Here is a 57,671-nt window from a genome sequence, read left to right on the forward strand (position 1 = left end):
CCACGACTTCGGGCTCGGCGCCGAGACCGGCATCGACCTGCCCAACGAGGTCACCGGCCGCATCCCCGACCGCCACTGGAAGCAGCGGTTCTGGCAGGCCAACAAGGACGCCTGGTGCCGGCAGGGCAAGAAGGGCGGCAGCTACGTCGAGCAGATCGCCTACGAGAGCTGCCTGGAAGGCAACCAGCTGAAGGCGTTCGACAGCATCAACTACGCCATCGGCCAGGGCGACGTCCTCGTCACCCCGATCCAGATGGCCACCGCCTACGCCGCGATCAGCAACGGCGGCACCCTCTTCGAACCCACCATCGGCAAGGCCGTGATCAGCCCCGACGGCAAGAGGATCGAGGAGATCACGCCCAAGCGCCGCGGCCGGCTGCCCGTCGACGCCCAGACCGTCAGCGACCTCGACAAGGGCCTGCGCTCCGTCGTCGAGCCCGGCGGCACCGCCGCCTGGCGGTTCGAGGGCTGGCCCCAGGACAAGATCCCCATGCGGGCGAAGACCGGCACCGCCCAGGTCTACGGCAAGCAGACGACGTCCTGGTTCGCCACCTACACCGACGAGTTCACCATCGTCATGACGATCTCCCAGGGCGGCACCGGCTCCGGCGCCTCCGGCCCCGCCGTCCGCAACATCTACGACGCCCTCTACGGCCTCGACGACGCGGGCAACCAGGACCTCAAGCGCGCCCTGCTGCCCACGCCGCAGAAGACCCTGCCGAAGATCCAGCCGGACGGCTCCATCGAGGCCCCCACCGTCAAGCCGTACGACCCCGAAGCGCAGAAGCCCAAGGACGGCCAGGGCACGGGCGACGGACAACCGGGCCTCGCCGGCCCACCGGTCTGGAGGGACTGAGCGCCACCATGCCCGGAACCAACACCTTCTCCGTCCCCCGCTACGCACCCGAGCGCGGCGGGCTGTGGGCCCGGCTCACCGCCCGCGACTCCCTCGTGCGCCGGCTCGACTGGCCGCTGCTCTTCTCCTCGCTCGCCCTGTCCCTGATCGGCGCGCTGCTCGTGTGGTCCGCCACCCGCAACCGCACCGAACTCAACCAGGGCGACCCGTACTCGTTCCTCTTCAAGCACCTGCTCAACACGAGCATCGGCTTCGCCCTCATGGTCGGGACGGTCTGGCTCGGCCACCGCACCCTGCGCGGCGCCGTCCCGTTCCTGTACGGCATCTCCGTGGTGCTGGTGCTGCTCGTCCTCACCCCGCTCGGCGCGACCATCAACGGCGCCCACGCGTGGATCGTCCTCGGCGGGGGCTTCTCCCTCCAGCCCTCCGAGTTCGTCAAGGTGACGATCATCCTCGGCATGGCGATGCTCCTCGCGGCCCGCGTCGACGCCGGGGACCAGCTGCACCCCGACCACCGCACCGTCGCCAAGTCCCTGCTCGTCGCCGTCCTCCCCATGGCCATCGTGATGCTGATGCCGGACCTCGGCTCCGTCATGGTGATGGTGGTGATCGTCCTCGGCGTGCTCCTCGCCTCCGGCGCCTCCAACCGCTGGATCCTCGGCCTGATCGGTGCCGGGGTGGCCGGCGCCGTCCTCGTCGCCGCGCTCGGCGTCCTCGACGAGTACCAGCTCAACCGCTTCGCCGCGTTCGCCAACCCCGAGCTCGACCCGGCCGGCGTCGGTTACAACACCAACCAGGCCCGCATCGCCATCGGCTCCGGCGGCCTGTACGGCGCCGGCCTCTTCAACGGCCACCAGACGACCGGCCAGTTCGTCCCCGAGCAGCAGACCGACTTCATCTTCACCGTCGCCGGCGAGGAGCTCGGCTTCCTCGGCGCCGGCGTGATCATCGCCCTGCTCGGCGTGGTCCTCTGGCGGGCCTGCCGCATCGCCCGCGAGACGACCGAGCTGTACGGCACGATCGTCGCCGCCGGCATCATCGCCTGGTTCGCGTTCCAGTCCTTCGAGAACATCGGCATGACCCTCGGCATCATGCCGGTCGCGGGCCTGCCGCTGCCGTTCGTCTCGTACGGCGGCTCGTCGATGTTCGCCGTCTGGGTGGCGGTCGGGCTGCTCCAGTCGATCCGGGTGCAGCGACCACTGGCCGCCTAGGGGCGTCCCGCCGATCCGGTCGGGCCCCCTGCCGCCCGGCGCGTGCCGGGCCTGCCGTGCCGCGCCCGGCGCGTGCGTGCCTGCCGGGCCGTCGCCCGGCGCGGGGCAGCCGCCCGGGGCCGCATGGCCAGGCCGTTCCGGGGCACCTGGAAGGACATGGTGGCGGATGCGAAGCGTGAGATCGAGCGGAAGTACGAAGCCGAACCCGGCACGCGGCTGCCGGACCTCACCGCGGTGCGCGGGGTCGCGGCCGTCCTCGACCGGGGCGTCGCCGAGCTGGACGCCGTCTACTACGACACCCCCGACCTGCGCCTCGCCGCGGCCTCCGTCACCCTGCGCCGCCGCACCGGTGGCGCCGACGCCGGATGGCACCTGAAGCTGCCGGTCGCCCCCGGCGTCCGCGACGAAGTGCACGCCCCGCTGGCGGACGACGTCCCGCGCGACCTCGCCGACCTCGTACGGGCCCGCACCCGCGGGGCCGCGCTCGTCCCGCTCGTACGGCTCCGCTCCCACCGGGACGTGCGCCACCTCGTCGACGAGCGGGGCGCGCTGCTCGCCGAGGCGAGCACCGACACCGTCCGCGCCGAGCGCCTCGCCGGCGGCGACGGCGGCACGGTCGAGTGGACCGAGATCGAGGTCGAGCTCGCCGACGGCGCCGACCCCGCGTTCCTCGACGCCGTCGACAAGCGACTGCGCAAGAAGGGACTGGCGCCCTCCCGCGCCTCGTCCAAGCTCGCCAAGGCGCTCGACCACACCGGACGGCGACCGCCCCGCGCCCCGGAGCCCGACGGCACCGCCGGCGGCCACCTCCTCGCCCACCTGCGCGAACAGGCCGGCCTGCTCGCCGCCCACGACGCCGCGGTACGCCGGGACCTGCCCGACTCCGTCCACCAGATGCGCGTCGCCACCCGCCGCCTGCGCAGCGCCTTCCGCACCTATCGCAAGTTCCTGGACCGGTCCGCGACCGACCCGGTCGCCGCCGAGCTGAAGTGGCTCGCCGGCGAACTCGGCGCCGACCGCGACCAGGAGGTCCTCACCGAACGGCTCACCTCCCACGTCGACGCCCTCCCCGTCACGCTGCTCCTCGGACCGGTCCGCGCCCGGCTGCGCGCCTGGTCCGCCGCCGGTCGCGTCCGGGTCCGTGCCCGCACCCTCGCCGTCCTCGACGGCGAGCGGTACACCGCCCTCCTCGACGCCCTCGACGCGCTCCTCGCCGACCCGCCGCTGCGGCCGGCCGCGGCGGGCGCCGCCGACGAGGCGCTGCCCGCGGCGGTCCTGCGCGAGTACGACCGGCTGGCCGCCCGCGTCGACCGCGCCCTCGCCCTGCCGCCCGGCCACGACCGGGACGTCGCCCTGCACGAGGCCCGCAAGGCCGCCAAACGCGTCCGGTACGCCGCCGAGGCCGCCGCGCCCGCGCTCGGGAAGCGCGGCAAGCGGTTCACCAAGGGCGTGAAGGCCGTGCAGAAGGTCCTCGGCGAGCACCAGGACAGCGTGGTCGCCCGCGAGGCCCTGCGCGACCTGGCGATCCAGGCCCACGCGTCCGGCGAGACGGCCTTCACCTGGGGCCTGCTCCACGGCCGGGAGGCGGCCCGGGCGGACGACTGCGAGCGGCGGCTGCCCGAGGTGTGGGCGAGGGTCACGGCGGGGAAACCGCGGCGGCTCTGACCGCCGGCGGGCCGGGGTACGCTTGAGAGTCGCCCCCCTGCCCGCTCATGAAGGTCTCTGATGTCCGAGTCGGTCTTCCCCCAGCTCGAAGCTCTGCTCCCGCACGTGCAGAAGCCCATTCAGTACGTCGGCGGTGAGTTGAACTCCACCGTCAAGGAGTGGGACAGCTGCGACGTGCGGTGGGCGCTCATGTACCCGGACGCCTACGAGGTCGGTCTGCCCAACCAGGGCGTCATGATCCTCTACGAGGTACTCAACGAGCGCGAGGGCGTCCTCGCCGAGCGCACCTACAGCGTGTGGCCCGACCTCGAGGCGCTGATGCGCGAGCACGACGTGCCGCAGTTCACCGTGGACAGCCACCGGCCGGTGGGCTCCTTCGACGTCTTCGGCCTGAGCTTCTCCACCGAGCTCGGCTACACCAACATGCTCACGGCGCTCGACCTCGCGGGCATCCCGCTGGAGGCGAAGGACCGCACGCTCGACGACCCGATCGTGCTCGCGGGCGGCCACGCCGCCTTCAACCCCGAGCCGATCGCGGACTTCATCGACGCGGCGATCATCGGCGACGGCGAGCAGGCCGTCCTCGACATGACCGACATCATCCGCGCCTGGAAGGCGGAGGGCCGCCCCGGCGGCCGCGAGGAGGTCCTCCTCCGGCTGGCGAAGACCGGCTCCGTGTACATCCCGGCGTTCTACGACGTCGAGTACCTGCCGGACGGCCGCATCGGTCGCGTCGTCCCCAACCGCTCCGGCGTGCCGTGGCGCGTGTCCAAGCACACCGTCATGGACCTCGACGAGTGGCCCTACCCCAAGCAGCCGCTCGTCCCGCTCGCCGAGACCGTCCACGAGCGGATGTCCGTGGAGATCTTCCGCGGCTGCACCCGCGGCTGCCGCTTCTGCCAGGCCGGCATGATCACGCGCCCCGTGCGGGAGCGAAGCATCACCGGCATCGGCGAGATGGTCGAGAAGGGTCTCAAGGCGACCGGCTTCGAGGAGGTCGGCCTGCTGTCGCTGTCCTCCGCGGACCACTCCGAGATCGGTGACATCGCCAAGGGCCTCGCGGACCGGTACGAGGACGACAAGGTCGGCCTGTCGCTCCCCTCCACCCGCGTCGACGCGTTCAACGTCGACCTGGCCAACGAGCTGACCCGCAACGGTCGTCGTTCCGGCCTCACCTTCGCCCCCGAGGGCGGCTCCGAGCGCCTGCGCAAGGTCATCAACAAGATGGTCTCGGAGGAGGACCTGATCCGCACGGTCGCCACCGCCTACGGCAACGGCTGGCGCCAGGTGAAGCTGTACTTCATGTGCGGTCTGCCCACCGAGACCGACGACGACGTCCTGCAGATCGCCGACATGGCGATGAACGTCATCCAGAAGGGCCGCGAGGTCTCCGGCGCCAACGACATCCGCTGCACGGTCTCCATCGGCGGGTTCGTGCCCAAGCCGCACACGCCCTTCCAGTGGGCGCCGCAGCTCTCCGCCGAGGAGACCGACGCCCGCCTGGAGAAGCTCCGCGACAAGATCCGCGGCGACAAGAAGTACGGCCGCTCCATCGGCTTCCGCTACCACGACGGCAAGCCGGGCATCGTCGAGGGCCTCCTCTCGCGCGGCGACCGCCGCGTCGGCTCCGTCATCCGCGCCGTGTACGAGGACGGCGGCCGCTTCGACGGCTGGCGCGAGCACTTCAGCTACGACCGCTGGATGCAGTGCGCCGAGAAGACGCTCCCCGCCTACGGCGTGGACGTCGACTGGTACACGACGCGTGAGCGCACGTACGAGGAGGTCCTGCCCTGGGACCACCTGGACTCCGGCCTCGACAAGGACTGGCTCTGGGAGGACTGGCAGGACGCCCTCGACGAGACCGAGGTCGAGGACTGCCGCTGGACCCCGTGCTTCGACTGCGGCGTCTGCCCGCAGATGGACACGCACATCCAGATCGGCCCCACCGGCAAGAAGCTGCTGCCGCTGTCCGTCGTGAAGTGACCGCGGGACGACCGGCGTCGTGACGCCGGGACGTGGGATGACGCCGTGACGCCGTGACACCGTGACGCCCCGGCGTGGGCGTGCCTGACGGCCCGGCCCGGGGGGAGGACCCCCGGGCCGGGCCGTCGCCGTACGGGGCCGCGGACGGCGGCGGCGGGCGGGCCGGCGGGGCCCCGGCGGCCCGACCTGGGGAACTCGTCGGAGTCACGGCGCGTACCCTGGGTAGGACAACGACCGCACCTGGCGTGGCGCCCGCACCCGAGATCTCCCCGCGACAGCGGGGGTGAGCCGGGCGGGACCCCCAGGGGCCGCCCGAATTTCGTGGGCGGCGCGCCACCGCGCCCGCCCCGCACCGAGGAGAAGAACCACTGGGCAAGCGACAGCCCGAAGGCCCGCCGCCCGCACCGGCGGTGCAGCGCATCCGACTGCGCTACACCAAGCGCGGCCGCCTCCGGTTCACCAGCCACCGAGACTTCCAGCGCGCGTTCGAGCGCGCCCTGCGCCGCGCCGAGGTGCCCATGGCGTACTCGGCCGGTTTCACGCCCCACCCCAAGGTGTCCTACGCGAACGCCGCCCCGACCGGTACCGGCTCCGAGGCCGAGTACCTGGAGATCGCGCTCACCGCGCCCCGCGACCCCGCCACCCTGCGGGAACTGCTCGACGCGTCGCTGCCCGACGGGCTCGACGTCATCGACGCCGTCGAGGCCCGCACCTCCGGCCTCGCCGACCGGCTCACCGCCTCCGTGTGGGAGCTGCGGCTCGACGGGGTGGAGCCCGCGGACGCCGAACGGGCCGTCGCCGCGTTCCTCGCGGCCGACGCGGTCGAGGTCCAGCGCAGGACGAAGAACGGCCTGCGCAGCTTCGACGCGCGTGCCGCCGTGGCGGGACTCGAGACCGTTCCCGCGGCCGGTGATAGGCCCGCGGACGGCCCCTGTGCGATACTGCGGCTGGTTGTTCGGCACGTGACACCTGCCGTCCGACCCGACGACGTCCTGTCCGGTCTCCGAGCTGTGGCCGACCTGGCGCCGCCGGTCCCCGCAGCGGTGACCAGGCTGGCGCAGGGGCTCTTCGACGAGGAGTCCGGAACGGTGACCGACCCGCTCGCGCCCGACCGCGAGGCAGTCACGGCCGCCCCACCCAAGGCCGCCGGACCCGCCGTCGCGACGGCGCCGGAAGGTGCAGGTTCCGCGTAGGAGCTGTCGTCGAAGCGCAGCCCTGGCACTCGGGAGCCACCTGGGTCGGGCCGCGTACAGACACAGGAGACTTTCGCCAGGCCGTCCGCACAAGGCGTACGGAACCGGCGAGCCAGACATCAGCTCCCGTGCGGCGCCCGCGCCCCGGACGGCGGCCACCGCGCATCGCGCGTGCCGCGGCCGGACCGGACTCAGACGCGGCGCCCGGGAGCGTGACGGGAGAACCGCCCGCATGCTCGAAGCGAACGAGACCGGCACCGCCGGTACCACCGAGAACGACACCAACGGCCCCGGCGACACGCTGCCGCCGCGCCGCCGGCGCCGCGCCGCGTCCCGCCCCGCGGGCCCGCCCGCCGGCGGGGGGACGGCCGCGGAGACCGCGGGCGCCGCCGCCCCGGCCGCGCCGGAGGCCGCCGACACGCCCGGGCAGCCCGCCCCGGCGGAGGCGACCGCGGACGCCGCTCCGGCCCGTCCGCGCCGCCGCGCCACCCGCAAGGCCACCGCCCCGGCCGCCGCCCCGGCCCCGGTCGAGGTTCCCGAGGCCGTGGAGGCCCCGCGGAGCGCCGAGGCCGCCGCGCCCGAGGCCCCGGCCGCTCCGGCTGCCGAAGAGGCCGCGCCGGCCGTCGAGGAGGCCGCTCCGGCCCGTCCGCGCCGTCGTGCCACGCGCAAGGCCACCGCTCCCGCCGCCGAGGCCCCCGCCCGGGCCGTGGAGGCCCCCGAGGCGCCGCCCGCCGTGGAGGCCCCCGCCGAAGAGGCCGCGCCGGCCGTCGAGGAGGCCGCTCCGGCCCGTCCGCGCCGCCGCGCCACCCGCAAGGCCACCGCCCCGGCTGCCGCCCCGGCCCCGGTCGAGGTTCCCGAGGCCGTGGAGGCCCCGCGGAGCGCCGAGGCCGCCGCGCCCGAGGCCCCGGCCGCTCCGGCTGCCGAAGAGGCCGCGCCGGCCGTCGAGGAGGCCGCTCCGGCCCGTCCGCGCCGCCGTGCCACGCGCAAGGCCACCGCCCCCGCCGGGGCGCCCGCGTCCACCGGGAGCGCGCGGACCGCCCCCGAGGCGCAGGTCGAGCAGGTCACCGCCGAGCAGGCCCCGGCCGAGCAGGCCGTCGAAACCCCTGCCGTCGAGACCCCCGCCGCCGAGGAGGCGGCCCCGGCCCGTACCCGTCGCCGCGCCACCCGCAAGGCCACCGCGCCCGCGCCCCAGCCGGAGCCGGCCGCCGCCGCCGAGGAGAACGGGGCGGGCGCCGAGAGCGGCGAGACCCTCCCCGCCGACACGGTCGCGCAGATCACCTCCGACACGGGTGCCGTCGTCGCCGCCGAGCAGGCCGCCTCCCGCGGCCGCGCCCGCCGCCGCGCGACCTCCCCGCAGTTCACCGCCGAGGCCGCGCAGAAGCCCGACACCGCCCGTGGCCGCCGTGCCGCGCGGCCCGCCGTGCCGGTGTTCCGGGCCCCGGTCTTCGCCGAGCCCATGTTCCAGACCCCCGAGACCGCCGCCGCGGCGGCCGCCGCCGAGGCCGCGCAGGCCACGGAGGTGGACGAGGAGACGGACGAGACCGTCGAGACCCCCGCCGCCGAGGCGGTCGTCGAGACGCCCGCCGAGCGGCCCGAGACCGGTGGTCGCCGTCGCCGTCGCCGTCGCGCCGAGGCCGCCGAGACCACCACCCGTCCGGCTGAGGCCGCCCCGGTCGAGCCCGCGGCCCCCGCCGTGGAGCCCGCCGCGCCCGCCGAGGCCGTCGCCGAGGAGGAGGCCGAGCCGGCCGAGGCCGACGCCGACGAGCACGACGAGTTCGACGAGCGCCCCTCGCGCCGCCGCCGGCGCGGTGGCCGCCGTCGCCGCCGCGGCGAGTCGGCCGACGCCGACGAGCACGACATCGACGAGCACGACACGGACGCCCCGCAGGGCGGCACCGCCGACGCGGACCACGACGCGGACACCGACGACGAGCCCGAGGACGACGAGGACGAGGCCGGCGACGCCACCCCGTCCGCCGCCGGCACCAGCAGCTCGCGCCGCCGTCGCCGCCGTCGCCGCCGCAGCGGTGAGCCGTCCGGCGACGCCGAGCCGGCCGCCGAGGACGACGGCGTCCGCACGGTCGTCAAGGTCCGCGAGCCGCGCCCCGCCCGCGAGAAGGCCGAGCCCGGCACGGGCGCGGACGAGGTGCAGTCCATCAAGGGCTCCACGCGCCTGGAGGCGAAGAAGCAGCGCCGCCGCGAGGGCCGCGAGCAGGGCCGCCGCCGCGTGCCGATCATCACGGAGGCCGAGTTCCTCGCCCGCCGCGAGGCCGTCGAGCGCGTCATGGTCGTCCGCCAGAACGGCGACCGCACGCAGATCGGCGTCCTCGAGGACAACGTGCTCGTCGAGCACTACGTCAACAAGGAGCAGGCCACCTCGTACGTCGGCAACGTCTACCTGGGCAAGGTCCAGAACGTCCTGCCGTCCATGGAGGCCGCGTTCGTCGACATCGGCAAGGGCCGCAACGCCGTCCTGTACGCCGGCGAGGTCAACTTCGAGGCGCTCGGCATGGCCCACGGGCCGCGCCGCATCGAGGCCGCCCTCAAGTCCGGCCAGCCCGTCCTCGTCCAGGTGACGAAGGACCCCATCGGCCACAAGGGCGCCCGACTCACCAGCCAGGTCTCCCTGCCCGGCCGCTACCTGGTCTACGTGCCCGAGGGCTCGATGACGGGCATCAGCCGCAAGCTGCCCGACACCGAGCGCGCCCGGCTGAAGACCATCCTCAAGAAGATCGTCCCCGAGGACGCCGGCGTCATCGTCCGCACCGCGGCCGAGGGCGCCAGCGAGGACGAGCTGCGCCGCGACGTCGAGCGGCTGCAGGCGCAGTGGGAGGAGATCCAGGAGAAGGCGAAGAGCGGCAACGCCCCGACCCTCCTCTACGGTGAGCCGGACATGACCGTCCGGGTCGTCCGCGACATCTTCAACGAGGACTTCTCGAAGGTCATCGTCAGCGGCGACGACGCGTGGGAGACCATCCACGGGTACGTCTCGCACGTCGCCCCCGACCTCGCCGACCGGCTCCAGCGCTGGACCTCCGAGGTCGACGTCTTCGCGTCGTACCGGATCGACGAGCAGCTGATGAAGGCGCTGGACCGCAAGGTCTGGCTGCCGTCCGGCGGTTCGCTGGTGATCGACAAGACCGAGGCCATGATCGTGGTCGACGTCAACACCGGGAAGTTCACCGGCCAGGGCGGCAACCTCGAGGAGACCGTCACCAGGAACAACCTGGAGGCGGCCGAGGAGATCGTCCGCCAGCTGCGCCTGCGCGACCTGGGCGGCATCGTCGTCATCGACTTCATCGACATGGTGCTGGAGTCCAACCGCGACCTCGTGCTGCGGCGGCTGCTGGAGTGCCTGGGCCGCGACCGCACCAAGCACCAGGTGGCCGAGGTCACGTCGCTGGGCCTGGTCCAGATGACCCGCAAGCGGGTCGGCCAGGGCCTGCTGGAGTCGTTCTCCGAGACGTGCGTCCACTGCAACGGCCGCGGCGTCATCGTCCACATGGAGCAGCCGACCGCCACGGGCGGTGGTGGCGGTGGCGGCGGCAAGCGCGCCCGCAAGCGCGGCCGCGGCGGTGCCGAGCAGCCGCACGAGCACGTCGAGGCGGTCGAGTACGACGAGACGACCGTCGACGAGGCCCCGGACTCCGTGCACGCCCCGGTCGCCGAGCCCGAGCCGGCCTTCGCCCCGGACGAGGAGCTGTACTCCAGCGCCGCCGAGGCCGAGGCCGCGGCGACCCGTGGCCGCTCGCGCCGCCGGGCCTCGCGCCGGGCGTCGGCTCCGGCCGGCGCCCCGAGGTCCCCCGAGGCCGAGGCCGTCGTGGAGACGCCGGTGGTGCCGGTGGCCGACCCGGTCGTGGTGCCGGAGCCGGTGGCCGAGGAGCCGCAGGCCGAGCCCGCGCGGGTCGAGGAGCCGCAGGTCGAGGCCGTCGAGGCGCCGGTCGCCGCGGAGCCGGTCGAGGAGGCCGCGCCGCAGGGCCGTACCCGTCGCCGGGCGACCCGTCGGGCCTCGGCTCCGGCCGGTGCGCCCCAGGCCGCCGAGGCCGTCGCCGTGGTCGTGGCGGCCGAGCCCGCCGCTCCCGAGGCGCCGGCCGCCGCGGAGGAGCCCGCGGGGGCGGGCGAGCCGGCCGCCGAGGCCGCGCCGCCCCGCCCGCGCCGCCGGGTGGTCCGCAAGGTGACGTCCCCCGCCGGCTCCCCGGCAGGGGCCCAGGAGGCCGCGATCGTCGTCGTGGCCGCTCCGGCCACCGCCGCCGAGGCGCCCGCCGAGGTCGCCGAAGCCCCCAAGGCCCCCGAGGCCCCCGAGGGCGGTGGGGACGCGGCAGCGGAGGACGCGGCCCCGGCACGGAAGACCGCCAAGAAGGCGACGGCGAAGAAGACCGCCGCCAAGAAGACGGCGGCGAAGAAGACGGCGGCGAAGAAGACGACCGCCAAGAAGGCCACGGCCACCAAGTCGGCGTCCAAGACGGCCAAGACGGCCAAGACGGCCAAGACGGCGAAGAAGACCGTGGCCGCCGAGAAGACGGCCCCGGCCACCGTGACGGCGGTCACGGAGGACTGAACACCCGGTGAAGACCGGCTGAAATGATCAGTGCCCCGCCCCGCATTCGTGCGGGGCGGGGCACCGCTTTCGTTTCGGAATCGATGCTTCGGGCCCTTAACCGCCCGGAAATTGGCAGAGTCATTCCTGATAATGTGACGCCGGTCGATGCCGTCCGCCGGTCCCCACCGGAGCGCGCGGGAGGTGTGGACTCGGTTCCGGGCCGGACCCGTCCCGGCCGTCATCGGTAGGGCGTCGGCATCGCGCCGGAGGGGCTAGCGCGCGCTCTCGACGAGACGTACGCACACCCCGGACCTCTGCCACGAAGAGCTCTTGCGGTGTTCAAGGAGGACGTCCATGCCGAGCGTCAACGAGCAGCCCATCCCCGCTGCCCGCCCGGTCATCGGTGAAGAGGAGATCGAGGCAGCCGTACGCGTACTGCGCAGCGGCCGCGTCGTACAGGGCCCAGAGGTGGCCGCCTTCGAGGAGAGCTTCGCGGAGCTGGTCGACGGCCGCCACTGCGTCGCCGTCAACTCGGGCACCTCGGCGCTGCACCTCCTTCTGATGGCCCTGAACATCGGCCCGGGTGACGAGGTCATCGTGCCGTCGTTCTCCTTCGCCGCGTCCGCGAACGCGGTCCGCCTCGTCGGGGCCGACGCCGTCTTCGCCGACATCGAGCCGGAGTCGTTCTGCCTCGACCCGGCCGCCGTCGAGGCCGCCATCACCCCGCGCACGGTCGCGATCATGCCGGTGCACCTGTACGGCCACCCGGCCGCGATGGACAAGATCATGGCCATCGCCGACAAGCACAAGCTGGCCGTCGTCGAGGACGCCTGCCAGGCCCACGCCGCGGCCCTCCACGGCACCCCCGTGGGCGCCTTCGGCGCCGGTGGCACCTTCAGCTTCTACCCGACCAAGAACATGCACTCCCTGGAGGGCGGCATGGTCTCGGTCGGCGACGCCGAGGTCGCCCGCACCCTGCGCCTCCTGCGCAACCAGGGCATGGAGCAGCGGTACGCCAACGAGATCGTCGGCGCCAACATGCGCATGACCGACGTCGCCGCCGCGGTCGGCCGCGTCCAGCTGGCCAAGCTGCACGGCTGGACCGAGCAGCGCATCGCCAACGCCGCGTACCTCACCGAGCACATCTCCGCGCCCGGCGTGGTGACCCCCGTGGTCGCCGAGGGCGCGCGCCACATCTTCCACCAGTACACGATCCGCGTCCGCGGCGACCGCGACGCCGCCATGGCGAAGCTGACCGAGGCGGGCATCGGCAACGCCGTGTACTACCCGACGCCGATCCACCGCCTCAAGCCGTACTGGGAGCCGGACCAGAAGGCCGGCCGCGACTGGGACCTGCCGGAGACGGAGAAGGCGGCCGCCGAGGTCGTCTCCCTCCCCGTCCACCCGTCCCTCACCCAGGACGACCTTGAGCGGATCGTCACCGCCGTCAACGCCCTGGGGGAGGAGCTGTGACCGCCACCGGAACGCTCCGGGCCGGCCTCGTCGGCCTCGGCTCCATGGGCCGCCACCACGCCCGCGTGCTCGCCGGCCTGGAGGGCGTGGAGCTCGTCGGCGTCGTCGACCCGATGGGCGACAAGAACGGCTGGGCGCAGGGCGCCCCCGTCCTCGCCACCGTCGAGGAACTGCTCGCGCTCGGCGTCGACTACGCCGTCGTGGCCTGCCCGACCGCCCTCCACGAGGAGGTCGGGCTGAAGCTGGCCGAGGCCGGCGTGTGCGCGCTCGTCGAGAAGCCCGTCGCGGACACCGTCGACGGCGCCCGCCGCCTCGTCGAGGCGTTCGAGTCGCGCGACCTGGTGGCCGGCGTCGGGCACATCGAGCGGTGCAACCCCGCGCTGCGCTCGCTGCGCGCCCGCCTGGAGGCCGGCGAGCTGGGCGACGTCTTCCAGGTCGTCACCCGCCGTCAGGGCCCCTTCCCGCACCGCATCGCGGACGTCGGCGTCGTCAAGGACCTCGCGACGCACGACATCGACCTCACCGGCTGGGTCACCGGCCAGACGTACACGTCGATCGCCGCGCGCACCGTCTCCAAGTCGGGCCGCCCGCACGAGGACATGGTCTCCGCCGTCGGCCAGCTCTCCGACGGCACGATGGTCAACCACCTCGTCAACTGGCTGAGCCCGCTCAAGGAGCGCTTCACCTCGGTCACCGGCGAGCGCGGCTGCTTCATCGCCGACACCCTCACCGCCGACCTGACCTTCTACTCCAACGCCGCCGTCGCCACCGAGTGGGAGGCCCTGCGCGCCTTCCGCGGCGTCGCCGAGGGCGACATGGTCCGGTACGCCATCCCGAAGCGCGAGCCGCTCCTCGTCGAGCACGAGCTGTTCCGCGACGCCGTCCTCGGCAAGTCCGACGACATCTGCACGCTCCGCCAGGGCCTGCGTACCGTGGAGGTCGCCGCGGCCGTCCTGGAGTCGGCCGCCACCGGCGACACCGTCCGTCTCAACGGCTCCGCAAAGGGGTAGGGGTAGTCTCCCTTGACCAGACCTGATGTCACCGTCGTCGTGGCGGTCTACAACACCATGCCCTACCTGACGGAGTGTCTGAACTCGCTCGTCAAGCAGAGCATCGGCAGGGACCGCCTGGAGGTCGTGGCCGTCGACGACGGCTCGACCGACGACAGCGGCCGGGAACTCGACCGCTTCGCGGAGCGGTACCCCGGCGTCGTGAAGGTCATCCACCAGGCCAACTCCGGTGGCCCGGCTGCTCCCAGCAACCGGGCCCTGGAGGTGGCCACCGGCCGGTACGTCTACTTCATCGGCTCCGACGACCACCTCGGCCGCGAGGCCCTGGAGCGCATGGTCGACTACGCCGACCGGCACGACTCCGACGTCGTCGTCGGCAAGATGGTCGGCACCAACGGCCGCTACGTCCACCAGGCGCTCTTCCAGCGCAACGACCCCGACGTCAGCCTGTACGACTCGGCGCTGCCGTTCACGCTGGCCAACACCAAGCTGTTCCGGCGCGACCTCGTCGAGCAGCACAAGCTGCGCTTCCCCGAGGACCTGCCGGTCGGCTCCGACCAGCCGTTCACCATAGAGGCGTGCGTCCGCGCCCGGAAGGTGTCCGTCCTCGCCGACTACACCTGCTACTACGCGGTGAAGCGCGGCGACTCGTCCAACATCACCTACCGCGCCGACCACCTGTCGCGGCTGCGCTGCACCGCCCGGATCATGGAGCACGCGGCGGGGCTGATCGAGGCCGGGCCGCAGCGGGACGCGGTCTTCGTGCGCCACTTCACCTGGGAGCTCGCCAAGCTGATCCAGGACGACTTCCCGTCCCTCGACGCGGCGACGCGCGCCGAGGTGTGCGCCGGCATCGCCGAACTGGCCGACGCGTACTTCACGGAGGCGCTCCGCGACTCCATGGACGTCAAGCGGCGGGTGCGGATCGCCCTCGCCCAGCGCGGCGCCCTCGACCACCTCGTCCGCGCCATCGAGGACGAGGCGGCGCACGGCGCCCCGCCGCTCCTGCTGGAGGACGGCCGCGCCTTCGTCCGCTACCCCGGCTTCCGTGACCCGGCCCTCGGACTGCCCGACCGGCTCTTCGAGGTGATCGGCGAGGCGGTGCCCCGGCAGCTCGCCGACGGCACCCGCCTGGTCTCCGCCGCCTGGGAGCAGAACGGCGACGACCTCGCCGTCTCCCTCGCCGTCCGCGTGCCGGTCACCGGCGAGACCGGCACCGCGTCCGTCCGCCTGGCCGCCAAGGCCCTGCCGAAGAGCACCGACAAGCCCGGCGGCCGACGCGTCCCCGTCGGCGTCGAACTCCCCGCCCGCAGGGGCGAGTCGAGCCAGGAGCCGGCACCCGACGGCACCGGCACCCACCTGCACGCGCGCATCGCCCTCCAGCCGGCCCGCGCCAAGCTCGGCGTCCGCGCCTACCTGGATGTGGCAGGCTCGACGTACGAGATCCCCGTGAAGACCCAGGGGGTGCCGCTGCCCCTGGCCCGGCGCTGGCGCGAGAAGGTCCCGTACCGCGTCTCCGCCACCGCCAACGCCAAGGGGCGGCTGGTCATCACCACGGCTCCGCTCTGGGAGCCCTCGCCCGGCGCCGGCCTGCGACTGCGCCGCGTCCTGTCCCGTGTGAAGAGGAAACTGACCCGATGAACATCTGTGTAGTCGCGCTCGGCAAGATCGGTCTGCCGCTCGCCGTGCAGTTCGCCGACAAGGGCCACAAGGTCATCGGCGCCGACGTCAACGAGAAGGTCGTGGAGCTGGTCAACGCCGGCACCGAGCCCTTCCCCGGCGAGCACGACCTGGACGTCAAGCTGAAGAAGGCCGTCGACGCCGGGCTGCTCACCGCCACCACCGACACCGCCGCCGCGGTCGCGCAGTCCGAGGCCGTCGTCGTGGTCGTCCCGCTGTTCGTGGACGCCGAGGGCACCCCCGACTTCGGCTGGATGGACTCCGCCACCAAGGCCATCGCCAAGGGCCTCAAGCCGGGCACCCTCGTCTCGTACGAGACGACCCTGCCGGTCGGCACCACCCGCACCCGCTGGGCGCCGATGCTGGAGGAGGGCTCCGGCCTCACCGCGGGCGAGGACTTCCACCTCGTCTTCTCCCCGGAGCGGGTCCTCACCGGCCGCGTCTTCGCCGACCTGCGCCGCTACCCCAAGCTCGTCGGCGGCATCGACGAGGCGTCCGGCCGCCGCGGCGTCGAGTTCTACGAGCAGGTGCTCGACTTCGACGAGCGCGCCGACCTGCCGCAGCCGAACGGCGTGTGGGACCTCGGCACCGCCGAGGCGTCCGAGCTGGCCAAGCTCGCCGAGACCACGTACCGCGACGTCAACATCGGCCTGGCGAACCAGTTCGCCCGGTTCGCCGACAAGAACGACATCGACGTCAAGAAGGTCATCGAGGCCTGCAACTCGCAGCCCTACAGCCACATCCACCAGCCCGGCATCGCCGTCGGCGGCCACTGCATCCCGATCTACCCGCGGATGTACCTGTGGAACGACCCGGAGGCGACCGTCGTCCGCTCCGCCCGCGAGGCGAACGCCGCGATGCCCGAGTACGCCGTCGACCTGCTGGCCGCCGCCTACGGCGACCTGAAGGACGTCGCCGTGCTCGTGCTGGGCGCCGCCTACCGCGGCGGCGTGAAGGAGACCGCCTTCTCCGGCGTCTTCCCGACCGTCGAGGCCCTCACGGCGCGCGGCGCCGTCGCGTACGTCTCCGACCCGATGTACACGGACGAGGAGCTCGCCGCCCACGGCCTGACCCCCCACAAGGGGGAGAAGGTCACCGCGGCGATCCTCCAGGCCGACCACGCCGAGTACCGCGAGCTGGCCGCCTCCGACCTGCCGGACGTGAAGGTCCTGGTCGACGGCCGGCGCACCACCGACCCGGCCCGCTGGGAGGGCGTCCGCCGCGTCGTCATCGGCGGCTGACGGCCCGGTCCCGCGGCGACCGAGGTCGCCAGGCCCTGTCCCGCCCCGCCAGGCGGGGCAGGGTCGTTTCTCGTAGGAGGTTCCACGATGACCTGGATGATCACCGGAGGCGCCGGATTCATCGGCTCGCACGTGGTGCGGGCGATGGCCGGGGCCGGCGAGGGCGTCGTCGTCGTCGACGACCTGAGCTCCGGGCGCGCCGACCGGCTGCCCGCCGGGGTTCCGCTGGAGACCGGCACGGTCCTCGACCGGGACTTCCTCGACCGGGTCCTGCGCGAGCACGCCGTCACCGGGATCGTGCACGTCGCCGCCAAGAAGCAGGTCGCCGAGTCCGTCGCCCGGCCGCTCTTCTACTACCGGCAGAACGTCGAGGGCCTGCGCGTCCTGCTCGACGCCGCCGTCGCGGCCGGTGTCGGCAGGTTCCTGTTCTCCTCGTCGGCGGCCGTGTACGGGACGCCCGACGTCGACCTCGTCACCGAGGAGACCCCCTGCCGGCCCATCAACCCGTACGGCGAGACCAAGCTCGCGGGGGAGTGGATGGTCGGCGCCGTCGGCCGGACCCACGGCATGGCGACCGCCGCGCTGCGCTACTTCAACGTGGCCGGCGCCGCCGCCCCCGAACTCGCCGACGACGGCGCGCACAACCTCGTGCCCATGGTCTTCGAGCGGCTCACCGCCGGCCGGGCGCCGCTGGTCTTCGGCGACGACTACCCCACGCCCGACGGCACGTGCGTGCGCGACTACATCCACATCGAGGACATCGCCTCCGCGCACCTCGCCGCCGCGCGGCGGCTCGCCGCCGACCCGGGGGCCTCGCTCGTCCTCAACGTGGGCCGCGGCGAGGGCGTCTCGGTGACCGAGATGATCGACGTCATCGGGGACGTGACCGGACTGCCGGCCACCCCGGAGGTCGCCCCCCGCCGGCCGGGCGACCCGGCCCGTGTCGTGGCCTCGTCCGACCTGGTCCGCGCGGAGCTGGGGTGGACGGCCCGGTACGGCGTGCGCGAGATGGTCGCGTCGGCCTGGGAGGGCTGGCGCCTGCGCCACCCGGCCTGACCGGCCGCCCGCCCCGGCCGCGGCCTGACGGGCCGCCCGCCTTCCCGGGGTCGGATCGGGCGTCCGCCGCGGACGGGGCCTGACCGGCACGTGAGCCTGACCCGGCCGGAGGCGACCCGCGACCCGACGGGACGCGACCCGGTCGGCCCGGCACGGCGCCCCGCCTCCCCCGACGGGACCGGCACGGCCCCCCGGCGGAGAGCCGTGCCGGAGCCGCTCAGGCCGAGGCGCGGCCCCAGGCGCCGAGCGCGAGCCCCGACTCGTCCTTCTGCCGGGCCACCCACAGCGCGCCGTCCGTACCGATCACGGCCATGACCACGCGCCCCGCGCCGTCCAGCGCCAGCGCGGGCGCCCCCAGGCAGGGACTGCCGGTGAGCGTCCAACTGGCGCCGGCGCCCTCCTCCTCCGTCGGGTACGCGGCCAGCGCCGACCGTCCCGTCGCCTCGTCGCGGTGCGCCACCACCGTGCAGTCGTGGCCGTCGACGACCGTCCGCAGCACGGCCACCGGACCCGTGCCCGTCCCGTCCCCGAGCCGCGCGGCTCCTCCCGCATCGGCCGCCGGGTCCGCGCCCCGCGAGCCCTCGGACCCCTCGGACCCCGCGACGGCCTCCGCCGGCGGGCGCCAGGCCCGTACCGTACGGTCGTCGGCGTCGTGCCAGAAGTGGCTCAGCCCGCCGTCCCCGCCCGTGACGGCCGCGGCCGCCGAGGAGGGCGCCGCCCGCAGGGACACGTCCGGCGCCCGCTCGAACCGGACGCCCGGCTTCTCCCGCTCCCAGCGCAGCAGCCGGTCCGACGCCGCCGCCAGGACCTCCACCCGGCCGTCCCCGGCGAGCGCCGCCGACACCGTGCCCCGCACGGCCGCGCCCTTGAGGTCCACCCAGGCGTTCCAGGCGCCGGTCTTCGCCTGGCTGCGGGCGCAGACACCGCCGCCGGCGTTGCGGACGAAGACGTTGAGCGACCCGTCGGTGTCGACCACGGCGGACGGGTGGCCCATCTGCTCGGCGAGCGAGGGGTCCGCCGGATAGGGAGACCCGAGCGGCCGCCAGTCCCGCACCGGCCGACCCGACTGGTACTGCAGGGCGTACACGACCTCGGTGCCCGTCCGCCCGTCCGGCAGCGGCGCCCGCCGCAGCCCGACCAGGTGGACGTAGCCGTCGGCGCCCTGGGCGACCGCCACGTACGGCAGCAGTCCCGGCGCCGGGATCAGCTCGGGCCCCGTCCAGTGGGGGCCGCCCGGCCGGGTCTCCGTCCAGCGCAGCACACCGCCGTCTCCCGGGGCGTACGCCGTCAGCCGGCCGTCCTTGCCGCGCACCAGCCAGCCGGTGGCCGCCGGCACCGACGGGTCGAGGACCGCCTGCGGCGCCTCCTCGGCTGGGGCGGGCTCGCCGGCCCGCTTCTTGGCTTTCCGCACGAACAAGACCGCCATGGCTGACGCCGACCTTTCCCTGTACCCGTACCGCGTACCCGTACCGCGAGTGAGTGATCCTCTTCTCAGGCGCGCGCGACCCTAGCATCTCGCATTCCGGCCGGACCGGTCACGGCGGACGGGGTGGGCACCGAGCACGCCGGCCGCGGGCATACCATGGCCGTGCCCCTCATCGACCTGACCCAGAAGAAGAGTGCGCAGTGAAAGTCATCAGCATCGTCGGCGCCCGTCCCCAACTGGTGAAGCTCGCGCCCATCGCGGCCGCGTTCGCAGGGACGGAGCACGAGCACTTCATTGTGCACACCGGGCAGCACTACGACGCCGACCTCTCGGACGTCTTCTTCCAGGGCCTCGGCATCCCCGACCCGGACGTCCACCTCGGCGTCGGCTCCGGCAGCCACGGCGTCCAGACCGGCTCCGTGCTCTCCGCGCTCGACCCGGTCCTGGAGCGGGAGAAGCCCGACTGGGTCCTCGTCTACGGCGACACCAACTCCACCATCGCCGGTGCCCTCTCCGCCGTGAAGATGCACCTGCCCGTCGCGCACCTGGAGGCGGGCCTGCGCTCCTTCAACCGGCGCATGCCGGAGGAGCACAACCGCGTCCTCACCGACCACTGCGCCGACGTGCTCCTCGCCCCGACCGAGGAGGCCATGCGCCACCTCGCCGACGAGGGCCTGAAGGACCGCGCGGTCCTCGCGGGCGACGTCATGGTCGACATCTGCCTGCGCATCCGCGACGCCGTCCTCGCCGGCGAGCACGCCGCCCCGGCGCTGCCCGAGGGCATCGACCCCGCGCAGCCCTTCCTGCTGGCCACCCTGCACCGGCCGGACAACACCGACGACCCCGAGCGGCTCGCCGCCATCGTCGACGCGCTGGCCGCGCTGCCCCTGCCGGTCGCCCTGCTCGCCCACCCGCGGCTCGTCGCCCGCGCGCAGAAGCACGGCATCGAGCTCGCCCAGGGCTCCGTCCACGTCGGCCGCCCGCTGCCGTACGCCGGCCTCGTCGCCGCCGTCCTGGCCTCGGCCGGCGTCGTCACCGACTCCGGCGGCCTGCAGAAGGAGGCGTTCCTGCTGGAGCGCATCACCACCACCATCCGTCCCGAGACGGAGTGGGTCGAGACCGTCGACACCGGCTGGAACGTCCTCGTCCCGGACCCGCACCTCATGTCCGCCGACGAGTGGGCCGCCACCGTCACCCGCGCCGTCCCCACCGCCGACAAGGGCATCCCGTACGGCGACGGGCGTGCCGCGCACAACGTCGTCCGCATCCTCGAGGAATGGCAGAGCACCGTCCGCAACGACGGCTGACGGCCGCCCACGAGGCCGCGCCCGGACCCGCCTCACGGCCGGGTCCGGGCCGGTCCGGATCACCGGCCGTGAACACGGCCGGTGATAAAGTGGCGCGTCGCCGCGCAATCTCGTAAGGAAGTCGACATGAAGCAGGCAGCATCCCGGGATGCAGCCGTGGTCACGCCGTGGTATCCGACACGGGAGTTGCCTTTCCGGGGTTCCTTCGTCTACGACATGGTGGCGGCGACCGCACCCGGCTGCGACAGCCTCACGGTCTACCACGGTGACCCCTGGGTCGCCGCGATGGACGCGGCGACGACCGAGGCCGTCGAGGAGGCCAACGCCAAGCTCATGGCCCGCGCCGCGCACCGCGTGCCCACCGCGGGCGGCGCCGAACTCGTCCACTTCCCCGTCACGACACCGCGCGGCCAGCTCTACGGCGCGCAGGCCCGCAACCACGAGCGGCACCTGCGCCACGTCCTCGGCGGCAAGCCCATCGACGCGCCCGTCGTCCACGCCCACGTGGGACTCCCCAGCGGATGGGCGGCGCTGCAGAACGCCCGCCCCGACGCCAGGGTGTTCGTGACCGAGCACGCCTCGTTCCTCGACAAGGTCTTCCAGGACCCCGAGGCCGTCGAGCTCTACGACGCGGTCCTGGAGCGGGCGGCCGGCTTCCTCGTCGTCGGCGACCCCGTCACCGAGGCCGTCGCGCGGCAGTTCCCCCGGCACGCCGGCAAGATAGGGCGCATCCCCAACCCGGTCTCCTTCGACGCCCCGCGCGCCGAGCCGGTGAAGGACCTGCGCAACTGGCTCTACCTGGGCGGCATCCTGGAGAGCAAGGGCTGCCGGTGGCTCGTCGAGGCGTTCGCCCAGTGCCACGCCGAGGACCCGACGCTCACGCTCACGATGGTGGGCGAGGGCGCGCTGCGCCGCCCGCTCACCGAGCGCGTCGCCGAACTCGGGCTGTCCGACGTGGTGAAGCTGCCCGGCTCCATTCCGCACGACGAGGCCCTCGGACTGATGCGGAGCCACGACCTGCTGGTGCACCCCAGCCGGTACGAGACGTTCGGCATGACCATCGTCGAGGGCGTCGCCGCCGGCATGCCGCTCCTGGTCACCCGCTGCGGCGGCCCCGAGAAGACCCTCGCCGGTATCGAGGACGCCGCGGGCGAACTCATCGACGTGGAGGAGAACGCGGAGTCGATCAGCGAGGGCTTCCGGCGCCTGCGCGCCCGTTTCCTCGGCGGCGGACTGGACCTCGAACGCGCCCAGGCGAAGCTCGCCGCCGACTACGGCTACGAGGCCGTGGCCCGGGCGCACTACCGACTCTGGTTCCCCGACTCCCCGTGATGGAGTGACATGCAGGTTCTGTTCCTGGCCCTCGGCGCCTCGCGCAAGCGGGCCGTGGTCGAAGAGTCCGCCGCGGTGGCCGCCGCCGGCGGCCGGGCCGTCGTCCTGGTCGGCCGGAAGCAGCCCTGGGCGAGCGAGGTGTTCGCCCCCGGAGTCGAACTGCTCACCCTCGCCGACCTGGAGGCCAGGCACCTGCCCCGCAGGCTGGAGCGGGCGGTGCTCTACCAGGGCCCCCGCCGCGTCGCCGGCGTCGTCGGCCGCGGACCCCTGGGCGCCGGCGCCCGGAAGGCCCTCACGGCGTACGAGAAGCGGGTCGCCGGCCGTGTGCACCGCCGCGTGTTCGTGCCGCTGCACCGCAGGGTCTGGCCGACCGCGGCCGCCCGCATGATCCTCCGCCGCTGCTTCGGCCCGCAGGGCGGCCCCGACCTCGTCGTCGTCGCCGACGCCCTGTCGACGCGCACCGCCGCGGAGATGATGGACGCCTGGGCCGCCGAGGGCCTGGGAACCCCGCGCCTGTGCTACAGCGTCGATTCCGTCGTACCGCCGGTCGTCGCCCGGACGGCCCCGCAGACCTCAGCCGCTCGCTGACCCAACCGAGGAAGACTGATGAAGAACCGTAGCGAACGGCGCCCCCGTGTGCTCTACCTGGCGTTCTACTTCCCCCCGTCGCGCGCGAGCGGTGTCTACCGCGCCCGCGCCACCGCCAACCACCTTGTGGAGAAGGGCTGGGACGTCACCGTCTGCGCGGCCCCGCTGGACTTCCTCCACAACGTGATCGGCTCCGTCGACGAGGAGCTGTCGAAGACCGTCGACCCGCGCATCCGCGTGGAGCGGCCGTCCCTCAACCAGTACACCTGGCAGCAGGACCTGCGCGACTACAGCTGGCTGCGGCGCAGCTTCCCGCTGACGGCCAAGCGCGTCTACCAGTTCAGCCAGACGAAGCTCTTCCCCGAGCGCTACTCGTCCTGGGCGTGGGCATCGGTCACGCGGGCGCTGAAGCTGCACGCCAAGGACCGCTTCGACGTCGTGGTCGCCACCGGCAACCCGTTCGCCTCGTTCGGCGCCGCCTGGCTGTTCAACAAGCTCACGGGCGTCCCGTACGTCATGGACTACCGCGACTCCTGGACCCTCGACCTCTTCCACGACGAGCCGGCCTTCCCCGAGGGGCACATCGCCTGGGCGTGGGAGAAGCGCATGATCGGCAAGGCGGCCGCGTCCGTCTTCGTCAACGAGGCCCTGCGCGGCTGGCACGCCGAGCGCTACCCGGAGGTCGCCGACCGCATGATGGTCGTCCCCAACGGCTGGGACGCGGACGTGCTGCCGAAGGTCGTCGAGAAGGCCGCCGGTGAGCTGCCCGCCGCCGGTGACGGCGAAGACGGCACGGTGGCCGGTGACACGGCGGCCGCCGAGGCGGTCGCGGCGGCGGAGACGGTCGCGGCGGCGGAGGCGGCGCAGGAGCGGCGCGCCCCGCTGAAGTTCACGTACCTCGGCACGCTCACCGCGAAGCAGCCGGTGGAGGAGATGGCCGAGGCGTTCAAGATCGCCCGGCGTCACCCCGACCTGGCCGACGCCGAGTTGCAGATCCACGGCCACCTCGGCTTCTTCAAGAACAGCCCCGGCGCCCTCAAGGCCCGCCTCGGCCTCCAGGACGGCCCGCGCCCCGAGGGCGTCGAGGACACCGGGCTGCGCTACTGCGGCCCCGTCTCCAAGACCGAGGTCGGCAAGGTCTACGAGGAGGCCGACGTCCTCGTCTTCCTCGCGGGCGGCGGCAGGTACGTCACCTCCGGCAAGATCTTCGAGTACATGGCCTTCGGGCACCCGATCGTCTCCGTCCACCAGCCCGGCATCGCCGCGCAGGACGTGCTCGACGGGTACCCGCTGTGGTTCAACGCCGACAGCCTGGACGTCGAGGAGCTGGCCGCGTCGATGGTCGCCGCGGGCAAGGCCGCCCGTGACCTGACGCCCGACCAGCGCGCGGCGGCGCGGCGCCACGCCGACACCTACACGCGTGAGGCGACGCTCGCCCCGTTCGAGCAGCGCCTGCGGGAGATCGTCGAGCACTGAGGCCGGCTGCGGCCTGCCGGCGGCCCCGCCCCCGAGGCGGCGCCGCCGGCGCCCCGCGCACGACGCACACGACGCGCGACGCGAACGGCGAGCACGGCGCGCGACACACGAGACGCGCGAGACGCACGGCACGAGGCCCCCGACCGGAATCCGGTCGGGGGCCTCGTGCCGTCTCGTGCCGGGGCGTCACCGCCCGCGGTGTCACTCCGGGTCGTACGCCGTGCGGTCCAGGCTCGTCGTCACCTTCAGGTGCGGGTGGGACTTCGCCCACTTCCAACCCGTCACCGTGGAGTTGATGTCGCTGACGAACACCGTGTCCACCCGGTCGAGGCCCAGCTCCGGCAGCACCCGCCGCTTGGCGATGCGCGCGAACAGCTGCGGCCTGACCTCCTTGTAGCCGCGGGTGAAGACCTTCTTGTGGAAGGCGTTGGCGACCTTCGTGTGCGCCCGCTGCACGGTCGCCACGGCCAGCTCGGGGCCGATCGCCTCACGGTTCTTCGCGGCGAGCCGCCGCGCCCGGCGCAGCACGGCGCGGGGCGCGCGGTACACGAGGAACCGCTCGGCGCGCGGGATCCGCAGCTTCTTCTCGGCGTCCCCGACGCTCACGACCGGCACGCTCGGGTCCAGGTCCAGCCGCTCCCACAGCAGGGGCGCCTGGGCCGTGACGAGGGTGACCTCGACGCCCTTGCCCACCAGGTGGTTGGCGAAGTCGACGATGCGCCGCGGCTTCGCGGGCGTCAGCGCCAGGACCACGGCCCGCCCGACGGGCTCGCCGTCGCGGCGGACGACGGCCGCCCCCGCGTCCTCGGCAGCCTCCGCCGCCTCCGCGACCTCGGTCGCCCCGTCCTCCGCCTCGGCGGACGGCGCGGGCGGTACGGGCGGCAGCGCGCCCCCGTACACCTCCACGAGCTGCTTGCCGACGGCCTCGCAGCCGACCCGGCCCTCCAGCGCCGTGCGCGCCGCGGGCAGGTCGAGCTCGGTGGCGCGGGCGCGGAGCGCCCGGTACGCGTCGACGATGACCTGGGGGTCGTCGCTGACGTCCATCAGCGCACCGGCCGACGACTCGATGCCGGCCAGCGTCTCCTCGGGGCCACCGCTGCGGGTGGCGAGCACGGGCAGGCCGGAGGCGATGGCCTCGACGACCGTCATCCCGAAGGTCTCCCGCTTGCTCGCGTGCACCAGCAGGTCGTACTCGTGCATCAGCGGGCCCACGGCCTCCGGCGCGACGGGCGGCAGGATCCGGAAGCGCTCGCCCAGGCCGAGTTCTGCGGCGCGGGCGCGCAGCTCCTCCTCGACGGGGCCGTGACCGACCATCGTGAGCGTCGCGCGCGGCTCGTCGGCGGCGACCGTCGCGAACGCCTCCAGCAACTCGCCGACGCCCTTCGGCTGCACCAGCCGGCCGATGTACAGCCAGCGCAGCAGCTCGGGGGAGCGGTCACCACCGGGCGTGAAGCGGTCCAGGGCGATGGCGTTCGGCACCACGCCCACCTTGTGGGCGTACTCCGGGAAGCGGCCCACGACCTGCTCGCGCAGCGCGGAACTCACGCACAGGACGGCGTCGGCGCGCTCCAGCATCTCCGCGTACATCCGCACGGCCGGGCGCTGCGAGAAGACCTGGTCGAGGAAGGAGGAGTGCTCGGTCACCACGACACGGGCGTCGGGCCGGGCCAGCCGGGCGGCCAGCACACCCCCGTAGATGCCGGTGTGGGCGTGGACGACGGGCGCCTCGATCTGCCCCGTCGGCAGGGCACTGCGCAACGCCTTGACCTGGGCGTTGACCCAGGGCGCGTAGAGGCGGCGGTGGATGAGCGGCACCGGGACGCGGACGACCGTGCCCTCGTCGGCGTCCAGCACGTGGCCGAGGGCCCGGCGCTCCTGGAGGCGGTCGACGGTCACCCTGATCGCGTCGTTGAGCGGGGCCGACGCGCGACCGGACCAGTCCTCGGTGTGGAAGACGGACACCCGGGCGAACTGCCCGGCCACCGCCGCCGTCGCGGCCTGCACGAACGACCCGGCGTACGGGTTGTTCGGCGACGGGTACCACGGCGTCAGCACCGCCAGGTCCGCGGGCTCCACGACCCGGCCCGCGCCGTGCGGCTCCAGCCGCAGCTCGACACCCGGCCGGCGGCGCTTGGCGATCCAGGCCACGGGCAGCGCCTGGGCGTCACCCGCGACGATCACGTCGGCCTGCGCGAACGGGCCCGACTTCGCGGCGGCGAGCTTCTTGGCGGACGCCCACGCGTGGCCGTCCTTGCCCGGAGCGACACGGATCACGTCCACGCCGTCGACCCGGCCGAGCTCCTGAAGCGCCTCGCGCCACTCGGGAGCGTCCAGCACCACCAGGGAGACCCGGGACCCCGAGGCCGCGAGCTCCTGCACCTGCTCGCGGGTCGCCCGTACTCGGTATGTGCCAAGCGCGAGATAGAGCACGTGGCTGTTCATCTGGATCCCTTCGCCCTTTCACCTGCACGCCGCGCACCCGTGCGGCGGAAGCGTCATCACGGGGTTCGATACGGAGATACAGCGCGGCGGCACCACCCTACCGAAGGCGGTGCCCCCTCCCGGCACGCGGCCGGGGCGCCGTCAGCCCTCGCGCTCGGAGAGGACGCCGTCCTCTTCCACGTACACGGCACCGGTCTGCGGGCACTCCCAGACGCCCGCCTCACCGGCCCGCTCGACCAGCCGCACACCGGCCCGGCCGACCCACCCGATCCGCTTCGCCGGCACACCCACGACCAGCCCGAAGTCCGGGACGTCGCGCGTGACGACGGCACCCGCGGCGACCATCGCCCAGCGCCCGACGCGCACCGGCGCGACACACACCGACCGGGCCCCGAGCGAGGCGCCCTCGGCGACCTTCACTCCCACGGCCTCCCAGTCGCCGCCGCGCTTCTGCTTGCCCTCGGGGTCGACGGAGCGGGGGTTGTGGTCGTTGGTCAGCACCACGGCGGGGCCGACGAACACCCCGTCACCCAGCTCGGCCGGCTCGTAGACCAGCGCGTAGTTCTGCAGCTTGACGTTGTCACCGATCCGCACGCCCGTACCGACGTACGCGCCGCGGCCGACCACGCAGCCTTCCCCGAGCCGGGCGTTCTCACGGATCTGCGCGAGTTCCCAGACGCTGCTCCCGGCCCCGATCTCGGCGGTCTCGTCGACCTGGGCGGTGGGCTGGACCCTGTAGTTCACTCTGCTGTCTCTTTCGGGGGACGGCGGAAGTCTCTTCGACCGCCGAGCATACGCGGAGCCCCGCGCGCACTCCGTGCGGCGGGTCACGGCGAGTGCGGCCACACGAGCATGAGGTGGACACCGTACGCCGTGGACACGGCCACGGCCGTGCCGAGCAGCGTGTACATGGTCGCCGGACGGGCCGAGGCGAGGGCCTTGGCGGCGGGTATGAGCAACGGGAAGGCGGGCAGCAGGAAGCGTGCCTTGGAGTGGAAGTACCCGGCCCCGCCGACCGCGATGAGGAGCAGCATCCCGGCGTAGACCAGCAGGACGACCGGCTGCCGCTGCTGTACGCAGATGACGAACGTCACCATGGCGGCCACCACGGTCGCCGCCCCGACGGCCGTGTTCAGGTTGAGGGGGAGCTTCAGGAAGACGTCCGCGAGGCGGTGCAGGGTGAAGACGCCGCCGTCGAAAGTGCTGCCCCACTTCTCCTGGACCTCGAAGTAGCCGCGCCAGTCGCCCGCCCGATAGCCGACCCAGGCGAACCAGGCGAACCAGCCGAGCGGCGCGACGAGGACGGCGGCGAGGAGCGGCCCGGTGCGGTCGGCTGGGGGAGTGCCCTCCGGCGGGGTACGCCGGGCGATGAACAGTGCCCACAGCGCGGCGAGGACGACCGCGGCGACCACCGCCGACCCCGACGGGCGGGTGAGCCCGGCCAGCGACGCGAGCACCCCGGCCGTCACCCAGCGGTGGCTCAGCGCCCCGTACAGGGCCCAGGCGCACAGGGCGGTGAAGACGGGCTCCGTATAGGCCATGGACTCCACCATGGCGTGCGGGGCTATGCCCCACAGCACGGTGGCGACGACGGCGGCCCGGCGGCCGGCCACGCGCTCCACGACGGCGTACACGCCCCACGCCGCGAGCAGTGCGGCGGTGACGGCCACCCCCCAGGCGACCTGGGACGAGGGAAGCGGCAGGACGACCGAGCCACCTCGTATGAGGGCCGGGTACAGCGGGAAGAACGCGTACTTGCACAGGGGGCCCTGCACGGTGCACGCGTCCGTCATGGGCGCCGCGTAACCGTGGTCGGCTATGTGCGTGTAGTAGACGGCGTCGTACGTGCGGGTGAGCATCGTGCCGAGCCCCGGCGCGGCGTCACCGGCGCGCAGGGCCACCGCCACGACGCCCAGGGCGCGTACCAGCACGTAGGCCAGCAGGGCGGGCCAGGCGCGGGAGGCGGCGGTCCGCAGCCGCTGCGGAAACGATTCGTCCGGTGCCGCCGCGGGCGCATGACGCCTACGGTGGGACGACCGGCCCGAGCGCGGGGCGGGCACCGGGAGCGACTCGTGCTGGACGGAAGGCGTGGGCGGCATCTGCGCGTACTCCGCTGTGGAATTGGGTGCCGGCCCGGGGACCGAGCCGGCACGGGTGCCTCGCTGGGGATGGGCGGGGGTGCGCTCAGCGCCGCGCGGTGAGCCGGCCGAGGCGGTGCGCGACGCCCCACGCCGTGACCCGCCACAGGGCCTCGACCACGATGGAGCGGCTCATCTTGCTGTCGCCCCGCTCACGCTCGACGAACGTGATCGGCACCTCGACGACGCGGTAACCCGCCTTCACCGTGCGCCACGCCAGGTCGACCTGGAAGCAGTACCCCTGGGACGCCACCTGCTCCATGCCGAGCCCCTGCAGCGTCTCGCGCCGAAACGCCCGGTAGCCGCCGGTCACGTCCTTGATCGGCACGCCGAGGAGGGTACGGGAGTACAGGCTGCCGCCGCGGGACAGGAACTCGCGGGACTTCGGCCAGTTCACGACCTTGCCGCCGGGCACCCAACGCGAGCCGAGCACGAGGTCGGCACCGTCGAGCGCGGTCAGCAGGCGGGGCAGCTCCTCGGGCTGGTGGGAGCCGTCGGCGTCCATCTCCACGAGGACGTCGTAGTCCCGTTCGATGCCCCAGGCGAAGCCGGCGAGGTAGGCGGCGCCCAGCCCCTCCTTGCCCTTGCGGTGGAGCACGTGCACGTGGTCGTCGGCGTCGGCGAGTTCGTCCGCGATCTTGCCGGTGCCGTCGGGGCTGTTGTCGTCGGCGACGAGGACGTGCGCCGCGGGGACGGCGGAGCGCACCCGGGAGACGATCGCCTCGACGTTGTCGGCCTCGTTGTAGGTCGGAACGATCACCAGAATCGATTCCGAGCCCGCGGCCCGCCGCTCGTTGATGTTCACTGCACCTTCACCTCGGGATCCCCGCCGGCGGGTCGGACGGCCGTGCGGATCCCCAGAGCATACGGCGTCCCCGTGCTGCGGATCGGGGGCAGGTCGAGATGTCCGGGTGGGAGTGAAGTGCCACCCCTTGGGGACGCTGTGTGATGCATTCGTGACCGTCCGACTCGGATCTTGTCGGGAAATCACCTTGAGTGGCCCCCCGGTCACCCTCCAGGGTCTATGCGTACGCACATTCGTTCGGTGGGGGATTACATGTCCGGCTCAGGGGGGTCCTGGCGGCGTCTGGCCGTCGGGGTCATTTCGGCCGCGTGTCTGGCAGTGGGTATCGGGGCGGGAGCCGGCCAACCGGCCGCGGCCGCCGCGACCTGCGCCGGAGGCGTGGACAGCGATTTCAACGGCGACGGCCATCGGGACACCGTCATCGCCGATCCGCATGCAGCGGTGGACGGCATCGAGGAGGCCGGTCAGCTCCACGTGGTCCTGGGCGGCGGCAAGGGAACCGTACAGGTGCACCAGAACATGCCGAACGTCTCGGACGGCGCGGAGCCCGGTGACCGGTTCGGTTCGTCGTTCGCCGTGTACGACGCCGACCAGGACGGCTGCAGCGACCTCGCGGTAGGCATTCCGCTCGAAGACATCGACACCGTCGTCGACGCGGGTCTCGTGCACCTGATCCACGGCTCGGTGCTGGGCATCGGCCAGGGGACGGCCGACAAGGGCTTCCGGCAGGGTGCGCGCCTCGGCGAGACCGCCGAAGCGGAGGACTGGGTCGGCCACGCCGTCGCCACGACCACTTCGGCCACCGGCGTCCCTTACCTGGTCATCGGCGCCCCCGGCGAGGACGTCGCGGGCAAGACCGACAGCGGCCTGGTCTCCGCCGTGTACGGCCCCGGCTTCACCGCCGTCTCGTTCGACCAGGACAGCCCCGGCGTGTGGGAGGAGCGGGAGGCCTACGACCAGTTCGGCTCCGCCATCGCCGCAAGCGGCAACTACTTCGTCGTCGGTGTCCCCGGTGAGTCCGTCGACTCCGACCTGTCGGCCGGGGTCGTCATGGCGTTCCGTGCCTCCGTCAACACCGACGGCATCCCCGCACCCAGCTTCGGCATGGGGCAGGAGCGGGCGGTCGGTTCGGAGAAGTCCGCCGAGACGGGCGACCGCTACGGCACGTCGCTGGCCTTCGTCCCCCACCGTCCCTGGACATCACCTACGGCGAACGCGTTCCTCCTCGCCGTCGGCATCCCCGGCGAGGACCTCGCCGACGTCATGGACGCCGGAGCCGTGCAGACCTACCTGATCTCGGCCGCGGGCGGCGTCACCCACCTCGACTGGATCGATCAGAACACCGCCGACGTGGGCGGGGAAGCCGAACCCGGCGACGCCTTCGGACAGACCCTGGCCGCCGTCAACACCAATCCGTCCGCCGTCGGGTCGGCCTCCACCATGCGTCTCGCCGTCGGCGCACCGGGCGAGGAGTCGTCCCAGGAGCACCCCGACCAGGGCGGCGTCCAGATCTTCCCGCTTCTCGGCGCCCCCGGCGCCGGTGACGCCTGGATCGAGCCCGGTGCCGGCATCCCCGCCGTACCCGCGGCCCGCCGGTTCGCGGGCATCAGCCTCGGCGCACAGCAAACGGCGCTCCTCGTCGGCATGCCGTACGGGCCGGCCGAGGACCACGCCGTCCACGCCTACCCCTGGAACGTCAGCACGGGCGGGGCCCCGACCCAGACCTGGAAGCCCGGCGACGGCGGCATCCCCGCGGGCGACGGCGCGTTCGGCGCGGTGGCCCGGTGACCCGGCCGCACCACCCACGGGACCGGACCACCGACGAGGAAAGGGACACCGTGTCGACGCGGATACGCCGCAACGCCCTGCTGCGCGGGGCGGCGGTGGCCGCGACCGCCACCGCTGTCTTCGCCGCCGGGCTCACCGGGCTCCCCGAGCCCACCCACCCGGACGACCCCCGCACGACTGCCGCCGCTCGCCCGGCGCCCGGCCCCGCCGCCACCGAGGAAACGGCCAAGGCCGCCGCACGCGAGAGCGGCGAGAGGGTCGAGGTGCTCGGCTTGCGCGGCGAGCGCCGCGACGTCTTCGCCGAACCCGACGGCACCTTCACGGCACGCGAGTACACCGAGCCGGTACGCGCCGTCCGTGACGGCACGTGGACCGCCGTCGACCCCACCCTGGTCCGCCACCCCGACGGCACCATCACCCCCCGGGCCACCACCGTCGACCTCGCCATCTCCTCGGGCGAGGCCGGCAAGCCCTTCGCGACGCTCCGCCGCGCGGGCCGCGAGTTCGCCCTCACCTGGCCGTACGGCAAGCTCACGGCACCGGTTCTGAAGGGAGACACGGCCACCTACGTCGACGCCCTCCCGGGCGTCGACCTGACGGTGCGGGCCGAACCCGACGGCTTCGCTCATCTCCTCGTCGTGAAGACCCCCCAGGCGGCGGAAGACCACCGGCTCGCCGGCATCGACCTCGGCCTGCGGACCAAGGGCCTGAAGGTGACGAAGGACCCGACCGGAGCCCTGAAGGCGGAGGACGCAGCCGTCGGCGGCACCGTCTTCCAGGCGGGCAAGCCCTCCATGTGGGACTCCGCCTCGGTGGAGGAGGCAGTCGCGAAGCCACAGGGGGCCAAGGCTGTCGCCCGCGCCCTCGCCGCCGACGCGCCCGCCCCCGCGCCGGCCCTCGAAGGACCCGGCGGTGGGGGTCGCACCGGGCACCTCGGCGTGGACATCGGCAAGGACCGACTCACGCTCGTCCCCGACCGGACGCTCCTCACCAGCCCCGACACCGTGTTCCCCGTCGTCATCGACCCGCTCCAGCGCACCGCCTCGCGCAGCGCCTGGACCGGCGTCATGTCCGGCATGCCCACCGAACAGGACTGGAAGTACAGCGACGGAGCCGGCGTGGGCCGCTGTCCCACCGACTACAACCCGGTCTCCTGCAACGGCGTCGGCGTCCGGCGGGTGCTGTTCACTGTCCCGACGTCCTTCTTCCGCGGCAAGCAGATCCTCGGAGCGACGTTCTCCGCGCGCGTCACGCACATCTACCAGGCCCAGCCGACCGCCGCACCCGTCCAGCTGTACCGCATCGGCGGGGCGAACCAGACGGTCACGGCGTCCAGCAACTGGTCCAACACGAGTGGGCTGTGGACCGAGCACCTGCAGACCGTCAACCGCGCGATCTCCCCGAGCAGCTGTTCCGGCCAGGCCAACCTGCACTTCGAGAGCGGGTCCACCGGCGAACTCACCACCCAGGTCAGGTCCGCCGCGAACGCCAACTGGTCCTCGATGTCGCTCGGCCTGCGCGCCGAGGACGAAGGCACCTTCGCCCAGTGGAAGCGCGTCTGCGGCAACGCCTACCTCTCGGTCAGCTACAACACCCTGCCCACGGCGATCACCGCGGCGATGATGTCCAGCAACCCGGGCGGCGGCTGCAAGAGCGGCGCCGCACGCCCGTACACCGAGGTGCCCCCCAGGATCTCGACCGAGGCCCGCGACCCCGACCACGCGGGCGGCCTCACCGACAAGGTGAAGGTCCAGTTCAAGGTCGCCTGGGTGGACAGCGCGGGTGCCGCCCGCTCCTACACCGCCGACACCGGCTACATGGCACCCGTACCGGGCACGAAGTTCGTCCACGACGTCAGGTCCATCCCGCAGAACCGCGTCATCTCGTGGAGCGCCCGCGCGTTCGACGGCGACGGTTGGGGACCCTGGTCGACGGCCGCGTGCGAGTTCATCTACGACGCCACGCTCCCCGGCAAGCCGAACGTCCTGTCCGAGCAATACCCCTCGGACACCGTCTACCACGATGGCGTGGGCACCTACGGCACCTTCACCTTCTCGCCGAACCGCAACGACGCCATCCCGGACACCGACGTGGTGAAGTACCGGTACGCCTTCGACTCCACCGCGTCCCCCGCCACCACGGTCACCGCCGCCACACCGGGCGGACCGGCGTCAGTACGGTGGATGCCGACCCGGTCGGGGCCTCACTGGCTGGAAGTCGTCGCCGTCGACAAGGCGGAGAACCCCGGCACGGTGCACCGCTACGAGTTCAACGTGAGCGAGGGAAGGGCCGCCGCGGCCCAATGGAACCTCGCCGACCCGGCCGGCAGCGACGAGGCCCACGACGAACAGCAGACGTTCTCCGCGTCCGCGGGCTCGGGGGTCAGCTTCGGGGTCGCGGGACCGGGCGGCAAGGTGGACGCGGCGGCCCACCTCGACGGCACCACCGGGGCGTATCTGGACGCCGGTCAGACCGTCCTCGACACGGCGGGCGGTTTCACCGTCAGCGCCTGGGTCCGACCGACCGACCTCAGCCGCGACATGACCGTCGTCAGCCAGGACGGTACGGGGGAGCCCGGCTTCGAGCTCGGTTACAACGCCATCGCGAGGACATGGGCCTTCTCCGTCCCGCGTACCGACGTCGACACCATCGGTGAGTGGCGGGCCGCCGCCACCGGCCTCACCGTCCTGAAGGACCAGTGGGTCCTGTTGACCGGCGTCTACGACGCCCAACGGGGGCAACTGCAGCTGTACGTCAACCAGACGATGAAGGGAAGCTCGCCGCGGCTCTCCCCGTGGAGGTCCTACGGGCCCCTGCAGATCGGCCGAGCCACCGCCAAGACCGGTTATCGCGACCACTTCACGGGTGACCTCGCCGACGTACGGGTCTTCGACCGGGTCCTGCCCGCCGCACAGGTGGCGGAGCTGGTGACCGTCAAGCCGGAGCGGAAGGGCTACTGGCCGCTGGACACCGCGACGGGCGGAGCCTCGCCCGAGGCGGGTGGCGGTACCCCACTCCAGCTGAACGGCGACGCACACGTCTACCGTCCGACGGATCCTCTGGAGGACGAGGCGGCACTCATCGGAGAGGGACACCTGGTCCTCGACGGCAAGGGCGACCACGCGGCCACCGCGAGCCCGCCCATCACCGGCGGCAAGAGCTTCACGGTCGCCGTCAGGGCGCAACTGACCACCATCGACGCCGCCGCGCCACAGACCGTGCTGTCCCTCCCCGGTACCCACGCGGACCGCCTCGCCGTGCGCTACGTACCGGGCAAGGACGGCCGGCTCCCCACGTGGCAGCTCGCCATCGCCCAGTCGGACGAGCCGTCCGCGTCGGTCAGCGTCTTCACGGACGATCAGGAGCGACCGGACAACTCCGGATCAGGACAACACCTGGCCGTGGTGTACGACGCCTTCGCCAACGAAGTGCGCCTCTATGTGGAAGGCCAGTTGGCGACCACCGCGAAGGGCAACGACACCACGTTGTGGGAAGCCGTCCGAGGAATGCAGGTCGGCCGCACGGTGATCGGCACGGACGGCGAGTACTTCGCCGGAGCCATCGACGAGGTCCGCGCCTACGAGGGGGCCGCCGACCTGACAGCGGTGCAGCGAATGGCCGGTCTCGTACCGCAGAACGACATCTGAGCGCCCGCCGTGTGTGCCGCCGGCGTGCGGCGGCACACCCGCCCGCGGACCGCTCTTCCAACGACCTCCCGGAGATCTTCTGATGTCCCTTCGTGGCCGCTCGTTGCGGCACCGGTTGCCGAGGCGGTCACTGACCGCGACCGCGCTCGGCCTCACTCTCGCGCTGACCGGATCCACCGTCCAGGCCGTCGCCCGGACCGATGACACGGCGTGGGCCCGCCCAAGCGTCCAGGACTTCGGCGATCCGGTCGACGGCACCGACGCGAAAGCCGCTCCGCGCCCACCCGACCCGGCTCGCCAGACCGCGATCGGCAGGCTCGACGCGGCGACGTGGCCGAAGCAGGGCAGTGCGGCCATACCTGTCACGGCACCCGGCGCGAGCAAGCCGCTCACGGGCAGACCGGGCGGTCTGCCCGTGTCCGTCGCGGCGCTCGACCGCCCCGCCGCCAAGGCCACGGACAGCTCCGCCGCGCCCTCCTCCGGAGCACCGGTAGACGCACCCGGCAAGGTGGACGTGGCCGTCCTCGACCCGGCCCGAGCAGCCACCCTGGGAGTGAGCACCCTCATCCGGGTGGCGCGGGCCGATGACGGCGAGAAGGCTGCCAAGGTCCGCATCACCGTCGACTACTCGTCCTTCGCCGAGGGGTACGGAGGCGGTTACGGCTCCCGGCTGCACCTCGTCCAGCTTCCGGCCTGCGCCGCGTACGCCACACCCGGCTCCAAGGCTTGTCCCGAGACACCCAAGCCGCTGCCGACCGTGAACGACGCGGAGCACCGCACCCTGGCGGCCGACGTCACGGCCGCTCCCGGTACCACTGGTACCACCACCATGGCGGTCGCGGGCACCCCGCTGATCGCCGTGTCCTCCGGACCGGCCTCGGCGCAAGGGACCTTCAAGGCGACGGCCCTCGCCCCCTCGGCGAGTTGGAACGTCTCCCCGTCGTCGGGCGGCTTCTCGTGGAGCTATCCGCTCCGTACGGTGCCGACCCCGGGCGGTCAGGTGCCGAGCCTGGGCCTGAGCTACTCGTCCCAGTCCGCCGACGGACGCACCGCGGCGACGAACAACCAGGGCTCCTGGATCGGCGAGGGCTTCTCCTACGAACCCGGGTACATCGAGCGCCGCTACAAGCCCTGCGCCGACGACGGACACGCCGGCTCCGGTGAGCAGTGCTGGGCGTTCGACAACGCCACCATCCTCCTCAACGGCAGCGCCACCGAGCTCGTCAAGGACGACAAGACCGGCCGCTGGCACTTGGCCTCGGACGAAGGCTCCAGGGTCGAGAAGCTCACCGACACCACGAACGGGGACAACGACAACGAGTACTGGCGCGTCACCACCACCGACGGCACCGAGTACTACTTCGGACGGAACCGGCTCCCCGGCTGGGCCGCAGGCAACGAGGAGACCGCCTCCGCCTGGACGGTCCCCGTCTTCGGTGACGACGCCGGCGAGCCGTGCCACAACGCCACCTTCACCAGCGCCCACTGCAAGCAGGCGTGGCGTTGGAACCTCGACTACGTCAAGGACACCCACGGCAACGTGATGTCCTACTACTACCAGCCCGAGACGAACCACTACGCCCTCAACGGCAAGACGGACGTCAACGGCACCCCCTACCACCGCGGCGGCTACCTCAAGCGCATCGACTACGGCCAGCGGGACGGGGCGGTCTACGCGGCGAAGGCTCCTGCCCGTGTCGCCTTCACCACCGCCGAGCGCTGCCTCCCGACGACCGCTTTCGACTGTGCCGAGGCCAAACGCACCAAGACGAACGCGGCCCACTGGCCCGACGTCCCGGTCGACCAGGAGTGCAAGACCGGTACGAAGTGCACCGTCGGCCAGACCTTCTGGACGACGAAGCGCCTGACCGGCATCACCACCCAGATGCGCAAGGACGCCACCACCTACCAGGATGTGGACGCCTGGACCCTCACGCACCTCTTCCTCGACAACGGGGACGACTCCAAGACGCTGTGGCTGTCGAAGCTCGGGCACGAGGGGCGTGTCGGCGCACCGCTCAAGGTGCCCTCCGTGGAACTCGTCGGCGAGCAGCTGATCAACCGCGTCGACGCGGTCGGTGACAACATCGCCCCGTTCCACCGTCCACGTCTGGCCACCGTACTGAGCGAGACGGGCGCCCAGCTCGACGTCAACTACGCGCCCACCGAGTGCACCGCGGGCGCCCTGCCGGCACCGGGGTCCTCGACGAAGCGCTGCTACCCGGTGAAATGGTCACCGCCCGGCACGATCGAGCCGATCACGGACTGGTTCCACAAGTACGCCGTCGCCGAGATCATCGAAACGGACCGCACCGGTGGCGGCGACAGCAACGTCACCCGCTACGACTACACCCGAGGCAAGGGGGCCTGGCGCAAGGCCGAGCCCGACGGCATCACCGACGCCAAGTTCCTGACGTGGGGAAGCTGGCAGGGGTACGACAAGGTCACGGTCACCAGCGGTACCGCCGCGCAGCAGAAGACCCGCATCGACTACACGTACATGCAGGGCATGGACGGCGACGAGGCACCTGACGGAGGTACGCGCTCCGCGGACGTCACCGACTCCACCAAGACCGTCCACACCGACGCCGAGGAGTTCGCGGGCCACGAACTGGAGTCCGCAACGTGGGCGGGAGGAAAGATCGTCGCAAGGGCGATCAACGTCCCGTGGAAGCATCACACCGCGACGGAGACCAAGAGCTGGGGAACCAGGCGCGCCGCGATCGTGCGAACGCAGGTCGGCCGAGGGTTCAACCTGCTGTCCGACGGGACGTGGCGGGAGACGAAGTCGACGACCACGTACGAGACGTCGAACGCGACGGGCCGGACCACGCTGGTCGACGACCAGGGAGACGTGTCCACTCCGTCCGACGACACCTGCACGCGCCTGTGGTACGCGGACAACCCGACCGAGCACATCCTGTCCCTGCCCTACCGAAGCGAGGTCGTCGGTGTCGGCTGCGGCGCGACACCCGACCGCAGGACGCAGGTCCATGCCGATGAGCGCACCGCGTACGACGGAGGGGACTTCGGGGACGCGCCCAAAGCCGGTGACGTGACGAAGACCGACCGCCTCGTCTCGCACAGTGGCACGGCCGCGACCTACGCCGTCACGGGCACGACCACGTACGACGCCTTCGGCCGCCCCCTGCTGCAGACCGACCCGGTGGGTGCGCAGACCAAGACCGAGTACACCCACACCAACGACCTGACCTCGCGGACCCGGACGACCAACGCGTTGGGTCACGTCACCACCCGTGACTTCGCACCGGCCTGGGGAGCGTCGTCGGGCGAGAGCGACGCGAACGGTCGACGGACCGACTTCGCCTACGACGGCCTCGGACGCCTCACGTCCGTGTGGCCGGCCGACCGGCCGAAGCCCGAGACGCCGAGCATCACGTACTCGTACGACGTCCGCCAGGACAAGACCGTCGTCATCAGGACCCAGAAGATCGACCACCAGGGCAAGTACGGCACGGAGTACGAGCACTTCGACAGCCTCCTGCGGCCCCGTCAGATGCAGACCGAGGGGCCGGACGGCACCCGGATGGTGGCCGACATCTTCTACGGCCCGGCCGGGCAGACGAAGAAGACCCACGCCACCTACCGTGCCGCCGGCCTGCCGTCGAACGAGTTGCTGCTCGTCCACAACGGGGAGGTCGGAGCACAGACGCTCTTCGAGCACGATGGCCTCGGCCGCCAGACAGCGGAGATCCACGCCTACGCCGGGTTCGAACAGTGGCGCACGACGACGCGGTACGACGGCGAGCGCACCCACACCGATCCGCCGACCGGCGGGACGGCCACGACCACGATCAAGGACCGGCAGGGCAGGACGTCCGCGGTGTGGCACTACCGCGGTGACAACCCGGACGCCTTGCTCGGCTACGACACCACGACGTACGACTACACCCCCGTCGGTCACCTCAAGACGGTCACGGACGCCAAGGGGAACTCCTGGCACTACGAGTACGACCAGCTGGGGCGCAAGACGCGGAGCACCGACCCGGACGCCGGCACCACGACGACGGCCTACGACGCCATGGACCGGCCCGTCTCCGTCACCGATGCTCGGGGCAGGAAGACGTCCACCGTCTACGACAAGCTGGGCCGGGTCGAGACGACCTGGCGGGGAGAGCCGCTCACCGGAACGAAGCTCACGGAGACGCGGTACGACAAGGCAGGGTGGCTCGGTGAGGCGTACGCCTCGTTGAGCTATGTCTCCCCCGACGAGTACTTCGCTTCCCGTGTGCAGTCGATGGACGCCCTCTACCGTCCGCTGCAGACCTCCTACATCGTGCCGGCATCGCAGGGCGCCCTGGCCGGTACCTACACCTTCTCCTCGTCGTACAACCGTGACGGCACCCTCCAGTCCTCGGGCCACCCGGCGGCCGGGAAACTGCCTTCGGAGAACGTCGTCTACGGGTACGACCACCTTCAGCGGCCCACATCGATGGCGGGTTACGTAGCCGACACGCGCTACTCGGGCCGCAGCCAGGTGCAGCAGCTGGAGCTCTTCACCGGATCGGGCAAGAAGGTGTTCCTCGGCTTCGACTACGAGAAGGGGACCGACCGCCTCGTCCGCTCCACCGTGAACGTCCAGGGGATCGCGTCGCCGCTGGTGAAGGAGGTGAGCTACTCCTACGACCAGGCGGGCAACGTCCTGTCGACCTCGGACGTGGCGAACCCGTCCGCACCCGACGTCCAGTGCTTCCGCTACGACGGCCGCCAGCGACTGGCGTCGGCATGGACCCCGGCCGCCACACGGGAGAGCGCCTCCGGCGCCGGCACCGTCGGATCGGCCGCCCCCGTCAGCGGCTCCGTACCGGCGGCGTGCGAGCCCGCGCCCGGGTCGGGCCCCCTCGGCGGCCCGGCCCCGTACTGGAAGTCGTACGCCACCGACGCCATCGGCAACCGCACGTCGGAGACGGTGCACGACACCTCTCTGAACGCGTCGAAGAACGTCACCCGCACCTACACCTACGGTGCGGCGGGAGCGGCCGGCGACGGCCCGCACCAGCTCACGAAGGTCGTCGAGAACACCCCGACGGGCGACCGGCAGTCGACGTACGAGTACGACGCGGCCGGGAACACCACCAAGCGGGTCATCGGGGGCGACGCCCAGACCCTCGACTGGGACGACCGGGGGAGACTGGCCAAGGCGACGAAAGCCAACGGCGAGGAGACCAGCTACCTCTACGACGCAGGCGGCAACCGCGTCCAGCGCAAGGACCCCACCGGCACGACGGTGTATCTGCCCGGCATGGAGCTGAAGCTCTCCGCCGACGGAACCAAGACCGAGGCCACCCGCTACTACACGTTCGCGGGCCAGACGGTCGCGGTCCGCACCGACGACAACAAGGTCTCCTTCATCGCCGCGGATCACCACGGCACAGGCGAGGTGGCGATCGACGCCGCGACGGGGGCGGTCTCCCAACGCCGCTTCGACCCGTACGGCGTCGAGCGGGGCAGCGCCACAGGCACATGGCCCGGCGAGAAGGGCTACGTCGGCGGGACGATCGACAAGTCGACGGGCCTCACACACCTCGGTGCCCGCGAATACGACCCCACCCTCGGGAAGTTCATCTCGGTCGACCCGCTCATCGACCATACGCAGCCGCAGCAGATGAACGGCTACGCCTACGCGAACAACAGCCCCGTGACGCTGTCGGACCCGAGTGGGCTGGCTCCCGCCGAGTGCATGACCGGCGAGATCCAGTGCCGTGGCGGAAAGCCGATACCGCCACCGAAGAAGCCCGGTGCCGTACAGCAGGCGCAGTCGCACGTGGATGTCGCCACCTCGGACGTGGGCAGGGCGGAGACCCAGCTTTCCGACGCCAGGAATCAGATCAAGTCCGCGGCGAAGAAACTGGTCAAGATCGTCGCTGACGAGTTGGGGGTCACGGCGGCGTTCGACTGCCTGTCCAGCGGGGACCTGGCCGCCTGCGGAGAGACGGCCCTGAACATCGCGGGAAGTTTCGTCGGCGGGCTGGCCGGCAAGTTCGTCGCGAAGTACTGGTACAGACCCGGTCAGGCCATCGACCTGGGCAAGACGGTCGTCGGTCTCCTGGACGAGATGTGGGACGGCTACAACAAGTGGAAGGAATCCAGCTCCGCAGTACGAAAATCGAAAGAGGTCCTGACCAAGGCGAAAGCCCAGTTGGAAAAGGCGAAGCGAAGCCAGGCGAAGGAGCAGGGCTCCTGCCCGGTTCCGCACAGCTTCCTGCCCGGCACGGGCGTGCTCCTGGCCGACGGAACGACCAAGCCCATCGAGGACGTGGAACTCGGCGACCAGGTCGTCGTCACGGACCCCGACACCGGCGAGACCACGGTCCGCGAGGTGGCCGGCACCATCGTCACCGAGGACGACAAGCAGTTCGTCGACCTGCTGATCGCCGGTGAGTCGGCGGCAGCGGAGAAGCTGGTCTCCACCACGACCCACCCCTTCTGGGTGGCATCCGAGAAGCGCTGGATCGAAGCCGGCGACCTGAAGCGCGGCATGACCCTCCGCACCGCCGACGGCGACCTGGTCACAGTCGAGCACACACGCCAGTTCGAAAAGCGCCAGCGCACCCACGACCTGACCATTACCAGTATCCACACGTACTATGTGCTGGCGGGGGCCACTCCCGTACTCGTTCATAACACCGGCGGCAGCGGCCACATGTGCGATATCACCGCGACAGCTCCTGACGGGAGCACGCGTGTCGATGTGAAGCTGGAGAGCGGTGACATGACTCCGGAGGAGGCTGCTCTCGGCTATCCCAATAATTCCGCTTTCACGCACACGGAGCACCGGTTCTCGCGTATGGCAGGTGCCTCTACAGGACCGAAGGTCTCGCTTCCGAACGATCCGTTCGCTGGTAAGTACCCGTTGAGTCCTGGTGACGCGGTGACGATGCAAGGCCAGCTTCCGCCCTGCTCAAGGTGTAAGGGAGCAATGAACCGCATGGTCCGGGAATTGGGAGTGACGGTTACGTATACATGGGACGGAGCCAAGGGCGCCGGAACGTGGAAGGCGAGGGGCTAAGGATGAGACTGACCGCCACAGAGGTCGGGTTCTTTGAGGACTACGAGGATGAGGAGGCCCTTGAAGTAGGCGTCAGCGGGATCGACGACGCTGGCGTTCGGAGATCATTCTCGATCCAGCGATCCACCTATGAGCCGGACGAGCAGGAAGTGCAGTCTGGAATGGACTCCTACAACGTCTCGAACGAGCAGGGGTTCACGGTTTACGGCTGTCTGCGGCGTGTGCAGCTTAACGGCACGCTGCTGGCCCTGGAGTTCACAACTGAAGACGCGGAGATTCTTGAAACCTCGGCTGTCGTGGAAGTGGACCTGCGTGATTCGGGAGTCGATATTGCGAGCCTGTCCACGAAACTAAGTGAGATCTTGGACTGGGGGGCCCGCGAGAAGCGGCCAGAACTGGTCGGGCTGAACGTTTCCGAGTAGCCTTCTCGTGGGCGATTTCCTCGCCTTACGCTGACGCTGGCCGTTCAGATCAATGCATATGGGCCCCGCCCGGAAGAACACCCGGGCGGGGCCCATATGGCGTTTGACGGCAACGCTGACGGCAACGTCAGCGGACGACTGCTGTCGAGGGCGGATCGTCTGGGGCGTCGGTTGTGCCCAGGGCGTGGCCCAGGGTGTCGATGGCTTGGCGTTGGAGGCGGAGTCGTACGTGGGCGTAGACGCCGGCGGTGACGCCGATGTGGGCGTGGCCCAACAGCTCCTTGATCACGACGAGTTCGACGCCCTGTTCCAGGAGGAGGGTGGCGGTCGAGTGCCTGAGGTCGTGGAAGCGGATGCGGCGGAGGCCGGCCTTGCGGAAAAGCGCGGTGAAGGCGCGGGTGAGGTTGGCCGGGTCGATCGATCCGCCCTGCGCAGTGGTGAAGACGTGCCCGTTGGGCTGCCACGCGGTGCCTGCTGCCTCGCGCTCGTGTTGCTGCTGTTCGTGGTGGAGCTTCAGAAACTGGACGCAGCGGGTGGGTAGGGCGATGCGGCGTTCGGAGGCCCGGGTCTTGGTGGGCAGCGTGGTGAGTCCGCCCCTGCTGGTGCGCTGCAAGGTACGGCGGATGGCGGCAGTACCAGCGTCGAGGTCGAGGTCTTCCCAGTGCAGGCCGAGGAGTTCGCCCTTGCGGAGTCCGGTGTGGAGGGCGAGTTCGAACAGCGCGTGCAACCGGTGTCCGCGCGTGGCCGCGAGGAATTGGCGGGCCTCGTCGGCGGTGAGGGGTTCGAAGCGGCGGGGTCGTGAGGTGCCGGTGCGGACGTTGCGGGCGACGTTGCGCGGGATCTCTTCCTCGCGGACGGCGTGATCCAGGGCGGACTTGAGGACGAAGTGAATGTAGGTGAGCGCCAGCGGGGAGAGCAGTTCGTGGCAGCACTGGCCGGCGGCGCAGCAGCGGGGTTGGTCGCGCCGGGCTTCAATGCCGCGGGTGCAGCACTGGCAGGTGGTGCGGAGCTGGTTGAGCCAGGTGCGGACGTCCTTGGCGGTGAGCTTGGTGAGCTTCTTCTTGCCGAGGCCGGAAACGAGGTGCCGGTGTTCGCAGGCGGTGTAGCGGGTGTGGGTGTTCTCGCGGAGGTCGTGTACGGCGACGCTCTCCAGCCAGTACGTCAGGTACGCGGCCACGCTGCCCTGCGCGGACGGGACGGGGACGCCGCGCTTGCTGGCGGCGATCTTCTCGGTGAGCTTGGCCAGGGCCTCTTTGCGCGCGGTGCCGTAGACGGCGGGGCATCGCCTCGGGGTGGTGATAAGTGCGACGTCATGCACCGGCTGCCACCTCCTGCTCGCGGGTCGGGATGCCCGCTGATGAGTGCGGCGAGGCGTTCGAGGTCCGGAATGAGGCCTGTGCCGTCGAGGCCCCCGGGGGTAATGACGAGCAGAAGGCCGACTCATTCACGGAGCTGCGGTGCGCCCCGGCGGAGTTTCCGGGCGGGATGGCAGCAACGTCATCGGGCGAGGCGAATGGGGTGCGGGGAGCGGTTCGTCGCTCTCGTCGTTGACCGTCTCGGTGCCGTCACCCCGGTCCTGCCGCCTCGTGTCTCGTTCCTTGCGTTCATCAGGGGCGGAGGCATACGACAGGAAGGGCGGTGGCGGGTTCCGACGCCCCGGTTCCGGTTGCAAGCCGGTGAGTCCGCAGGTCCCTGCCCGCTGGGGGGGGACTGTGGCTCGGCAGCGGTCCTGTGGGGCAGTCGAGGGTGCCCCCATAGAGGGGACCGCCTTCCGCAGGAGTGCCCGGTGCCGGGTGCCGGGTGCCGGGTGCGTCGTGCCGGATGCGGCTGGGCCGGGGAGTGGCCCGCGGGGGAGGGGCGTGGGGCGCCGGCGGTCGGGGGTGCGGGCGTCAAGGTCGGTTTGACCCCGGCGGGGACGGATCGTAGTCTTGACCGTCGGCGTGTTTCCATGCGCGCCAGCTCCTGAGCACCTTCCCTCCCTGCTCCGGTCGGGAGAGGCCGTTCCAACCATCCGGTTCAGTCGCGGGCCCCGGCCCGTGCGGACGGCTGGCGTCAGGGGTTTCCGTAACGAGCGAGGAGAGATCCGTGTACGCCATCGTGCGCAGCGGTGGTCGCCAGCACAAGGTTGCTGTCGGCGACATCGTTGAGGTTGACAAGATTTCCACTGCCAAGGTTGGCGACACGGTCGAGCTCTCGACCCTGCTCGTTGTCGACGGCGACTCCGTGACCAGCGACCCGTGGGTCCTGGCCGGCATCAAGGTCGAGGCCGAGGTCGTGGACCACCACAAGGGCGCCAAGATCGACATCCTGCGCTACAAGAACAAGACCGGCTACCGCCGTCGCCAGGGCCACCGCCAGCAGTACACGGCGATCAAGGTCACGGCGATCCCGACGGCCGCGAAGTAAGGGACTGAGGAGACATGGCACACAAGAAGGGCGCATCGTCCACCCGGAACGGTCGCGACTCCAACGCTCAGCGGCTCGGCGTGAAGCGCTTCGGCGGTCAGGTCGTCAACGCCGGTGAGATCCTGGTCCGCCAGCGTGGCACGCACTTCCACCCCGGTGCGGGCGTCGGCCGTGGCGGCGACGACACGCTGTTCGCGCTGCAGGCCGGTTCGGTGCAGTTCGGCACCTTCCGTGGCCGCAAGGTCGTGAACATCGTCCCGGTCGCCTGACCGGACGCTTCGTGAGGGCGGGCCTCTCTTCCCGCACGGTGTACGCCGTGCGGGAAGAGGGTCCGCCTTTCGCTTGTTACTGCTGAGACACACGTACGTTCTTTCCGCACTGCTGGAGGCACCCCCACCATGACCACCTTCGTGGACCGCGTCGAGCTGCACGTCGCCGCGGGTAGCGGAGGCCACGGCTGTGCCTCCGTTCACCGGGAGAAGTTCAAGCCGCTCGGCGGCCCCGACGGCGGCAACGGCGGGCGGGGCGGCGACGTCATCCTCGTCGTCGACCAGTCCGTGACCACGCTGCTCGACTACCACCACTCGCCCCACCGCAAGGCGACCAACGGCAAGCCCGGCGAGGGCGGCAACCGCTCCGGCAAGGACGGCCAGGACCTGGTCCTGCCCGTACCCGACGGCACGGTCGTCCTGGACCGCGACGGCGAGGTCCTCGCGGACCTGGTCGGCCACGGCACCCGGTTCGTCGCCGCCCAGGGCGGCCGCGGCGGCCTCGGCAACGCGGCGCTCGCCTCCGCCCGCCGCAAGGCCCCCGGCTTCGCGCTGCTCGGCGAGCCCGGTGACCTCCAGGACATCGTCCTGGAGCTGAAGACCGTCGCCGACGTCGCACTCGTCGGCTACCCGAGCGCCGGCAAGTCCTCGCTGATCTCCGTGCTCTCCGCGGCGAAGCCGAAGATCGCGGACTACCCGTTCACCACCCTGGTGCCGAACCTCGGCGTCGTCACCGCCGGCTCCACCGTCTACACCATCGCCGACGTGCCCGGCCTCATCCCCGGCGCCAGCCAGGGCAAGGGCCTCGGCCTGGAGTTCCTGCGCCACGTCGAGCGGTGCAGCGTCCTCGTGCACGTCCTCGACACGGCCACGCTGGAGTCCGACCGCGACCCGGTCTCCGACCTCGACGTCATCGAGGAGGAGCTGCGGCAGTACGGCGGGCTCGACGACCGGCCGCGCATCGTCGTCCTCAACAAGGTCGACATCCCGGACGGCAAGGACCTCGCCGACATGATCCGCCCGGACCTGGAGGCACGCGGCTACCGCGTCTTCGAGGTGTCGGCCGTCGCGCACATGGGCCTCAAGGAGCTGTCGTTCGCGCTCGCCGAGATCGTCGGCACGGCGCGCGCCGCCAAGCCGAAGGAGGAGGCGACCCGCATCGTCATCCGTCCGAAGGCCGTCGACGACAGCGGCTTCACCGTCACCCGCGAGGAGGACGGCCTGTACCGGGTCCGCGGCGAGAAGCCGGAGCGCTGGGTGCGCCAGACCGACTTCAACAACGACGAGGCCGTCGGCTACCTCGCCGACCGCCTCAACCGCCTCGGCGTCGAGGACCAGCTGATGAAGGCCGGGGCCCGCGCGGGCGACGGCGTCGCCATCGGCCCCGAGGAGAACGCGGTCGTCTTCGACTGGGAGCCGACCATGATGGCCGGCGCCGAGATGCTCGGCCGCCGCGGTGAGGACCACCGCCTGGAGGCCCCGCGTCCGGCCGCCCAGCGCCGCAAGGACCGCCAGGCGGAGCACGACGAGGCCGAGCGCGAGTACGACGAGTTCAACCCGTTCTGACGGGCGGGGCGGGGCCGGCCTACCCGTGACGGAGGTCCGTCACGGGTCGCCGTCGGAGCTGCCGGGCCGTCGGAGCCGCCGGGCCCGCCCGCGACGGGTGGCGGCGGTCGTGGCCCGGGTTTCGTGGTCGCCGTTCGTCGTCGTACGTACGGAAACGGGCGGGGTCGCCACACGGCGGCCCCGCCCGCCGTCGTGCGCGGGACGGCGGGCGGGACGGGTGCGGCGCCGTGCGGCGGGTGTGCCGGGTCCGTCGGGCGCCGTCGCGGTGGCGGGCGGAAAATGGGCCCGACCTGCACAACCTTTCGGTTTCCGTCGCCGTCTAGCTTTCGGGGCGGCCTCGCAGCGCCCCCTTCGTACACACATGGGGCACCGGTGAAGATCTCTTTCCTCATTCACACCGTCTACGGGATAGGCGGCACCATCCGCACCACGCTCAACCTCGCGGAGGAGCTCGCGGACCGGCACGAGGTCGAGATCGTCTCCGTCTTCCGGCACCGCGACATCCCGCTCTTCACCATCGACCCGCGCATCACCGTGGTCCCCCTGATCGACACCCGCACCTCCTCGCCGACGAACGAGAAGGAGCACCCGGACCTCCTGGCGCCGTCCACGGCCTTCCCCCGCAACGAAGCGCGGTACAAGGAGTACGGCCGGCTCACCGACGAGCGGGTGCGCGCCCACTACGCCGGCTCCGACGCCGACGTCGTGATCGGCACCCGCCCGGGCCTCGTCGCGTACGTCGCCCGGTTCGCCCCGCGCGGCGCCGTGCTCATCGGTCAGGAGCACATGACGCACAACCACCACAAGCAGGCGCTGCGCGACGAGATGCGGCCCCACCTTGAGGCCCTCGACGCGTTCGTGACCGTCTCCGAGGGCGACGCCGCGGTGTGGCGGGAGCGGATGAGCCTGCCGGACACGCGGGTCCTGTGCATACCGAACAGCGTGCCCGAACCGATGGTCGCGCCCTCCGACCAGTCGGGCACCACCGTCGTCGCCGCCGGGCGCCTCTCCCGGGAGAAGCAGTACGAGGTGCTCGTGGAGGCGTTCGCGAAGGTCGCCGCCGTCCACCCCGAGTGGACCCTGCGCATCTGCGGCTGGGGCACCGAGCGGGAGAAGCTCCAGCGCCGCATCCAGGCGCTCGACCTGCACAACCACGTCTTCCTCATGGGACCGCGCTCGCCCATCGAGCCGGAGTGGGTCAAGGGCGCGGTCGCCGTCTCCACCTCGCGGCACGAGTCGTTCGGCATGACCCTGGTCGAGTCGATGCGCTGCGGCGTCCCGATGGTCAGCACGGACTGCGACTACGGCCCGCGCGAGATCATCCGCGACGGCGAGGACGGCCTGCTCGTACCGGTCGGGGACGCCGACGCGGTGGCCGCCGCCCTGCTGCGGCTCATCGACGACGAGCCGCTGCGCCGGCGCATGGGCGAGGCGGCCCGGCGCAACGCCCGCCGCTTCGACCCGTCGGCCATCGCCGAGCGGTACGCCGACCTGTTCGCCGAACTCGGCGCGGGGACCGGCGCAAGGGCGACCGGGGGCCGGGAGCTCGCGGCCGGTGAGGGGCCGGGTGCCGGGGCGGGCGAGGGGGCCGGTGCCGACTCCGGCGCCACGACGGACGCCGGGCAGGGCGCCACGACGGACGCCGGGGACGGCGCCACGGCGGACGCCGGGCAGGGCGCCACGGCGGACGCCGGGGACGGCGCCACGACGGACGCCGGGGACGGCGCCACGACGGACGCCGTCGCGTCCGGCGCCCCGAACGACGCCGGCCCCGGTGCCGCCACGGACACCACCCCGAAGACCCCCGCGGGCTCCGCCACCCCCGACGGCTTCGAGCCCGTCGCCGACTGCGTGGTCCGGCCCGACGGCTCCCTCGCCGTCACCCTGCTCGCCCCGCCCGCCGCGGCCGCCCGGTACGAGGGCCTGCGCCTGGTCGCCGTCCTGCAGGGCCGTACGCCCGTGGAGCGCTCCTGGGCGTTCGCGCCCGACGGCACGGTCACCGTCCCCGCGGGCGAGGATCTCGCCGAGGGCAACTGGGTGTGCCACGCCGAACACCCGGCGACGGGCACCCGCGCCCCCCTCACCGCCCGCGCCGTCGACCAGCGCGGAGCGCTGCGCCCCGCCGACCGCCTCGCCCCCGGTGACCCGGTGCGCCACCTCGTCCCGTACCGCCGCGCCCCCCGCCACCTGCTGGAGCTGCGCGCCTGGGCGCGGGCCGTGCACGCGGAGGCGGGCGACGTCGCGCTCGCCGACGACCACGTCACCGTCACCGGACGGCTCCTCGGCCCCGTCGAGCGGGTCGCCGAGCGACCGGAGCTCGTCCTGCGCCGCTACGACAGCCACGAGGAGTTCGCCGTCCCCGGCACCTGGCAGCCCGGGCACCGCTTCCGCGTGACCCTCCCGTGGGACGAGCCGGCCGCACGCCGCCACCGCGACCAGGACACCTGGGCGCTGTGGCTGCGGTACGCCGACGGCGAGCCGCCGGTGAAGGTCGCCCGCCTGCTCGACGACGTCGTCGCCAAGGCCGACGTGTTCACGTACCGCCCGGTCCGGCGGCACCGGCGGCGTCCGCTGCTCCTGCTGCGCCGCGTCGCCCGCCGCGTCCGTCGCCGCCCCCAGCTCATGACCGAGCTCACCCTCCGCTACGACGGCCACAACGCCCTGTACCTCAAGGTCACCGGCGCGTGAGCGGGCACCGGGAGAGCGGAGGGGCGGACCGTGGGCGCCTCCGAGCACACCAGGAGTGTGGTGGCTCCACACACCGTGATCGCGAAGGGCCCACACGCCGTCCCGAACCGCCGGTTCATGTGCGGTCCGTCACCACCCGTGTGTTTTCCCACCCCGCCAACACAGCTGGCCACACGGTGAACCACCGGTTGCCGGCAGGGGTCGACCCCGCCCGACCCGCCTTGCGAGACGGTCACGCAGGGTGCGACCATCAGCCCGTTCCCCGAGCCATAGCAAGGTAGGTCGTCCCTGTGTCTGCGCCTCCGTCCGCGCCTCGTGAAGCCAAGACCCGCACCACCGCCGTCGTCCTCGCCGGGGGCACGGGCCAGCGGGTGGGCCTCGCCATCCCGAAGCAGCTGCTGAAGATCGCGGGCAAGGCCGTCATCGAGCACACCCTCTCGATCTTCGAGCAGGCGGACAGCGTCGACGACGTGATCGTGCTGATGGCGCCGGGCTTCGTCCCCGACGTCGAGAAGATCGTCACCAAGGCCGGCCTGAGCAAGGTCACCCGGATCATCGAGGGCGGCGCCACGCGCAACGAGACCACCGAGCGCGCCATCCGCGCCCTCGGCGAGGGCCTCGCGGACGGCGAGGACCTGAACGTCCTCTTCCACGACGCCGTCCGACCCCTGCTGTCGCAGCGGGTGATCGAGGACTGCGTCGCCGCTCTCGACCGCTACCAGGCCGTGGACGTCGCCATCCCGTCCGCCGACACGATCATCGTGACGCGCACGCACGGCGAGGACGGCGAGTTCATCACCGACGTCCCGGACCGCTCGCGGCTGCGCCGCGGCCAGACCCCGCAGGCGTTCAAGCTCTCCACCATCCGCCGGGCCTACGAGATCGCGGCCGGCGACCCCAACTTCCAGGCCACCGACGACTGCTCCGTCGTCCTGCGCTACCTCCCCGACGTGCCGATCCACGTCGTCCCGGGCGACGAGTACAACATGAAGGTGACGCAGCCCGTCGACGTCTTCATCGCCGACAAGCTGTTCCAGCTCGCCTCCACCGCCGCCCCCGCCCAGGCCGACGAGGACGCCTACCGCGCCCTGCTCTCCGGCCGCACGCTCGTCGTCTTCGGCGGCTCGTACGGCATCGGCGCCGACATCGCCGCGCTCGCCGAACGGTACGGCGCGCGGGTCTACGCCCTCGGCCGCTCCACCACCGGCACCCACGTCGAGAACCCGCAGCACGTCGAGGACGCGCTGGCCACCGCGTACCGCGAGACCGGCCGCGTCGACTACGTCATCAACACGGCGGGCGTCCTGCGCATCGGCAAGCTCGCGGAAACCGACAACGACACCATTCAGGAAGCCCTGAACGTCAATTACCTGGCACCCGTCCAGATTGCCCGTGCTTCCTACAAGTACCTGGTGGAGACGAGGGGGCAACTCCTGCTCTACACCTCCTCCAGCTACACCCGCGGACGCGCCGAGTACAGCCTCTATTCGTCCACCAAGGCCGCCATGGTGAATCTCACCCAGGCGCTCGCCGACGAATGGGCCACCGACGGAATCCGCGTCAATTGCGTCAATCCCGAGCGCACCGCCACGCCCATGCGCACCCGGGCGTTCGGCCAGGAGCCCGCCGGATCCCTGCTCTCCTCCGAGGCCGTCGCCCGCACCTCCCTCGACGTCCTGCTCTCCGAACTCACCGGCCACGTCATCGACGTGCGCCAGCAGGACCCCACCCGCGCCGCGGGCGAGGCGTCCGGCTTCGAGCAGGCCCTCGCGGCCGTCCTGGACCGCCAGGAAGATGTGTAATACTCGCAGGATGTGAATTCCCGGGCCCCTGCATCACCGCGAGCATCGCGAATGCAGGGGCCCGAGCAGTGAAGTACCGGCGCAGTGAAGTACCGCCTTCACGGAACCAAGCCTTGTAAAACAACCGGCATCCCCGTCTGGAGCAGGTTCTACGTGATTTCGACCGTCATTCGACTGGCCCGCGTGGGCAGTCGGTCGGAGCTGGCCGCGGCAGTCCTCATGGGACTCGGTTACCCGGCCGTCATGCTCGCCGCGCTGATCCCGAACATCTGGCTGTTCGCGGCAGCCGGCGCCGTCACCTACGCCGCCGACTGGTACCTGCACCAGAAGAACAGCTACCTGGTCAACCGCCTCAACAGCGTCCGCGCCGGGCTGCCCATCCGCTTCCTGCTGCGGCAGTTGCTGCTCATCCTGCTCCTCGCCCGCGAGAACCTCGCCGAGCAGCCGGTGTTCTACGCGACGGTCGCGTGCTTCCTGCTCTTCTACGGCCTGCAGGCCCCGCACGGCGCGCTCGCCACCCTCATCAAGCTCCGCCGCACCATGCCGGTCGTCACCCGCAACGTCGACCTGCACGGCGTGCGCATCCCCGACGCCCCGCCGCGCACCCTGCTGCACCGCTCCGGCGAGAAGATGCTCCACCTCGACCTCCCCGCCGTGGTCGGCGTGGTCGCCGCCGTCGTCACCGGCCGCGCCGTCCCCGCCTACGCGGGTGTCGCCGCCACCCTCGGCCTGGGCGTCCTGTACATCCTGCTCCTCGCCCCGTACCTGCGCCGCAAGCGCCGCGTCCCCGGCACGGGCGCCGTCCTCAAGGCCGTCGACACCTGGCTGCGCGAGTACCAGCCCACCGTCGCCCTGTACTTCTCCGGCTCCGACGACTCGGCCTACCAGGTCAACATGTGGCTGGAGACCATGGAACAGGTCGACGGCCGGCCCATCGTCATCATGCGCGAGCCGAGCCTCGTCCCGAAGCTCGGCGACACCTGGGTGCCCATCCTGTGCATCCCCGGCGGACAGCACGTCATGGCCCGCGACTGGTCCACCGTGCGCGTCACGCTCTACCCGGCCAACGTCGGCAAGAACATCCACATGCTGCGCGTGCCGACCTCCAAGCACGTCTTCATCGGCCACGGCGACAGCGACAAGCTCGCCAGCGTCAACCCGTTCTCCAAGGTGTACGACGAGGTGTGGACCGCCGGCCGCGCCGGCCGCGACCGGTACGCCCTCGCCGACGTCGGCGTCCGCGACGAGGACATCGTCGAGGTCGGCCGCCCGCAGCTCGCGCCCATCCGCCGCTGGACGGGCGCACCCGCGAACCCCGTCCCGACCGTCCTGTACGCCCCCACCTGGGAGGGCTGGGACGGCAACCCCGGCAACACCTCCCTCCTCCGCGCCGGCGAGAACATCGTCCGACGCCTCCTGGACGCCGACCGGCCCGTCCGCGTCATCTACAAGCCCCACCCCTTCACCGGCCTCGTCGACAAGAAGGCCAAGGCCGTCGACGAACGCATCCGCAAGCTCGTCACCGACGCCGCCGCACAGCGCGCCACCGACCCGCGCTGGGCCGCCGAGGCCGCCGCCGCACAGGCCGGGCAGGCCGCCGCACGCGCCGAACTCCTGCGCATCGAGACCCGCCTGGCCGCCCTCGCCCGCCCCGGCCGCAAGGGCAGCGACGCCGCCGAGACCTCCCGCGTCTCCCTCGCCGACCCGCACCGCCTCGCCGAGGTCAAGCGCCTGCGCGCCGAGTGGAACGACGCCTACTGGCGCTCGGCCGGCTGGTGGGAGCACCGCGTCGTCACGGGTGCCGAACCGCGCCTCTACGACTGCTTCAACGAGGCCGACGCCATGGTCTCCGACATCTCCAGCGTCGTGTCCGACTTCATCGCCAGCGGCAAGCCGTACGCGGTGACCGACTCGGCGGAGCTCGGCCCGGACGAGTTCCGCCGCCAGAACACCGCCGTGCGCGCCGCCGTCATCCTCACCAACAGCGCCGCCGAACTCGACGAACTCCTCGCCGCCGTCGCCGACCCCGCCGCCGACCGGACGGCACGGGAACGGCGCGAGCTGAAGCAGTACCTGCTCGGCCCCGACGAGCCCACCTCCATGGAGCAGTTCGACGCCGCCCTGCGCGCCCTCACCGCCAAGGCCGAGGCCCGCAACGCCGGCGTCGCCCAGCGGCTCGCCGGACAGCACATCGGCGAGGTCGACCGCGAGGACGACGCCCCGCCGATCGGCACCCCCGACGACACCGCGACCGACCCCACCGACCCGGCCGACCACCCCGTCGCCGGCGCCCCCGGCAGGACCGGCGGCGGCGCGCTGGGCGTCCTCGTCGCGGAGGACGAGGACGACGCGGCGGAGACCACCTCGGTCGGCTGACCCCCACCCGCGGCGACGGCCCGTCCCCGCCCCCCGCCCGGGGCGGACACGGGCCGTCGGCGCCTCGGGCGGGACGCGGCGCACGGGGCCCGGGCGCCGGGGCGTCCGCGTGCCGGGTCCTCGGCACGTCGGGCCCTCGGTACGTCGTGCTCCTCGGTACGTCGGGCCCCACGGCGCCCCGGGTCGGGCGCGCAGGGCGTCGGAGCGCCTGCCTCCGACCCTCCGCCCCACCTCGGTGACCTGGCGCCTCACCGTGCCCCGGCCCGTCCCGAGACGGGTCCGGAGACGGACCGGAGACGGGTCCGGAGAGCTGTCCACGAACGTGTCCACCGGATGGAACGAACGCGCACCGACCACCCCGGCTGGCATAGATTCGCCCCGTGACAGTGGCAAGGCAGTTCGTGACGGAAGCCCGCAGGATCGTCGTCAAGGTCGGCTCGTCCTCCCTGACCACCGCCTCGGGCGGGCTCGACGCCGACCGGGTCGACGCCCTCGTCGACGTACTCGCCAAGGTCCGCGGTGACGCCCGGCGCGAGATCGTCCTCGTCTCGTCCGGCGCCATCGCCGCCGGCCTCGCCCCGCTCGGCCTCGACCGCCGCCCCAAGGACCTCGCCCGGCAGCAGGCCGCCGCCAGCGTCGGCCAGGGCCTCCTCGTCGCCCGCTACACCGCCTCCTTCGCCCGCTACGGCGTCCGCGTCGGGCAGATCCTCCTCACCAGCGACGACATGAGTCGCCGCGCCCACTACCGCAACGCCTACCGGACGCTCGAACAACTCCTCACCATGGGCGCCCTGCCCGTCGTCAACGAGAACGACACCGTCGCCACGGACGAGATCAGGTTCGGCGACAACGACCGGCTCGCCGCCCTCGTCGCCCACCTCGTCCGCGCCGACCTGCTGGTCCTCCTCTCCGACGTGGACGGCCTCTACGACGGCGACCCGAGCCGCCCCGGCACCACCCGCATCGCCGAGGTGAGCGGCCCCACGGACCTCGCCGGCATCGAGATCGGCTCCGCCGGGAAGGCCGGCGTCGGCACCGGCGGCATGGTCACCAAGGTCGAGGCCGCCCGCATCGCCGCCGCCGCCGGCATCCCCGTCGTGCTGACCTCGGCCAGCCGGGCCGCCGACGCCCTCGCCGGCCGCGACACCGGAACGTACTTCCACCGCACCGGCCGGCGCTCCGCCGGGCGCCTGCTGTGGCTGGCGCACGCCTCCGCCCCCCAGGGAGCCCTCACCCTCGACGAAGGCGCCGTCCGCGCCGTCGTACAGGGCCGGAAGTCCCTGCTCCCGGCCGGGATCGCCGCCGTCGAGGGCGACTTCGCCGCCGGCGACCCCGTCGAGCTGCGCGACCGCGACGGCCGGCCGGTCGCCCGCGGCCTCGTCAACTTCGACGCCAAGGAGGTCCCCCAGCTCCTGGGCCGCTCCACCAAGGAACTGGCGAAGGAACTCGGACCGGCGTACGAGCGGGAGGTCGTACACAGGGACGATCTCGTCGTCCTGCACCCCTGGAACGGCTGAAAGTCGGGTCAACCTCCGGAGAGCTTCCCCAAAACCGCCCCACGCTCCGCCCGGGGCTGGTCAACTTTGTCCGGGGGGTAAGTGGGGTGACAGCACGACAACGCATCAACAGGAGGCCGCCGGTGAGACGAGCGCGCCCAGGGGCCCTGCCCCGCGGGACGACCGAACGTGCCTTGACCAGTGTCGAGGCCGGGGCCGACTTCGACGACGCCGCCTTCCGGCCCGGAACCGGCACGACCACCGGCGCCGGGACCGGCACGGGCGCGGGAGCCGCTGACGGCACCCCCGACCGGCCGGTGTCCAAGCTGTGGCACATCACCCTCACCGTGTCCGGGCGGGAAGCCCCGCTGGACGAGGTCCGGCGGGCGCTGGAACAGCTCGCCCACGACCACCCCTTCCTGCTGACCAGCAGATACGCCACCGACCACGCCGAGATCCGGTACTGGGAGGAGGCCCGCGACCTGCACGACGCGGCAGCCGTGGCCCTGCGCCTGTGGGGCGAGCACCGCCAGAGCGCCAAGCTGCCGCCGTGGGAGATCGTCGGCCTGGAGGTCATCGACCGGGAGACCTACCACCAGCGCGTCGCCGAGGGGTACGGACCGCCGCCCGCCGCCCCCGTCGGCGTGCACCCGTACTGACACCGGCACCCGGAGCGGGCCCCCGCGGGTCGGGCGGCCCCGGTCCCGGCGCTCGCTTTCGGCCACGGTCGCGGACCAGGCCCGCGGCTCCGGTCCCGGTCCCGGTCCTGGCCCCGGCCCCGGCCGGGATTGCGGCCCGGACTGCGGCCGGTCCGGGTCCGCCCTGGGCCGGTACGTGGTGCGACCCGGCCCGGTGCCGTGTGATGCGGTGCGGTGCGTGGTGCGGTGCGGTCACGGCCCGGTTCCGTACCCGGCCCGGTACGGTTCCGCCCCGGGCGCGGTCCGGGCGCGACGCCCCGGTCGCGGCCCCGGCCCAGCGCGGGCACCGGGCCGCACGGCGCCGCCGCACCGCGGACAGCCCGGGGACACCGGCACCCTCCGTTCGTGACGGTCACCCCGGGTGTCTCGTACGGCGGGACGGAGCCGGACATATGTGGGGTGTCCGCGCCTGGCGCATTACCCTGCGGGCATGACCTCGCGATCCGCCTCCCCGTCCATGCACCCGTACGACGACATGTCGCCGGTGGCACAGGCCGCCTACCGGGCCCGCGCGGCCTCCGCCGACATCGCGCCGCTGCCGCGCGCGGCCAAGGACGACGCGCTGCTGGCCATGGCCGACGCCCTCGAAGTCCGCACCGCCGACATCGTGCGGGCGAACGCCGAGGACGTGGCCCGGGCCCGCGAGGCCGGCACCAGCGAGTCGGTCGTCGACCGTCTGACCCTCACCCCCGAGCGGGTGCGCGCCATCGCCGCGGACGTCCGGCACGTGGCGGGGCTGCCCGACCCGGTCGGCGAGGTCGTCCGCGGCTCGACCCTCCCCAACGGCCTCGACCTGCGGCAGGTGCGCGTCCCGCTCGGCGTCGTCGGCATCATCTACGAGGCCCGCCCGAACGTCACCGTCGACGCCGCCGCCCTCTGCCTCAAGGCCGGCAACGCCGTCCTGCTGCGCGGCTCCTCCTCCGCGTACGCCTCCAACACCGCCCTGGTGCGGGTCCTGCGCGACGCCATCGGCGGCGCCGGCCTCCCCGCCGACGCCGTGCAGCTCGTGCCGGGCGAGTCGCGCGACTCCGTCCGCGAGCTGATGCGCGCCCGCGGCCTGGTCGACGTCCTCATCCCGCGCGGCGGCGCCTCCCTGATCCGCACGGTCGTCGAGGAGTCCACCGTCCCCGTCATCGAGACGGGCACCGGCAACTGCCACGTGTACGTCGACGCCCAGGCCGACCTGGACATGGCCGTCGACATCCTCATCAACTCCAAGGCGCAGCGGGTCAGCGTGTGCAACGCCGCCGAGACCCTCCTCGTCCACCAGGACATCGCCGACCGGTTCCTGCCGCGCGCCCTGGAAGCCCTCGCCGAGGCGGGCGTCACCGTCCACGGCGACGAGCGGGTCCTCGCCCGGGCGGAAGGCTCCAAGGCCACCGTCGTCCCGGCCACCGCGGAGGACTGGGAGACCGAGTACCTCTCTCACGACATCGCCGCGGCCGTCGTCGACTCGCTGGACTCCGCCGTCGCCCACATCCGCCTGTGGACGTCCGGTCACACCGAGGCGATCGTCACCACGTCGCAGGCCGCCGCCCGCCGCTTCACCCAGCTGGTGGACTCCACGACGGTCGCCGTGAACGCCTCGACGCGCTTCACGGACGGTGGCCAGTTCGGGTACGGCGCGGAGATCGGCATCTCCACGCAGAAGCTCCACGCCCGCGGCCCCATGGGCCTGCCGGAGCTCACGTCGACCAAGTACATCGTCACCGGCGACGGTCACATCCGGTAACCGCCGCCTCTCCGCGCCCAGTCCTCCGGCTGGGGGAGCTTGCACGCTCTCCCTGCCGAAGGACACCCTCCGGGGCTACTCTGAGCACGTGCCGGACGACGTGGGGGGCAGGCCGTTTCCGGACGGCCGGGAGCCCGACGACGACCGCGGAGGCGCTGACGAGGACTTCGCCTCCGTGGTGTTCGACGAGGACTTCGTACGGGCCGCGGCGTTCCACGAGCCGACCGCCGTCGAGCGGCTCCTCGCCGCGGCCGAGGCCCGGGCCGACGCGGACGCCGCCAGGGCGCGCGGCCGCGGCGCTCCCCCCGACGACGACCCGTACGGCCCGG

The 57,671-nt window shown here is 72.5% G+C and carries 34 protein-coding genes and 1 pseudogene (2 of these 35 running past the window's edge); 29 read left to right on the top strand and 6 right to left on the bottom strand.

The window, feature by feature from the left end:
* The 11 genes from mrdA to galE form a co-directional block, all read left to right on the top strand.
* Positions 1-856, top strand: the end of a protein-coding gene (gene mrdA / locus ACF053_RS07165) for a penicillin-binding protein 2 (RefSeq protein ID WP_391952934.1). The gene continues 1,334 nt to the left of window position 1, outside the view; only the last 856 of its 2,190 coding nucleotides appear in the window; the start codon falls outside the window, past its left edge; it ends in the stop codon at positions 854-856.
* 8 nt (positions 857-864) lie between these two features.
* A complete protein-coding gene (gene rodA, locus ACF053_RS07170; protein ID WP_391952935.1) occupies positions 865-2,067 on the top strand; it encodes a rod shape-determining protein RodA in 1,203 nt (400 codons plus the stop codon).
* 159 nt (positions 2,068-2,226) lie between these two features.
* A complete protein-coding gene (locus ACF053_RS07175) occupies positions 2,227-3,732 on the top strand; it encodes a CYTH and CHAD domain-containing protein (protein ID WP_391953200.1) in 1,506 nt (501 codons plus the stop codon).
* Between the two features lie 60 nt (positions 3,733-3,792).
* Positions 3,793-5,715: a TIGR03960 family B12-binding radical SAM protein gene (locus ACF053_RS07180; RefSeq protein ID WP_391952936.1), complete on the top strand. Its 1,923-nt coding sequence runs from the start codon at positions 3,793-3,795 to the stop codon at positions 5,713-5,715.
* Between the two features lie 410 nt (positions 5,716-6,125).
* Complete coding sequence (locus ACF053_RS07185) at positions 6,126-6,908, top strand: TIGR03936 family radical SAM-associated protein (RefSeq protein WP_058945520.1); 783 nt, start codon at positions 6,126-6,128, stop codon at positions 6,906-6,908.
* 232 nt (positions 6,909-7,140) lie between these two features.
* On the top strand, positions 7,141-11,466 hold the full coding sequence (locus tag ACF053_RS07190) for an Rne/Rng family ribonuclease (protein ID WP_391952937.1): 4,326 nt from the start codon (positions 7,141-7,143) through the stop codon (positions 11,464-11,466).
* Positions 11,467-11,802: 336 nt separating this feature from the next.
* The gene (locus ACF053_RS07195) at positions 11,803-12,921 is read left to right on the top strand and encodes a DegT/DnrJ/EryC1/StrS family aminotransferase (protein ID WP_391952938.1); all 1,119 of its coding nucleotides are present in this window, start codon (positions 11,803-11,805) and stop codon (positions 12,919-12,921) included.
* Entirely contained in the window at positions 12,918-13,931 is a 1,014-nt protein-coding gene (locus ACF053_RS07200; protein ID WP_391952939.1) for a Gfo/Idh/MocA family protein, read from the top strand. Before ACF053_RS07195 ends, ACF053_RS07200 begins: the two co-directional genes overlap by 4 nt.
* Before the next feature lie 12 nt (positions 13,932-13,943).
* Positions 13,944-15,572 carry a glycosyltransferase family 2 protein gene (locus tag ACF053_RS07205; RefSeq protein ID WP_391952940.1) on the top strand — a complete coding sequence of 543 codons (1,629 nt, stop codon included), beginning with the start codon at positions 13,944-13,946 and terminating at the stop codon, positions 15,570-15,572.
* Complete coding sequence (locus ACF053_RS07210; RefSeq protein ID WP_391952941.1) at positions 15,569-16,852, top strand: nucleotide sugar dehydrogenase; 1,284 nt, start codon at positions 15,569-15,571, stop codon at positions 16,850-16,852. The genes ACF053_RS07205 and ACF053_RS07210 overlap by 4 nt, the downstream gene beginning before the upstream one ends.
* A gap of 87 nt (positions 16,853-16,939) precedes the next feature.
* Complete coding sequence (galE, locus tag ACF053_RS07215) at positions 16,940-17,908, top strand: UDP-glucose 4-epimerase GalE (protein WP_391952942.1); 969 nt, start codon at positions 16,940-16,942, stop codon at positions 17,906-17,908.
* A gap of 217 nt (positions 17,909-18,125) precedes the next feature.
* Here galE and ACF053_RS07220 read toward each other — a convergent pair whose 3' ends face one another.
* Complete coding sequence (locus tag ACF053_RS07220) at positions 18,126-19,334, bottom strand: hypothetical protein (protein WP_391952943.1); 1,209 nt, start codon at positions 19,332-19,334, stop codon at positions 18,126-18,128.
* Between the two features lie 200 nt (positions 19,335-19,534).
* Here ACF053_RS07220 and wecB point away from each other — a divergent pair, with 200 nt between their 5' ends.
* The 4 genes from wecB to ACF053_RS07240 all read left to right on the top strand — a co-directional run bounded on the left by wecB (position 19,535) and on the right by ACF053_RS07240 (position 24,037).
* A complete protein-coding gene (wecB, locus tag ACF053_RS07225) occupies positions 19,535-20,641 on the top strand; it encodes a non-hydrolyzing UDP-N-acetylglucosamine 2-epimerase (RefSeq protein WP_391952944.1) in 1,107 nt (368 codons plus the stop codon).
* A gap of 126 nt (positions 20,642-20,767) precedes the next feature.
* Positions 20,768-21,973 carry a glycosyltransferase gene (locus ACF053_RS07230; protein ID WP_391952945.1) on the top strand — a complete coding sequence of 402 codons (1,206 nt, stop codon included), beginning with the start codon at positions 20,768-20,770 and terminating at the stop codon, positions 21,971-21,973.
* 9 nt (positions 21,974-21,982) lie between these two features.
* Positions 21,983-22,561, top strand: coding sequence for a hypothetical protein (locus tag ACF053_RS07235; RefSeq protein WP_058943102.1), 579 nt, complete (start codon positions 21,983-21,985; stop codon positions 22,559-22,561).
* Positions 22,562-22,579: 18 nt separating this feature from the next.
* Positions 22,580-24,037, top strand: a complete 1,458-nt coding sequence (locus ACF053_RS07240) for a glycosyltransferase (protein ID WP_391952946.1) — start codon at positions 22,580-22,582, stop codon at positions 24,035-24,037.
* Positions 24,038-24,238: 201 nt separating this feature from the next.
* On the opposite strand, the gene ACF053_RS07245 is transcribed toward ACF053_RS07240, so the two are convergent.
* The 4 genes from ACF053_RS07245 to ACF053_RS07260 form a co-directional block, all read right to left on the bottom strand.
* Complete coding sequence (locus ACF053_RS07245) at positions 24,239-26,479, bottom strand: glycosyltransferase family 4 protein (RefSeq protein WP_391952947.1); 2,241 nt, start codon at positions 26,477-26,479, stop codon at positions 24,239-24,241.
* A gap of 141 nt (positions 26,480-26,620) precedes the next feature.
* On the bottom strand, positions 26,621-27,223 hold the full coding sequence (locus tag ACF053_RS07250; protein WP_058943100.1) for an acyltransferase: 603 nt from the start codon (positions 27,221-27,223) through the stop codon (positions 26,621-26,623).
* 83 nt (positions 27,224-27,306) lie between these two features.
* Positions 27,307-28,578, bottom strand: coding sequence for a hypothetical protein (locus tag ACF053_RS07255; RefSeq protein ID WP_391952948.1), 1,272 nt, complete (start codon positions 28,576-28,578; stop codon positions 27,307-27,309).
* Positions 28,579-28,663: 85 nt separating this feature from the next.
* Positions 28,664-29,422 (bottom strand): polyprenol monophosphomannose synthase, encoded by a 759-nt coding sequence (locus ACF053_RS07260; RefSeq protein WP_391952949.1) that lies wholly within the window; start codon positions 29,420-29,422, stop codon positions 28,664-28,666.
* Positions 29,423-29,800: 378 nt separating this feature from the next.
* Between ACF053_RS07260 and ACF053_RS07265 the strand changes: the two genes are divergently transcribed.
* The 4 genes from ACF053_RS07265 (at position 29,801) to ACF053_RS07280 (ending at position 42,309) form a co-directional block, all read left to right on the top strand.
* On the top strand, positions 29,801-31,210 hold the full coding sequence (locus tag ACF053_RS07265; RefSeq protein WP_391952950.1) for an FG-GAP repeat domain-containing protein: 1,410 nt from the start codon (positions 29,801-29,803) through the stop codon (positions 31,208-31,210).
* A gap of 50 nt (positions 31,211-31,260) precedes the next feature.
* Complete coding sequence (locus ACF053_RS07270; RefSeq protein ID WP_391952951.1) at positions 31,261-34,857, top strand: LamG domain-containing protein; 3,597 nt, start codon at positions 31,261-31,263, stop codon at positions 34,855-34,857.
* An 82-nt stretch (positions 34,858-34,939) separates the two neighbouring features.
* Complete coding sequence (locus ACF053_RS07275; RefSeq protein ID WP_391952952.1) at positions 34,940-41,887, top strand: RHS repeat-associated core domain-containing protein; 6,948 nt, start codon at positions 34,940-34,942, stop codon at positions 41,885-41,887.
* 2 nt (positions 41,888-41,889) lie between these two features.
* Complete coding sequence (locus ACF053_RS07280) at positions 41,890-42,309, top strand: Imm10 family immunity protein (protein WP_206283129.1); 420 nt, start codon at positions 41,890-41,892, stop codon at positions 42,307-42,309.
* A 127-nt stretch (positions 42,310-42,436) separates the two neighbouring features.
* On the opposite strand, the pseudogene ACF053_RS07285 reads toward ACF053_RS07280, so the two are convergent.
* Positions 42,437-43,588 (bottom strand): annotated as a pseudogene (locus ACF053_RS07285) (tyrosine-type recombinase/integrase); the annotation flags it as partial.
* 806 nt (positions 43,589-44,394) lie between these two features.
* On the opposite strand from ACF053_RS07285, the gene rplU reads away from it, so the two are divergent.
* From rplU to ACF053_RS07335, 10 genes are all read left to right on the top strand, one after another.
* Positions 44,395-44,715: a 50S ribosomal protein L21 gene (rplU, locus tag ACF053_RS07290; protein ID WP_023588745.1), complete on the top strand. Its 321-nt coding sequence runs from the start codon at positions 44,395-44,397 to the stop codon at positions 44,713-44,715.
* Positions 44,716-44,729: 14 nt separating this feature from the next.
* On the top strand, positions 44,730-44,984 hold the full coding sequence (gene rpmA / locus ACF053_RS07295; RefSeq protein ID WP_010476314.1) for a 50S ribosomal protein L27: 255 nt from the start codon (positions 44,730-44,732) through the stop codon (positions 44,982-44,984).
* 129 nt (positions 44,985-45,113) lie between these two features.
* Positions 45,114-46,550 (top strand): GTPase ObgE, encoded by a 1,437-nt coding sequence (gene obgE, locus ACF053_RS07300; protein ID WP_391952954.1) that lies wholly within the window; start codon positions 45,114-45,116, stop codon positions 46,548-46,550.
* A 372-nt stretch (positions 46,551-46,922) separates the two neighbouring features.
* Positions 46,923-49,238 (top strand): glycosyltransferase family 4 protein, encoded by a 2,316-nt coding sequence (locus tag ACF053_RS07305; protein ID WP_391952955.1) that lies wholly within the window; start codon positions 46,923-46,925, stop codon positions 49,236-49,238.
* A gap of 290 nt (positions 49,239-49,528) precedes the next feature.
* On the top strand, positions 49,529-51,040 hold the full coding sequence (locus tag ACF053_RS07310) for an SDR family NAD(P)-dependent oxidoreductase (RefSeq protein ID WP_391952956.1): 1,512 nt from the start codon (positions 49,529-49,531) through the stop codon (positions 51,038-51,040).
* 153 nt (positions 51,041-51,193) lie between these two features.
* Entirely contained in the window at positions 51,194-53,416 is a 2,223-nt protein-coding gene (locus tag ACF053_RS07315; RefSeq protein WP_391952957.1) for a hypothetical protein, read from the top strand.
* Between the two features lie 401 nt (positions 53,417-53,817).
* Complete coding sequence (proB, locus tag ACF053_RS07320; protein ID WP_391953201.1) at positions 53,818-54,933, top strand: glutamate 5-kinase; 1,116 nt, start codon at positions 53,818-53,820, stop codon at positions 54,931-54,933.
* Between the two features lie 122 nt (positions 54,934-55,055).
* Positions 55,056-55,571, top strand: coding sequence for a hypothetical protein (locus tag ACF053_RS07325; RefSeq protein ID WP_391952958.1), 516 nt, complete (start codon positions 55,056-55,058; stop codon positions 55,569-55,571).
* 469 nt (positions 55,572-56,040) lie between these two features.
* Complete coding sequence (locus tag ACF053_RS07330; protein WP_391952959.1) at positions 56,041-57,342, top strand: glutamate-5-semialdehyde dehydrogenase; 1,302 nt, start codon at positions 56,041-56,043, stop codon at positions 57,340-57,342.
* Positions 57,343-57,430: 88 nt separating this feature from the next.
* Positions 57,431-57,671, top strand: partial view of an SCO2584 family spore wall biosynthesis protein gene (locus ACF053_RS07335; protein WP_391952960.1) — the start only. The gene runs 314 nt beyond the window's last position; the window shows 241 of its 555 coding nt (coding positions 1-241); its start codon is at positions 57,431-57,433; its stop codon lies beyond the right edge, outside the window.

Source organism: Streptomyces kanasensis, from assembly GCF_043077165.1.
In the GTDB taxonomy this organism is placed as follows: Bacteria; Actinomycetota; Actinomycetes; order Streptomycetales; family Streptomycetaceae; genus Streptomyces; species Streptomyces changanensis.

What these genes read in the sequence shown, in the direction of transcription:
- ACF053_RS07275 (WP_391952952.1), top strand. Translation starts at nt 34,940, where the DNA reads ATGTCCCTTCGTGGCCGCTCGTTGCGGCACCGGTTGCCGAGGCGGTCA.
- ACF053_RS07280 (WP_206283129.1), top strand. Translation starts at nt 41,890, where the DNA reads ATGAGACTGACCGCCACAGAGGTCGGGTTCTTTGAGGACTACGAGGAT.
- ACF053_RS07255 (WP_391952948.1), bottom strand. Translation starts at nt 28,578, where the DNA reads ATGCCGCCCACGCCTTCCGTCCAGCACGAGTCGCTCCCGGTGCCCGCC.
- rodA (WP_391952935.1), top strand. Translation starts at nt 865, where the DNA reads ATGCCCGGAACCAACACCTTCTCCGTCCCCCGCTACGCACCCGAGCGC.
- ACF053_RS07190 (WP_391952937.1), top strand. Translation starts at nt 7,141, where the DNA reads ATGCTCGAAGCGAACGAGACCGGCACCGCCGGTACCACCGAGAACGAC.
- ACF053_RS07235 (WP_058943102.1), top strand. Translation starts at nt 21,983, where the DNA reads ATGCAGGTTCTGTTCCTGGCCCTCGGCGCCTCGCGCAAGCGGGCCGTG.
- ACF053_RS07230 (WP_391952945.1), top strand. Translation starts at nt 20,768, where the DNA reads ATGAAGCAGGCAGCATCCCGGGATGCAGCCGTGGTCACGCCGTGGTAT.
- ACF053_RS07330 (WP_391952959.1), top strand. Translation starts at nt 56,041, where the DNA reads ATGACCTCGCGATCCGCCTCCCCGTCCATGCACCCGTACGACGACATG.
- ACF053_RS07240 (WP_391952946.1), top strand. Translation starts at nt 22,580, where the DNA reads ATGAAGAACCGTAGCGAACGGCGCCCCCGTGTGCTCTACCTGGCGTTC.
- ACF053_RS07210 (WP_391952941.1), top strand. Translation starts at nt 15,569, where the DNA reads ATGAACATCTGTGTAGTCGCGCTCGGCAAGATCGGTCTGCCGCTCGCC.
- ACF053_RS07195 (WP_391952938.1), top strand. Translation starts at nt 11,803, where the DNA reads ATGCCGAGCGTCAACGAGCAGCCCATCCCCGCTGCCCGCCCGGTCATC.
- obgE (WP_391952954.1), top strand. Translation starts at nt 45,114, where the DNA reads ATGACCACCTTCGTGGACCGCGTCGAGCTGCACGTCGCCGCGGGTAGC.
- ACF053_RS07245 (WP_391952947.1), bottom strand. Translation starts at nt 26,479, where the DNA reads ATGAACAGCCACGTGCTCTATCTCGCGCTTGGCACATACCGAGTACGG.
- ACF053_RS07220 (WP_391952943.1), bottom strand. Translation starts at nt 19,334, where the DNA reads ATGGCGGTCTTGTTCGTGCGGAAAGCCAAGAAGCGGGCCGGCGAGCCC.
- ACF053_RS07180 (WP_391952936.1), top strand. Translation starts at nt 3,793, where the DNA reads ATGTCCGAGTCGGTCTTCCCCCAGCTCGAAGCTCTGCTCCCGCACGTG.
- rpmA (WP_010476314.1), top strand. Translation starts at nt 44,730, where the DNA reads ATGGCACACAAGAAGGGCGCATCGTCCACCCGGAACGGTCGCGACTCC.
- galE (WP_391952942.1), top strand. Translation starts at nt 16,940, where the DNA reads ATGACCTGGATGATCACCGGAGGCGCCGGATTCATCGGCTCGCACGTG.